Annotated in this window: 56 protein-coding genes (2 of these 56 only partly in view); 23 read left to right on the top strand and 33 right to left on the bottom strand. The window is 66.9% G+C overall.

Annotation, left to right across the window (positions count from 1 at the left end):
- From ACSYHF_RS05375 to ACSYHF_RS05400, 6 genes are all read left to right on the top strand, one after another.
- On the top strand, positions 1-336 hold the 3' portion of the coding sequence (locus ACSYHF_RS05375) for a pyridoxamine 5'-phosphate oxidase family protein (RefSeq protein ID WP_032954005.1). It extends 96 nt beyond the left edge of the window; only the last 336 of its 432 coding nucleotides appear in the window; the start codon falls outside the window, past its left edge; the stop codon is at positions 334-336.
- A 94-nt stretch (positions 337-430) separates the two neighbouring features.
- The gene (locus ACSYHF_RS05380) at positions 431-1012 is read left to right on the top strand and encodes an NMCC_0638 family (lipo)protein (RefSeq protein ID WP_447576139.1); all 582 of its coding nucleotides are present in this window, start codon (positions 431-433) and stop codon (positions 1010-1012) included.
- Between the two features lie 203 nt (positions 1013-1215).
- A complete protein-coding gene (locus tag ACSYHF_RS05385; RefSeq protein WP_032954010.1) occupies positions 1216-1683 on the top strand; it encodes a DUF2975 domain-containing protein in 468 nt (155 codons plus the stop codon).
- Positions 1683-1907, top strand: a complete 225-nt coding sequence (locus ACSYHF_RS05390) for a helix-turn-helix domain-containing protein (RefSeq protein WP_053497620.1) — start codon at positions 1683-1685, stop codon at positions 1905-1907. Before ACSYHF_RS05385 ends, ACSYHF_RS05390 begins: the two co-directional genes overlap by 1 nt.
- A gap of 43 nt (positions 1908-1950) precedes the next feature.
- Positions 1951-3492: a TerC family protein gene (locus ACSYHF_RS05395; RefSeq protein WP_447576140.1), complete on the top strand. Its 1542-nt coding sequence runs from the start codon at positions 1951-1953 to the stop codon at positions 3490-3492.
- A gap of 102 nt (positions 3493-3594) precedes the next feature.
- On the top strand, positions 3595-4731 hold the full coding sequence (locus ACSYHF_RS05400; RefSeq protein ID WP_447576141.1) for a metallophosphoesterase: 1137 nt from the start codon (positions 3595-3597) through the stop codon (positions 4729-4731).
- Positions 4732-4868: 137 nt separating this feature from the next.
- On the opposite strand, the gene ACSYHF_RS05405 is transcribed toward ACSYHF_RS05400, so the two are convergent.
- From ACSYHF_RS05405 to ACSYHF_RS05425, 5 genes are all read right to left on the bottom strand, one after another.
- Positions 4869-5507 carry a ferric reductase-like transmembrane domain-containing protein gene (locus tag ACSYHF_RS05405; protein WP_065178140.1) on the bottom strand — a complete coding sequence of 213 codons (639 nt, stop codon included), beginning with the start codon at positions 5505-5507 and terminating at the stop codon, positions 4869-4871.
- A gap of 82 nt (positions 5508-5589) precedes the next feature.
- A complete protein-coding gene (locus ACSYHF_RS05410; protein ID WP_447576142.1) occupies positions 5590-6324 on the bottom strand; it encodes an HvfC family RiPP maturation protein in 735 nt (244 codons plus the stop codon).
- Positions 6317-7162, bottom strand: a complete 846-nt coding sequence (locus ACSYHF_RS05415) for an HvfB family MNIO-type RiPP peptide maturase (protein ID WP_447576143.1) — start codon at positions 7160-7162, stop codon at positions 6317-6319. Before ACSYHF_RS05415 ends, ACSYHF_RS05410 begins: the two co-directional genes overlap by 8 nt.
- Before the next feature lie 56 nt (positions 7163-7218).
- Entirely contained in the window at positions 7219-7695 is a 477-nt protein-coding gene (locus ACSYHF_RS05420) for an HvfA family oxazolone/thioamide-modified RiPP metallophore (protein WP_069139051.1), read from the bottom strand.
- 100 nt (positions 7696-7795) lie between these two features.
- The gene (locus tag ACSYHF_RS05425) at positions 7796-8437 is read right to left on the bottom strand and encodes an HvfX family Cu-binding RiPP maturation protein (protein WP_447576144.1); all 642 of its coding nucleotides are present in this window, start codon (positions 8435-8437) and stop codon (positions 7796-7798) included.
- A 342-nt stretch (positions 8438-8779) separates the two neighbouring features.
- Between ACSYHF_RS05425 and ACSYHF_RS05430 the strand changes: the two genes are divergently transcribed.
- From ACSYHF_RS05430 to ACSYHF_RS05455, 6 genes are all read left to right on the top strand, one after another.
- Entirely contained in the window at positions 8780-9574 is a 795-nt protein-coding gene (locus tag ACSYHF_RS05430; protein ID WP_005415662.1) for an alpha/beta fold hydrolase, read from the top strand.
- A 3-nt stretch (positions 9575-9577) separates the two neighbouring features.
- Positions 9578-10123: a redoxin family protein gene (locus tag ACSYHF_RS05435; protein WP_095377751.1), complete on the top strand. Its 546-nt coding sequence runs from the start codon at positions 9578-9580 to the stop codon at positions 10121-10123.
- A gap of 57 nt (positions 10124-10180) precedes the next feature.
- Positions 10181-10921, top strand: a complete 741-nt coding sequence (locus ACSYHF_RS05440) for a response regulator (RefSeq protein WP_095377752.1) — start codon at positions 10181-10183, stop codon at positions 10919-10921.
- The gene (locus ACSYHF_RS05445; RefSeq protein ID WP_447576145.1) at positions 10918-12273 is read left to right on the top strand and encodes a sensor histidine kinase; all 1356 of its coding nucleotides are present in this window, start codon (positions 10918-10920) and stop codon (positions 12271-12273) included. Before ACSYHF_RS05440 ends, ACSYHF_RS05445 begins: the two co-directional genes overlap by 4 nt.
- A gap of 84 nt (positions 12274-12357) precedes the next feature.
- Positions 12358-13371, top strand: a complete 1014-nt coding sequence (locus ACSYHF_RS05450; protein WP_447576146.1) for a hypothetical protein — start codon at positions 12358-12360, stop codon at positions 13369-13371.
- 78 nt (positions 13372-13449) lie between these two features.
- A complete protein-coding gene (locus ACSYHF_RS05455; RefSeq protein WP_447576147.1) occupies positions 13450-14709 on the top strand; it encodes an MFS transporter in 1260 nt (419 codons plus the stop codon).
- Between the two features lie 4 nt (positions 14710-14713).
- Here the strand turns inward: ACSYHF_RS05455 and ACSYHF_RS05460 are convergent, their stop codons facing one another.
- Complete coding sequence (locus tag ACSYHF_RS05460) at positions 14714-15661, bottom strand: nucleoside hydrolase (RefSeq protein ID WP_005415667.1); 948 nt, start codon at positions 15659-15661, stop codon at positions 14714-14716.
- A gap of 152 nt (positions 15662-15813) precedes the next feature.
- Here ACSYHF_RS05460 and ACSYHF_RS05465 point away from each other — a divergent pair, with 152 nt between their 5' ends.
- Positions 15814-16146 carry a hypothetical protein gene (locus tag ACSYHF_RS05465; protein ID WP_065186003.1) on the top strand — a complete coding sequence of 111 codons (333 nt, stop codon included), beginning with the start codon at positions 15814-15816 and terminating at the stop codon, positions 16144-16146.
- Positions 16147-16238: 92 nt separating this feature from the next.
- On the opposite strand, the gene ACSYHF_RS05470 is transcribed toward ACSYHF_RS05465, so the two are convergent.
- The 13 genes from ACSYHF_RS05470 to ACSYHF_RS05530 all read right to left on the bottom strand — a co-directional run bounded on the left by ACSYHF_RS05470 (position 16239) and on the right by ACSYHF_RS05530 (position 30647).
- Positions 16239-16958, bottom strand: a complete 720-nt coding sequence (locus tag ACSYHF_RS05470) for a GntR family transcriptional regulator (protein ID WP_447576148.1) — start codon at positions 16956-16958, stop codon at positions 16239-16241.
- Positions 16959-17014: 56 nt separating this feature from the next.
- On the bottom strand, positions 17015-18382 hold the full coding sequence (locus ACSYHF_RS05475) for an SLC13 family permease (RefSeq protein WP_111127869.1): 1368 nt from the start codon (positions 18380-18382) through the stop codon (positions 17015-17017).
- A gap of 105 nt (positions 18383-18487) precedes the next feature.
- A complete protein-coding gene (mdcH, locus tag ACSYHF_RS05480) occupies positions 18488-19408 on the bottom strand; it encodes a malonate decarboxylase subunit epsilon (protein ID WP_447576149.1) in 921 nt (306 codons plus the stop codon).
- Positions 19405-20262, bottom strand: coding sequence for a triphosphoribosyl-dephospho-CoA synthase MdcB (mdcB, locus tag ACSYHF_RS05485; RefSeq protein WP_447576150.1), 858 nt, complete (start codon positions 20260-20262; stop codon positions 19405-19407). The genes mdcH and mdcB overlap by 4 nt, the downstream gene beginning before the upstream one ends.
- Positions 20259-20900: a malonate decarboxylase holo-[acyl-carrier-protein] synthase gene (mdcG, locus tag ACSYHF_RS05490; RefSeq protein ID WP_134970905.1), complete on the bottom strand. Its 642-nt coding sequence runs from the start codon at positions 20898-20900 to the stop codon at positions 20259-20261. Before mdcG ends, mdcB begins: the two co-directional genes overlap by 4 nt.
- Positions 20893-21597, bottom strand: a complete 705-nt coding sequence (gene mdcE / locus ACSYHF_RS05495; protein WP_447576423.1) for a biotin-independent malonate decarboxylase subunit gamma — start codon at positions 21595-21597, stop codon at positions 20893-20895. Before mdcE ends, mdcG begins: the two co-directional genes overlap by 8 nt.
- A gap of 2 nt (positions 21598-21599) precedes the next feature.
- Positions 21600-22508, bottom strand: a complete 909-nt coding sequence (locus ACSYHF_RS05500; protein WP_197598459.1) for a biotin-independent malonate decarboxylase subunit beta — start codon at positions 22506-22508, stop codon at positions 21600-21602.
- A complete protein-coding gene (mdcC, locus tag ACSYHF_RS05505; RefSeq protein ID WP_065178127.1) occupies positions 22505-22825 on the bottom strand; it encodes a malonate decarboxylase acyl carrier protein in 321 nt (106 codons plus the stop codon). The genes ACSYHF_RS05500 and mdcC overlap by 4 nt, the downstream gene beginning before the upstream one ends.
- A gap of 10 nt (positions 22826-22835) precedes the next feature.
- Complete coding sequence (gene mdcA, locus ACSYHF_RS05510) at positions 22836-24479, bottom strand: malonate decarboxylase subunit alpha (protein WP_447576151.1); 1644 nt, start codon at positions 24477-24479, stop codon at positions 22836-22838.
- 190 nt (positions 24480-24669) lie between these two features.
- Positions 24670-26877, bottom strand: a complete 2208-nt coding sequence (locus ACSYHF_RS05515) for a TonB-dependent siderophore receptor (protein ID WP_235649514.1) — start codon at positions 26875-26877, stop codon at positions 24670-24672.
- A gap of 355 nt (positions 26878-27232) precedes the next feature.
- The gene (gene mqo / locus ACSYHF_RS05520) at positions 27233-28924 is read right to left on the bottom strand and encodes a malate dehydrogenase (quinone) (protein ID WP_072168682.1); all 1692 of its coding nucleotides are present in this window, start codon (positions 28922-28924) and stop codon (positions 27233-27235) included.
- Positions 28925-29078: 154 nt separating this feature from the next.
- Positions 29079-29558, bottom strand: coding sequence for an N-acetyltransferase family protein (locus ACSYHF_RS05525; RefSeq protein WP_447576152.1), 480 nt, complete (start codon positions 29556-29558; stop codon positions 29079-29081).
- A gap of 183 nt (positions 29559-29741) precedes the next feature.
- Positions 29742-30647: a LysR family transcriptional regulator ArgP gene (locus ACSYHF_RS05530; RefSeq protein ID WP_005415672.1), complete on the bottom strand. Its 906-nt coding sequence runs from the start codon at positions 30645-30647 to the stop codon at positions 29742-29744.
- 138 nt (positions 30648-30785) lie between these two features.
- On the opposite strand from ACSYHF_RS05530, the gene ACSYHF_RS05535 reads away from it, so the two are divergent.
- Together ACSYHF_RS05535 and ACSYHF_RS05540 are read left to right on the top strand one after the other, a co-directional pair.
- A complete protein-coding gene (locus ACSYHF_RS05535) occupies positions 30786-31421 on the top strand; it encodes a LysE/ArgO family amino acid transporter (RefSeq protein WP_005415673.1) in 636 nt (211 codons plus the stop codon).
- 163 nt (positions 31422-31584) lie between these two features.
- On the top strand, positions 31585-33573 hold the full coding sequence (locus ACSYHF_RS05540; RefSeq protein ID WP_338167531.1) for an alpha/beta hydrolase family protein: 1989 nt from the start codon (positions 31585-31587) through the stop codon (positions 33571-33573).
- Between the two features lie 56 nt (positions 33574-33629).
- Here the strand turns inward: ACSYHF_RS05540 and ACSYHF_RS05545 are convergent, their stop codons facing one another.
- The 3 genes from ACSYHF_RS05545 to ACSYHF_RS05555 form a co-directional block, all read right to left on the bottom strand.
- Entirely contained in the window at positions 33630-35384 is a 1755-nt protein-coding gene (locus ACSYHF_RS05545) for a peptide MFS transporter (RefSeq protein ID WP_065185996.1), read from the bottom strand.
- A gap of 79 nt (positions 35385-35463) precedes the next feature.
- A complete protein-coding gene (locus tag ACSYHF_RS05550) occupies positions 35464-36612 on the bottom strand; it encodes a DUF1624 domain-containing protein (RefSeq protein WP_447576153.1) in 1149 nt (382 codons plus the stop codon).
- A gap of 56 nt (positions 36613-36668) precedes the next feature.
- A complete protein-coding gene (locus tag ACSYHF_RS05555) occupies positions 36669-37184 on the bottom strand; it encodes a hypothetical protein (protein ID WP_447576154.1) in 516 nt (171 codons plus the stop codon).
- Between the two features lie 327 nt (positions 37185-37511).
- On the opposite strand from ACSYHF_RS05555, the gene ACSYHF_RS05560 reads away from it, so the two are divergent.
- From ACSYHF_RS05560 to ACSYHF_RS05570, 3 genes are all read left to right on the top strand, one after another.
- Positions 37512-39476, top strand: a complete 1965-nt coding sequence (locus tag ACSYHF_RS05560; RefSeq protein WP_005415678.1) for an OPT family oligopeptide transporter — start codon at positions 37512-37514, stop codon at positions 39474-39476.
- Between the two features lie 233 nt (positions 39477-39709).
- Positions 39710-41788 carry a prolyl oligopeptidase family serine peptidase gene (locus ACSYHF_RS05565; protein WP_447576155.1) on the top strand — a complete coding sequence of 693 codons (2079 nt, stop codon included), beginning with the start codon at positions 39710-39712 and terminating at the stop codon, positions 41786-41788.
- A 140-nt stretch (positions 41789-41928) separates the two neighbouring features.
- The gene (locus ACSYHF_RS05570; protein ID WP_005415680.1) at positions 41929-43173 is read left to right on the top strand and encodes a DUF819 family protein; all 1245 of its coding nucleotides are present in this window, start codon (positions 41929-41931) and stop codon (positions 43171-43173) included.
- Positions 43174-43236: 63 nt separating this feature from the next.
- Here ACSYHF_RS05570 and ACSYHF_RS05575 read toward each other — a convergent pair whose 3' ends face one another.
- Genes ACSYHF_RS05575 through ACSYHF_RS05595 form a run of 5 tightly spaced genes read right to left on the bottom strand, consistent with a single transcriptional unit; the run spans position 43237 to position 46258 of the window.
- Entirely contained in the window at positions 43237-43716 is a 480-nt protein-coding gene (locus ACSYHF_RS05575) for a hypothetical protein (protein ID WP_005415681.1), read from the bottom strand.
- Positions 43717-43762: 46 nt separating this feature from the next.
- Positions 43763-44023 carry a cell division topological specificity factor MinE gene (minE, locus tag ACSYHF_RS05580; RefSeq protein ID WP_005408532.1) on the bottom strand — a complete coding sequence of 87 codons (261 nt, stop codon included), beginning with the start codon at positions 44021-44023 and terminating at the stop codon, positions 43763-43765.
- Positions 44024-44025: 2 nt separating this feature from the next.
- A complete protein-coding gene (gene minD / locus ACSYHF_RS05585) occupies positions 44026-44835 on the bottom strand; it encodes a septum site-determining protein MinD (RefSeq protein WP_005415682.1) in 810 nt (269 codons plus the stop codon).
- 35 nt (positions 44836-44870) lie between these two features.
- A complete protein-coding gene (gene minC, locus ACSYHF_RS05590; protein ID WP_447576156.1) occupies positions 44871-45716 on the bottom strand; it encodes a septum site-determining protein MinC in 846 nt (281 codons plus the stop codon).
- Positions 45662-46258, bottom strand: coding sequence for a GNAT family N-acetyltransferase (locus tag ACSYHF_RS05595; protein WP_005415684.1), 597 nt, complete (start codon positions 46256-46258; stop codon positions 45662-45664). Before ACSYHF_RS05595 ends, minC begins: the two co-directional genes overlap by 55 nt.
- Before the next feature lie 151 nt (positions 46259-46409).
- Here ACSYHF_RS05595 and ACSYHF_RS05600 point away from each other — a divergent pair, with 151 nt between their 5' ends.
- The 4 genes from ACSYHF_RS05600 (at position 46410) to ACSYHF_RS05615 (ending at position 50032) form a co-directional block, all read left to right on the top strand.
- Entirely contained in the window at positions 46410-47606 is a 1197-nt protein-coding gene (locus tag ACSYHF_RS05600) for a sensor histidine kinase (protein ID WP_053497662.1), read from the top strand.
- Entirely contained in the window at positions 47606-48247 is a 642-nt protein-coding gene (locus ACSYHF_RS05605) for a response regulator (RefSeq protein ID WP_006424175.1), read from the top strand. The genes ACSYHF_RS05600 and ACSYHF_RS05605 overlap by 1 nt, the downstream gene beginning before the upstream one ends.
- Before the next feature lie 234 nt (positions 48248-48481).
- Positions 48482-49555 carry an SRPBCC family protein gene (locus tag ACSYHF_RS05610; RefSeq protein ID WP_005415686.1) on the top strand — a complete coding sequence of 358 codons (1074 nt, stop codon included), beginning with the start codon at positions 48482-48484 and terminating at the stop codon, positions 49553-49555.
- A 105-nt stretch (positions 49556-49660) separates the two neighbouring features.
- Positions 49661-50032: a DUF423 domain-containing protein gene (locus ACSYHF_RS05615; protein ID WP_005415687.1), complete on the top strand. Its 372-nt coding sequence runs from the start codon at positions 49661-49663 to the stop codon at positions 50030-50032.
- Between the two features lie 409 nt (positions 50033-50441).
- On the opposite strand, the gene ACSYHF_RS05620 is transcribed toward ACSYHF_RS05615, so the two are convergent.
- From ACSYHF_RS05620 to ACSYHF_RS05640, 5 genes are read right to left on the bottom strand one after another with little or no spacing between them, the layout of a single operon-like run.
- Entirely contained in the window at positions 50442-51251 is an 810-nt protein-coding gene (locus ACSYHF_RS05620) for a M15 family metallopeptidase (protein ID WP_447576157.1), read from the bottom strand.
- Between the two features lie 9 nt (positions 51252-51260).
- Entirely contained in the window at positions 51261-51854 is a 594-nt protein-coding gene (locus tag ACSYHF_RS05625) for a PH domain-containing protein (RefSeq protein ID WP_329915494.1), read from the bottom strand.
- Between the two features lie 3 nt (positions 51855-51857).
- The gene (locus tag ACSYHF_RS05630) at positions 51858-52037 is read right to left on the bottom strand and encodes a DUF4177 domain-containing protein (protein ID WP_005415690.1); all 180 of its coding nucleotides are present in this window, start codon (positions 52035-52037) and stop codon (positions 51858-51860) included.
- Positions 52034-52213 (bottom strand): Arc family DNA binding domain-containing protein, encoded by a 180-nt coding sequence (locus ACSYHF_RS05635; RefSeq protein ID WP_065178114.1) that lies wholly within the window; start codon positions 52211-52213, stop codon positions 52034-52036. Before ACSYHF_RS05635 ends, ACSYHF_RS05630 begins: the two co-directional genes overlap by 4 nt.
- Before the next feature lie 45 nt (positions 52214-52258).
- Entirely contained in the window at positions 52259-53140 is an 882-nt protein-coding gene (locus ACSYHF_RS05640) for an SPFH domain-containing protein (RefSeq protein WP_005415692.1), read from the bottom strand.
- 137 nt (positions 53141-53277) lie between these two features.
- Between ACSYHF_RS05640 and purT the strand changes: the two genes are divergently transcribed.
- Positions 53278-54465, top strand: a complete 1188-nt coding sequence (purT, locus tag ACSYHF_RS05645) for a formate-dependent phosphoribosylglycinamide formyltransferase (RefSeq protein WP_049404703.1) — start codon at positions 53278-53280, stop codon at positions 54463-54465.
- A gap of 85 nt (positions 54466-54550) precedes the next feature.
- Here purT and ACSYHF_RS05650 read toward each other — a convergent pair whose 3' ends face one another.
- Positions 54551-54948 carry the final stretch of an endonuclease/exonuclease/phosphatase family protein gene (locus tag ACSYHF_RS05650; protein ID WP_005415694.1) on the bottom strand. It continues 808 nt past the right edge of the window, so only the last 398 of its 1206 coding nucleotides appear in the window; its start codon lies off the right edge, out of view — the gene reads right to left on this strand; the stop codon is at positions 54551-54553.

The following is a 54948-nucleotide window of genomic DNA, read 5'->3' on the forward strand; positions in this document are numbered from 1 at the left end:
CCCATGAGCAACAACGGTGACGTGGACTATGACGGTGACAGCTGGTTCTTCACCATGGAAGACACCGACATGGTGCGCGAGATCGAGGCTGACCCTGCCGTCGCACTGGGTTTCTCCGGCAGCAAGCCGCTGCTGGGCAAGCCGCCGCTGTTCGTGCACGTGCAGGGAAGGGCAGCGCTGGTGCGCGATCGGGCCACGATGCGCGAGCACTGGGTGAAGGACCTGGAGCGGTGGTTCGAACAGGGAGTGGATACACCAGGACTGGTACTGATCCATGTGCGCGCCAGCCGCATCCACTACTGGGATGGCGAAGACGAGGGCGAAATCACAGCCTGATCCCGGTGCGGGGAGGCCGGCGGCAACGCGGCCGTTGCACGCCACGCCCGGGCTTTGCCATCCTCCCCGCTGCGTTCCGTACATTGGAGTTCCAATGCGCCCTGCCTCCTGGCTGATCCTGGCCCTGCTGCCTGCCCTGGCGGCGGCGCAGCCTGCGCGTGCACCCAAGGCCAGCGCACAGGCGCAGGACCCTTTCAGTGAGTTGTTCGATACCGCCTGCATGCAGCACATCGGCGCGCCAGCGCGGTTGCAGTCGTTGATGGAATCCAACGGGCTGTCACCGCTGCAGCCTGCCGAGGCGGCAACGTTGCTGCAGGGGCAGTCGGGCGTGGCCTGGATGGTGCCGCTGGCCAGCGGCCGCTATGCAGTCAGCTGGGCTGACGATGGCACGTGCACGGTCTACGCCGAAAAGGCCGACGCGGCGGTCGTGCAGAAGGGCTTTGCCCGGTTGGTGCAGGCGGCGCCGACGCCGTTGCAGGCGCGCTCGCTGCCAGGCCGTGGGCCGTTGTCGGCGGACCAGGTGGCGATCCAGTACGGCTGGGCCACGCCCGGGCAGGCCAAGCTGCAGGTGCGTTTCAGGCTGGTCACGCGGCAGGCCGCCGAGGCCGGCGTGCAGGCGATGGCCTCGGTGACGCCGGGCGAAGCGATGCTGGAGCAGGCTGCATCCAGTCGGTAACGCTGGCCCGCGCCGCGCAGGCTGCCCATGCCTGCGATTCAGCCTTTCACGCTGGTTGTGATATATCGTTTATCGATAAATCCACCCCGGGGCGGCGAGGCCGCCCCAACGCCGGAGGCCGCTTGACCGCTCGTCCCGCCCGCGCCAGACCCGCGCGAGGCTTGTTCACCCTGGCCCAGGCCGCCGTCCAGGCCGTCCGGGCGATGTGCTGGCTGGGCATCCTGGCCGCACTGCTGGCCGTGCCGCTGGTCGCGCACGACCGTCGCTGGCTGCTCGACAGCGTCCACGATGCCGCTGCCGCTGCTGCGCACGGCAACGCCCTGTTCCTGCACTTCTGCCTGGGGCTGGCTGTGATCGTCGCGCTGCTGGTGCTGTGCCTGCTGTTCCTGCGCCATCTGCTGCGGCTGCTGAAATCGGCGGCGCGTGAAAGGCCGTTCACCCACGCCAATGCGCAGCGCCTGCAACGCATGGCGTGGCTGATGCTGGCGATGGAGCTGCTGTCGATCCTGATCGGCGCCTACGCGGCCTGGATGGGCCCGGACTTCAGCTGGATGGAGGTGGGCGGCGGCATGTCGATCACCGGGCTGGTGGCGGTGCTGATGCTGTTCGTGCTGGCACGCGTCTTCGCCGTGGGCGCGGCGATGCGCGATGACCTCGACGGTGTCATCTGATGGCAATCGTCATCACCCTGGACCGCGTGCTGCAGGAACGGGGCATGACCCTGTCCGAGCTGGCCGGTCGCATCGACATCACCCTGGCGAACCTGTCGATCCTGAAGACCGGCAAGGCGCGCGCCATCCGCTTTTCCACGCTGGATGCGATCTGCCGGGAGCTGCAATGCACGCCTGGCGACCTGCTCGGGTACGACCCGGCGCGGGCGCAGGACGCAGACTGAGTGTTTCTTCTTCTCCCTTGCCCACTGACGAAACGGACCTGAAATGGAATGGTTGACTGACCCCTCGATTTGGATGGGCCTTGCAACCCTGGTCGTGCTTGAGATCGTGCTCGGCATCGACAACCTGGTGTTCATCGCGATCCTTGCCGACAAGCTTCCGCCCCACCAGCGCGACCGCGCGCGGGTGATCGGCCTGGCACTGGCCCTGCTGATGCGGCTGGTGCTGCTGGCGGCGCTGGCCTGGATCATGAAACTGACCGCGCCGCTGCTTACGCTGTTCGAGCACAGCTTCTCCGGGCGTGACCTGATCCTGCTGGGCGGTGGCCTGTTCCTGCTGTTCAAGGGCACCATGGAGCTGCACGAACGGCTGGAAGGCCGCGCGCACCACGAAGACGGCAAGAAGGTCTACGCCAGCTTCGCAATGGTGGTGGCGCAGATCGTGGTGCTCGATGCGGTGTTCTCGCTGGACTCGGTGATCACCGCGGTCGGCATGGTCGACAACCTGGGCGTGATGTATGCCGCCGTCACCATCGCGATGGCGCTGATGCTGCTGGCGAGCAAGCCGTTGACCCGCTTCGTCAACAAGCATCCCACCGTGGTGGTGCTGTGCCTGGGCTTCCTGCTGATGATCGGTTTCAGCCTGGTGGCCGAGGGCCTGGGCTACAAGATCCCGAAGGGCTACCTGTACGCCGCGATCGCCTTCTCGATCCTGGTCGAGGCGTTCAACCAGTGGGTGCGTTTCAATCGTGAGCGCAACGAGCGCCGCCAGCCGTTCCGCCAGCGCACCGCTGATGCGGTGCTGCGCATGCTCGGGGCGCGCCCGGCCAACGGCCATTCCGATGACGGCGTGGACGAGCCGGTAGATGCCGAAGAGCGCCTGCAGCCGGCCGAGCACGAGATGATCCGTAGCGTGCTCGGCCTGGCTGACCGTCCGGTGTCGAGCGTAATGACCGTGCGCGCCGATGTGCAGTGGATCGACCTGGCGCGGGGCCAGGAGGATGTGGTGGCCCGCCTGGTGGCATCGCCACACACCCGGCTGCTGGTGGGCGATGGTGACCTGGACAGCCTGCGTGGCGTGGTGCAGAGCCGCGAACTGCTGGCTGACCTGCTGCAGGGCAGGCCGCTGCAGCTGGAAGGCAACCTGCGCGAGCCGCAGTACGTGCTGTCCAGCGCCAGTGCGCTGCAGGCGCTGGAACTGATCCGCCAGCATCCGGTACCGCTGGCGGTGGCGGTGGATGAGTACGGCAGCGTGGAAGGCCTGGTGACCGCCAACGATCTGCTGGCGGCGATTGCCGGCGATCTGGTCGATACCCAGGACGAGCGCTATGGCGTGGTCGCGCAGGGCGAGGACCAGTGGGAGGCCGACGGTGCGCTGACCCTGGACGACCTGCAGCGGCTGACCGGCGTATCGCTGCCACGCAGTGCCGACTACATGACCATCTCCGGGCTGGTGCTGGAGCAGCTGGGCCGGCTGCCGGACACCGGCGATGCGGTGGAGGTGGCGGGTGTGCGCATCACCGTGCTGGCGATGGAGAAGCGCCGCATTGCCCGCCTGCGGGTGGAACACCTCGACCAGCCGTTGTAGAGCCGAGCCCATGCTGGGCTTCGGGGATGCAGCCCAGCATGGCTCGGCTCTACACAACATGGCCCGCAGCCGTCACCATGGCGGGCCCGCTTTCTGTCATGGATGGTTGCAGTGCTGAGTACGATCGGTTTGTTGATGGGCCTGTATGTGGCCTGGCGCCTGTTCTGGCCGCTGCGCATGCCCATCGGGTTGAAGGTCGTGCTGTCGCTGCTGATGGTGGCTGTGGCCGTGCAGCTGCGCATCGTGGCGACCTTTTGGGGCACGATGGCGTCGCCGGAAATTCCGAAACTGGCCATCGCCACGCTGGCCACCGGCTCCACGGCGGTGCTGCTGCTGGCATTGGTGATGCTGGTACTGGACGCCGGCCTGCTGGTTTCGCGCCTGCTGCGTTGGCCGCGCATGGTATCGGCCCTGCGTGCACCGCAGCTGCGGCCGGCGGCCGGCGTGCTGGCCCTGCTGGTCAGTGGTTATGGTGTCAGCCAGGGCATGGCAGTGCCCCAGCCGCGGCAGATCGAGGTGAGCATTGCCGGGCTGCCAGCGGCGTTCGACGGCTATCGCGTGCTGCAGCTGACCGACATCCATGCCAGCCGCCTGCTTACAGGTGACTGGGTGCGCAGGATGGTGGACCAGGGCAACGCGCTGAAGCCGGACCTGATCGTGATCACCGGTGATCTGATCGACGGCAGCGTCGAGGCCCGTCGCGACGACGCGCGACCCCTGGCCGATCTGCGGGCGCCGGACGGTGTCGTTGCCATTACCGGCAACCACGAGTATTACGCGCAGTACCAGGCATGGATGCAGGCGTTCCGCGCGCTGCACATGCAGGTGCTGGAGAACAGTCATTTGCAGGTACGACGCGGCGATGCGGCGCTCACCATCGCCGGTGTCACCGACCCGGTGGCGGCACGCTACGGCCTGCCGCTGCCGGATCTCCAGGCTGCACTGGAGGGTGCCGATCCGTCCGCGCCGGTGATCCTGCTCGATCATCGCCCGCGCAATGCACGCGAGGCGGCGGCGCGTGGGGTGAAGCTGCAGCTGTCCGGGCACACTCACGGTGGGCAGATCATCGGCATGGACCAGCTGGTGAAGCGCGCCAATGGCGGTTTTGTCTCCGGCCGCTATGACGTGGATGGGATGACGCTGTACGTGGGCAACGGTGCGGGCCTCTGGGCCGGTTTCCCGGCGCGCATCGGCGTGCCGTCGGAGATCACCCTGGTGACATTGCGCCGCGCGCCGTGACCTGAAGTGGGGCAGGTTCCTTTGCGCAGGGAGTTCGCTGCCTATCGCGCTGGGATCCCTCTGTAGAGCCGAGCCCATGCTCGGCTGAACCAGAGAGGCAGCCGAGCATGGGCTCGGCTCTACAAGTAACCGCCTCCTCAAGAACTCCGCAGCGGCGGCCGCGCATGCGCATTGCGCCGCAGTGACTGCGCCCGCTTGGCTATCCAGCGCACCACGAAGGCGGTGAACAGCAGTGCCGACGGCACCGCATACCAGAAGTTGCCTGGCACGCGCTTGAAGTACGAGTAGGTGAACACCGCCGCGATGATCCACATGCCGGTCAGGTGCAGGCGACGCCAAGCGGTGGGGCCCATGCGGCGGGCGATCCCCCGATGCGAGGTGATGGCCAGCGCCACGATGGCGATGTAGCCCACCGTGCCCGGGAGATTGGCCAGCGCGGATCGTGCTGGCCAGAACGCCGGGTTGAGGATGCCGAAACTGGTGATGGCGATGGCATGCAGCAGGTGCGAAAAGGCGAAGGACAAACCGACGGTGCGCCGTTCGCGCAGCAGGAACCGGGTGAATGGGCCGGGCAGAAGACTGGCGAACGACGATGCGGTGAACGCCGCCAGGAACAGCAGGAACGATGTACGTGCAGTGACCCGTATCGCCGCACGGCTGCCTTCGGCTGCATCGGGATACAGGGCGAAGGCCGCCAGCGCGAATGCGATCAGGACCACGGCCATGGCCACAAACAGGCGCCAGCCGTGCAGGAAGGAAGTGTTGGAAGCAGGCATGGTGAGACCTCGAAGCAGGAATGGGGAGCACCGGCCGCTGGCCGGGCGATGAGTGGGTAGCGCCGGCCGCTGGCCGGCACCCTCAACAGTCGTTCGGCACAACCAGCACGCTCGCCGCACACAGCTCGCTCAGCAGCGGAATGCAGGCTGTGCGTAGTTCGTCGGCGGCCACTCCATGCAGATCGGCCAGTACCTGCAGCGCGTCTTCCGCACGGGCGCCGTCATCACCGAACGCCGACAGCAGCGCATATGCCAGCGGTGAAAGTTCCTGCACCTGCAGGCTGAAGTCACCCAGGCGTCGCAGCAGCAGCAACGTCGGCATCGTGGTAGGCGCACCGTTCTGGCCGGCGTCCTCATGCACAGGCCACTGGTAGCCCAGCACCCGCACCAGTGGAGACAGCGCTAGCACGCTGCCTGCCTGTGGCGCATGCAATGGCTGCTGGCCGGTGTGCCGCGCTTCAATGTGCAGTGCCTGCTGCGTGATTTCGTAATGCGCCAGTTCCGCCACCCAGCCCGGCAGCGCGAGGTCTGCCTGCACGCCCAGCCACGCGGCGAATTCGCCGGCGATCTGCGGGAACAGTGGGGTATGGCAGGCATGCCGCGCGTAGTAGTGCTCCACGGTGTCGCGCCAGCAGGCATCACCCAGTTGCGCCTGCAGGCGCGGCAGGCTGCCTGCCAGCAGGCTGTCCAGGCTGTCGATGCAGAGGCGGCGGTAGACCGCCATCCGCCGTGCATCGATGCCCTCAGGCGCGGGCATCGATGGGTCGCGCACATGATCGGCCCAGCGCCGTTGCAGGGTAGCCAGCGACTCAGTCATGGGCCACCTCGGGTGAACGTGCCTCGACCTGCGCCTGGCGGATCTGCGCAACCTCGGTCAGCAACTCCGCCAGCGGCGGAAAGTTGAAGTCGCGTTCGAGCAGCGTGGGGCGCACGCCGACCCGCGCATAGGCCTCGCGCAACAGCGCCCAGACCACGCCTTTCACCGGGGCACCGTGGGTATCGATCTTGAAGCCATCGTCTTCATCGAAATGGCCGGCCACATGCAGCGAGGCGACACGGTGGGACGGCACGCGGGCCAGGAATTCGAAGGCGTCGTAACCGTTGTTGCAGGCGTTGACGAAGACGTTGTTGACGTCCAGCAGCAGGTCGCAGTCGGCTTCGGCGAGCACGGCGTTGATGAAGTCGATCTCGCTCATGTCCGCGCCGGCAACGGCGTAGTAGGAGATGTTCTCCACGGCGATGCGTCGGCCCAGCATGTCCTGTACCTGGGCGATGCGGCCGGCGACATGGCGTACGGCCTCGGCGGTGAACGGCAGCGGCAGCAGGTCATAGACATGGCCACCGGCGGCGCAGTAGCTCAGGTGTTCGCTGTACAGCTGCACCTGGTGCAGGTCGAGGAAGGCACGGGTCTGTGCCAGCAGGGGGAGGTCCAGCGGATCAGGACCGCCCAGCGACAGCGACAGGCCGTGGCAGGTCAAGGGGTGGCGCTCGCTGAGTTGGCGCAGCGCGGCGCCGTGTGCACCGCCGACGCCGATCCAGTTGTCGGGGGAGACTTCGAGGAAGTCGATGGCGCCGGCCGGCATTGCCAGCAGCTCGTCGATCAGGCCACGGCGCAGGCCAAGACCGGCGGCATTGGAGGGCAGGGGCAGGGACATGGCGGATGCTCCAGAGAGAGGGCGCCGCCTTGAAGGCGGCGCCGGTTGAACGTCGATCAATCGGCAACGCGGGAGAACAGACCCTTCGGCATCGGCTTGCCGTTGGCGGTGTAGACGCTGCGCAGGTAGTCGTGTGCTTCCTGCTCGCTGATGTAGCCGTCGTGGTCGGTGTCGATGCGGTCGAACTCGGCGGCACGCTTGGCGGCCACCGCGTTGAACTCGGCGCGCGAGACCTTGCCGTCGTGGTCACGGTCGGTGCGGGCAAACGAGGCGTCGCCGCACTTGCCTTCGCCACACTGGCCCTCGGCCACCTTGGCCTTGCCGGCGGGCTTGCCGGTGGTGGCCTTGTTGGCCCCGCACTTGCCTTCGCCGCACTTGCCTTCGGCGGCGGCGCTCATGGCGACGGCGCTGATCGCCAGCGGTTGGATCGCTGCGGCCTGGCCGGCCAGCAGCAGGCCACCGGCCAGGGCGATGCCGATGGCACCAATGCGCGGCAGGCGGGAGGAGGGGGTGTTCTTGGTCGAGACGGACATGGTAGTGACTCCTTGGGGATGGCACGCCAGGCGTGCGGGATGGACGCCGCCTGAAGGCGACGGAAACGAAAGGAAGAAGCGCGGGAAGAGGCGAAGCAGGTCAGGCGGTGCGACGACGGCGCAGCGCGTAGCCCAGCAGCACGCCACCGAGCAGGGCGCCGCCGAAGCCGACGCCGGGCAACAGCGCGGCAACCGGCAGCAACAGGGCGATCAGGCTGACGCCCCAGCCCAGGCCGTCATTGCCGACGGGGGCATGCTGTGGGCCGGCCAGCAGCCGGTCCACGCTGAGCGCGCCACCGCCGTTGAGGATCAATGGCAGCAGCATGGCCAGGAACAGCAGCGGCAGCTTGAAGTTGCCGTAGCCCTGGTCGGTGATCGCGTAGCCCTGCCAGAGTTCACCCAGGCCGTTCCACTGGTCGGGCCAGTGCACGGCGGCGATGGCGACCACCGTCAACACCCAGAAGACGTAGGCCACCGAGCGCGTGGCCAGGCCGAGCAGCAGCATCACCGCACCCACCAGTTCCAGCCAGGTGGCCAGTTGCCAGTTCAACGATGCGGGCAGGGTGGAGAACGGGAACGGGAATCGACCTTCCAGGTCGGAGAACCAGTTCTGGCCGCCCAGCTTCTCGCGGCCGGACTCAAAGAACTCCCAGGCCAGCAGGGTGCGCAGCGCCAATGGCGACAGCCAGCGGCCGACGGCGTCCAGGCGGGGGGTATACACGGAAGAGGCGGTGCTGATCATGGTGGTGTCCTGCGGGCCAGTGGTCGATGGAGGCCATTCCAGGCGGTGCAGGTATCGGCAACGTGTGCCGTTGCCCGGGGTTTTGTCAGCGACTGTGGCCGCGACCGGGGTTTCGTACAGTCCGATACAAAGACGATGCGTGGATGCACATCGGGGCGTTGTGCGCACGCGGGCGGGGAACGATGTCCGGCCGGTAGTAGCCGGCCTGGCCCGTCGCGCAAATGTATCCCAGTGTAGAAACCCGCCTGCGCCCTACAGTCCGGTACAACTCCGCGCCACGGAGAAACAGCGCCGATACACCGGCAGGCGGAAATGGCCACTCCCAACACCGGAGTGACACCCATGATCCGTACCTCCTTGCTTGCCGCCGCTCTCGCCCTGGCCGGCGCTGCCGCCCCCGCCTTCGCTACCCAGGCCGATACCGCTGCACCGCCCACCGTCATCCTGGTGCACGGCGCCTTCGCCGATGGCTCCAGCTGGAGCAAGGTCCTCACCACGCTGCACGACTGGAAGGTGCCGGCGGTGGCGGTGCAGAACCCGCTCACCTCACTGGCCGACGATGTGGCGGCCACCCGCCGCGCGATTGCCGCCGCGCCTGGCAAGGTGGTGCTGGTCGGCCACAGCTGGGGTGGCACGGTCATCACCGAAGCGGGCAATGACCCGAAGGTGCAGGCGCTGGTGTACGTGGCGGCCTTCGCACCGGATGCAGGGCAGTCTTCGGCGCAACAGGGCGAAGGCTTCCCGGTCGGGCCGGGCCTGGCCCGGCTGCAGGAGAGGGATGGCTACCTGACCTTGCCGGCCGATGCCATCGCCCAGGACTTCGCTCCGGACGTGATGAAAAAGTCGGCCGCACTGCTGTACAGCACGCAGGTCCCGTTGAAGGCCAGCGCGCTGGGCGAGGTGGTGAACGTGGCGGCCTGGCGCAGCAAGCCGAGCTGGTACGTGCTCAGCCGTGATGACCGCATGCTGTCGCCACAGCTGCAGGCCGCGACCGCACGTCGCATCGGTGCTCAGCTGCAATCGATCGGCAGCAGCCATGTGTCGCTGCTTTCGCATCCGGCGCAGGTGGCCGACAGCATCCTGGAAGCGGCGGGGGTGAAGCCGGTGGAGCTGCCGCTGGCCGAGCAGGGGGGCTGAGCGATGGCCGCACTGCGAGGGTACGCACTGCCGCTGCTGCTGGGCCTGCTGGGCGGAGCGGTGTTGTTGCTGGCATGGCCCAGCCCGGAGGCCGATGCGCGGCCGGCACAGGCCGTTCCCGCCACCGGGTTCGACGGTGGCGGGCCCTGGCACAACAGCCCACCGCTCACACTGAAGCAGTTGCGGGGACAGGTGGTGCTGGTCGAGTTCTGGACCTACACCTGCAGCAACTGCCTCAACGTGGCGCCGTATGTCCACCAGTGGCATGCACGCTACGCGCCGCAGGGCCTGAAGGTGATCGGCGTGCATACGCCGGAATTCGCCCATGAAGGGTTGCCCGGCAACGTGCGCAAGGCCATCGCGCGGTTGGATATCACCTGGCCGGTGGTGCAGGACAACCAGTACCGGATCTGGAACGCCTGGGGCAACCGCTTCTGGCCCGCGCTGTACCTGCTCGACCGGCAGGGGCGGGTGGTCTACCGCCATTACGGCGAGGGCGACTACGCACGTACCGAAAGCGAGATCCAGCGCCTGCTGGCCAGCCCTTGAGCCGCGCTACCATGGCCGCGCAGCGCGGCCCTGACCTCCGTCTTCATCGAGAACGCAATGAACCATGTACCGCACATCCTGGTCGTCGACGATGACAGCGAGATCCGCCAGATGCTGGCCGACTACCTGCAGCGCAACGGCCTGCGCGTGAGCCAGGCCGACGGTGGCCGGGCCATGCGCGCGCTGATGGATACCCATGCGGTGGATCTGGTGGTGCTGGACGTGATGATGCCGGGCGAGGACGGCCTGAGCCTGTGCCGCAACCTGCGCGCCGGCAAGCATCGTGCGGTGCCGGTGGTGCTGCTGACCGCCCGCGATGACGAAACCGATCGCATCATCGGCCTGGAAATGGGCGCTGACGACTACGTGACCAAGCCCTTTTCTTCGCGCGAGCTGCTGGCACGCATCAATGCGGTGATCCGTCGCACGCAGATGCTGCCGCCGAACCTGCAGGTGAGCGAGGCCGGGCGCCAGCTCGCCTTCGGCGAGTGGCGCCTGGATACCACCGCGCGCCACCTGCTGGACGCACAGGGGACCGCGTATCCGCTCAGCGGCGCCGAGTTCCGCCTGTTGCGCGTGTTCCTCGACCACGCCAATCGGGTGCTCAGCCGCGACCAGCTGCTCAGCCTCACCCAGGGCCGCGATGCAGAACTGTTCGATCGCTCGATTGACCTGCTGGTCAGCCGCGTGCGCCAGCGACTGGGTGACGACGCGCGCGAGCCGACTTACATCAAGACCGTGCGCAGCGAAGGCTATGTGTTCAGCGTGCCGGTGCAGTTGCTGGGGCCGGACGAATGAGCACCGGCGCACGCCGTCCACGCTGGCCGCGCACGCTGTCGGCGCGGCTGCTGCTGGTCCTGCTGGGCGGACTCACCCTGGCCCACGGGCTGTCCTTCGGCTTGCTCTTTTTCGAACGCTACCAGTCCACCCGCAGCATGATGCTGCGCAACCTCGACGAGGATGTGGCGGTGAGTGTCGCACTGCTGGAGCACCTGCCCGCAGACCAGCGCGATGCCTGGGTACCACGGTTGGAACGACGCACCTACCGCTACCTGTTGCGTCCAGCCGAGCCCGGGCCGGGGCTGCAGACCGATCGTGCGCGCCAGGTCACGACGATCATCGACGACAGCCTGCGGCACCGCTATCGGTTGCAGGCGCGCCAGGTGGCTCGCCTGCCGGAGCGGTTCGAGGTGGAACTGCGCCTGCACGACGGTACCCCCGTGACCATTGAAGTCACCCCGTCGGGGCTGCCGCTGGCGCGTTGGTTGCCCGCCGTGCTGCTGGCGCAGCTGGCGCTGCTGCTGGTGTGCGCGTGGCTGGCGGTGCGCCTGGCCATGCGGCCGCTGCAGCAGCTGTCGCATGCGGTCGAGCATCTGCAGCCGGGCAAGGACGGGCCTGCACTGCCTGAAGATGGCCCTGCGGAAGTGGGCGGCGCGGCGGCTGCACTCAATGCACTGCAGGCACGCATTCGTGGCCATGTCAGTGAGCGCCTGCAGATCCTGGCCGCGATCTCGCATGACCTGCAGACCCCCATCACGCGCATGAAGCTGCGGGTGGAGACCCTGCCTGAAGACAGCACCCAGCAGCGCCTGCTGGCCGACCTCGATCACCTTGGGCAGCTGGTGCGTGAGGGCGTGGCCTATGCGCGCAGCAGCCACGTTGCCGCTGGCGCGCCGGTGTCGATGGACCTGGGCGCGTTCCTCGCCAGTGTGGTCGGCGACTACGAGGACATGGGCAAGCCGGTCACTGGCGGTGCGCCCGCTGGACTGGTCGTGCAGACCTGGCCGCAGCCGCTGCGCCGCGTGGTCGGCAATCTGGTCGACAACGCATTGCGCTACGCCGGCGCCGCCGAGATCGAGGCGGGCCGCGATAAGGCCGGAAGGGTCTGGATCAGCATTTCCGACCGTGGCCCCGGTATTCCCGAGGGCCAGCTGCAGGCAGTGCTGGCGCCGTTCCACCGGCTGGAAAGCTCGCGCAATCGCGATACCGGCGGGACCGGCCTGGGCCTGGCCATCGCGGTGCAGCTGGCGCAGTCGCTGGGCGGCTCGCTGCGCTTGCACAACCGCGAGGGTGGCGGGCTGCGGGCGGAACTGCAGCTGCCGGGGCAACGGGCGGGGTCGGATCCCTTGGCCGGTGGCAAAGGGCTCTGACCCCGATGTGGGATCCGCGGCAATCCTGCACGGCCCCGGGATCGGCGATCATCTGCAGGGAGTGTCGAAACCAGGAAACACGCAATGCAGGGAACGCAGCATTCAATCCGGCGTCCGCGCCACGTCGCGCTGCTGTTCGGTCTACTCGCGCTGGCGGCCTGCCAGCGCACACCGGACGCGTCGACCGTGGCACCCACAGCGGGCCCACCGCTTGCCGCCCCGGCCACCGCAGCAGACCTCTCTCCACTACTCGATGCCTTGCCGACCTGCGCGCTGGACGGCTGGTACATCGATCAGCAGACCGGGCGCCCGGCCCATCCCTGGTTGGCGGCGAACGCACCGAAACCCTGCAAGGAAGACGGGGAGAACGAGATCGCCACGTTCTGCGTGCAGGGGCAATGGAAGGGGCTGCCGGTGGAGGAAATGATCCTGCCGACGATGACGTTCGTTTCGTTCCGTGGGGCCAGGATCGGCCTGCCGCTGGAGAAGGCACGTCCCATCGTCCGCCAGCGTTTCGGGAAGTACTTCCCGGGTGGTGCGGCCTACGAGGAAGGGCGCGAGCCGAAGCTGCTGGCCGACCCGGAGGATGCGCAGCGTTCGTGGCTGCTGTGCAGCACCCCGGAACTGGGCCACGACGTGGACAGCGAGGGAAGCATCAGCTATTCCGGCATGAACCTGCCCTACGATCACGACGGTTGCAGCTACCGCTACAGCCCGGTCGACTTCTGCGATGCGCGGCACCGCGCAGCCATCGAAGATGCCCTCCAGCATCGGAAATCCAATTTCAACCAGTACTATCTGCTGGTACAGGTCGATGATCGACCCGAGTACTTCCAGCGCACGCTGGTACTGGTCGATACCCGCACAGGCAGGGCGACGCCACTGCCGTTCGATGCCTTCACCGGGCCGGCAGGGAAGGGCGGTGATGCAACCGGATACGGGACACTGGAAACGGGCGTGGACCAGCAGCAGTTCTGCCTCGACGGTGCGCTGCTGGTCTACCGCGCGTTCGAGCAAGGACGCTTCTGCTTCGGCTTTGACGGCGAACGTTTCACCGGCCATGAAACCCAGTACATGCAGGCAGCGGACAGCCGATGACCGGCATTTCACCCCGTCCATGCCACGCTGCGCCGAACCTGTACATCCGGGATCGAGGCTGTTGAAGGCGAATACGCGATGACTGTGGCGCGACAGCGCTCGATGTGGGTGGCCGGCCTGTCCACGGTGGTGGAGTGGTACGACTTCACCCTGTACCTGTACTTCGCCACGGTGTTGTCGCGGGTGTTCTTCGGCGGTGGCGAGCAGGCGTTGCTGGTCACCTTGGCCGGATTCGCGGTGTCCTACCTGATGCGTCCGCTGGGCGCGCTGTGCTTTGGTCACCTGGGGGACCGGCTCGGCCGACGCTGGATGTTGCTCGCGTCGATGGCGTTGATGGCAGCGGCAATGCTGGCCACTGCGCTGCTGCCGACCGCGGCCACCGCAGGCGCCACGGCCGGCGTGCTGCTGCTGGTGCTGCGCTGCGTGATGGCGTTCTCGGTGGGCGGCGAATATACCGGCGTGGTGGCGTACCTGCTGGAAAGCGCACCGGCGCGCCGACGCGGCCTGGTTACGTCATTGGCTTCGGCGGCCAGCGAAGTGGGCGCACTGCTGGCGGTGGCGATCTCTGCACTTACCGTCGCGCTGCTGCCCACCGCGCAGCTGGACCGTTGGGGCTGGCGGATTCCGTTCCTCGTCGGCGCCGCGCTTGCGCTGGTGATCCTGATTGCGCGTTCGGGCATGCACGAGTCGCCGGAGTTCGAGCGCCAGCGCCGCGAAGGCAGCATTCCCGCCACACCACTGCGGCATGTGCTGCAGCATCATCCATTGGCGGTGGCGCGCACGTTCGCGATTTCGGCGCTGGGATCGATCACTTACTACGTGGGCATCACCTATGTGCCTGCATTCCTGCACGCGCAGGGCCACGATGAGGGTGACGCACTGTGGCTGTCGACGATCGCGGCGGTGGCAGTGATCGCGATCACGCCCCTGTGTGGCGCATTGTCGGACCGCGTCGGACGACGTCCGGTGTTGTTGGGCCTGACCGTGCTGGCAGCGCTGCTGCCGCTGTCCCTGTTTGCGTGGATGGCACAGGCGACGGCGCTGGGCATCGTGCTGGTGGCGGTGCTGCTGGCCTGCGTGGCCGGCGGTGTAAGCGCGGTGGCGGCCCCGGCCACGGCTGAGCAGTTCCCAGGCGAAGGCCGGGTCAGCGGCCTGGCACTGGGAGTAACAATGGCCACTGCCTTCTTCGGCGGGGCAACGCCATGGCTGGCGCAATGGTGGGTGGAGCGCAGCGGCTGGGCGGCGGCGCCGGGCGCGATGATCGCGCTGGTGGCGGTGCTGGTGCTGCCGGTGCTGTGGACCCTGCCCGAGACGGTCCCGGGCAGGGCCAGGCGCTAGCCGGTCAGACCTTCAGGGTCTGCTCGATGTCGGCCAGTACCGCGGCCGCATCCACACCGATGGCGATCGACTGCACCACGTGGCCGTCCCACACGCTGGGGCCGAATGCCAGGCCTTCCGGCTTGGGAATGGTCATGCCGCGGGCGACGCCGTCGGTGGCCACGCGCACGCTGGCGCGCTCGAACTGGAACAGTTCCGGGCGGGTCAGCGCGATGCACGCGCAGCAGTCATGCACGACCATGCCCTTGTGGCCGGCCTGCAGGTAGAAGTCCACGTAATCCTGCGACAGCGCACGGACCAGCTCGGCGTCGGCACCGCCGATGGTGGCCAGCTTATCCAGGCCGTCACGGTCCATTTCCACGCGGGTGGTCACGTCCAGGCCGATCGCGGTGACTGGCCAGCTGGCGGTGAACACCACGTCGGCGGCTTCGGCATCGCCCCAGATGTTGGCCTCGGCGGCCGGGGTGATGTTGCCGTTGACGTGGAAGGCGCCGCCCATGATCACCACGCCGCGTACCAGGCCGGCGATGTCCGGGGCCTGCTGCAGGGCCAAGGCCAGGTTGGTCATGCGGCCGACCGCGACCAGGGTCACTTCGCCCGGATGGGCGCGGACCAGATCGATGATCAGCTGATGGGCCGGGCGGGCATCGGCGGCCACGTCCAGGCTGGCCGGCACCGGGTGGTTGCCCAGGCCGTTGTGGCCGTGGATGTGCACCGGCCACGCTTCCGGGGTGGCTTCCGGCTGCAGCGGGCCATCGGCACCGCGCGCGACCGGGGCGGCGAAGCCCCAGGCCTGCTTCAGGTACAGCGCGTTGTGCGTGGTCGACTCCACCGAGGCATTGCCGAAGGTGGTGGTGACACCGATCAGGTCGATCTGGGCGTGCTTGTGCAGGTAAAGCAGGGCCAGGGCGTCGTCGACGCCCGGGTCGGTATCGAAAATGACTTTCAGCATGTTGTTGTTCTTCTTCTTCCGTGTGGTGCGAGGGGCGCCGGCGGCCACGGGGCAGGCCGGCGCGCCCCCACATTGTCCCATCTTCATGACAGGCAGGGCCATTGCCGGGGTGGCAGGCCATAATGCCTCCAGTCCAGGCATGGAGTCGCCGAATGCTGATCGTTGCCCTTCTGCTGGTCCTGCTGGTGCTGGGCCTGAACGTGGTGGCCACCGTGGTGATCGTCAGGCGTGATGGGCTGTCGGCGGGTGGCCGGACGGTGCAGCTGCTGCTGGTCTGGCTGCTGCCGCTGGTCGGCGCCATCCTGTGCATGGCGGTGGCTACGGCCGATGGCTCCGGGATCCGGGGCGACAACAGTTTCGGCGGTGGCTACGATCATCCGGGCGGCCAATCCGGCGACAGCTACAGCCATCAAAGTCACAGCAGCTCCGACTGTAGCAGCGACGGTGGCAGCGGTGACGGCGGCAGCTGCGGTGGTGGCGATTGACGAGATGTTCCAGGATGCCGGCCAGCGGCCGGCACTACCCAGCCGAGGTCACGCCCTGGTAGTGCCGGCCGCTGGCCGGCAACCTCATCCGCTCAACCGCCGCCTTCGGTCGGCAAGGGCGCTGGCACGTTCAACAACCCGCCCGCTGCCACATAGGCGGCCAATGCCTGGCCCTGGCTGAGCAGATGGCGCTCCATGGTGCGTTCGGCAGCCTGCGCATCGCGGCGGCGGAAGCACTCCATCAACTCGCGGTGTTCGGCCAGCGACTGCGCCGTGCGGCCCGGGGTCAGCAGCTGGCGGCCGCGATGCATCTTCAGGATGCGGTGCAAGTCGTGGGTGATGCGGATCAGCCACGGATTGCCCGCGTAATGCTGCACGGTTTCGTGGATCAGGTAGTTGTTGCGGTAGTACTCGGCAATGTTGCCCTCGGCCGCCGCCGCTTCCATCGCCGAATGCAGGGCCTCCAGTTGTTGCACACCGGCATCGTCGATGTGCTTCACCGCCTCGTGCGCGCAACGGCCTTCCAGCATGGCCATTACCGGGAACAGCTGGTTGAGGTCTTCCAGCGTCAACCGGGTGACCCGGCTGCCACGACCGGCATCGATCTGCACCAGGCCTTCGGCTGCCAGCAGCTTCAACGCCTCGCGCAGAGGCGTACGGCTGATACCCAGTTCCTCGCACAGCGCGGGCTCGTCGATCCACTCGCCCGGCGGCAACCGGTAGTCATAGATGCGCTCGCGCATGTGTTCGGCCACCTCTTCGTACAGAGGCGCGCGCTTCTTCGGTGACCGCGGGGCAGGGGCAATGGCCATGCGCAGAGTGTAACGCCAGGTCGCGCCGGCCAGCGGCCGGCACGACCCGATGGCGGTTACATCCAGCCCGGCACCACGAACACCAGCCAGGCCAGCAACGGCCCCAGCGCCACCACCAGACCGCTGTACACCAGGAAGCGACGGAACAGGCTCTCGCGCTCTTCCTTGGCTGCCGAAGCCACCACCAGTGCGCCATTGGTGGAGAACGGGCTGACATCGACGATGGTGGACGACACCGCCAGCGCGCAGATCACGCCGGCGGCGCTGAGGTGACCCTGCATCAGGAACGGCACCGCCAACGGAATCGTGGCGCCCAGCACTGCGGCCGACGAGGCGAATGCGGAGACGATGCCGCCGACGTAGCAGACCAGCAGCGCGCCGAGCAGCGGAATGCCGATGTCGGACACGCCATTGCCGATGAAGTCCACCGCGCCGGCATGTTCCAGCACGCCGATGTAGGTCACCACGCCACAGATCAGCAGCACGGTGGACCAGCTGATGCCATCGACCGCGCCCTTCTGGCTTTGTGGCGACAGCAGCGCCAGCGCCACCGCGACGGTGATCGAGACCAGGCCGACGTTGAGGTTGTAGATCAGCGCGGCCACGCCCAGGCCGAGCAGGCCGATCAGGGTGAACAACCGTTCGCGGGTCAGGCCCACCGCATCCAGTGCCGCCGGATCATTGCTGAGCGTGCCGCCGCCTGCTGCGACCAGCGCGCCATGGCCTTCGATCGCGAACTGGCGCGACGACGCCTGCGGGCCACCGGCCATCGCCAGTTCGGCATTGCCGATCGTTCCTGCCGCGGTGATCGAGCCGCGACGCAGCAGGGCGATGCCACCGAAGGCGAAGAAGCAGATCGTCGCCATCATGAAGTTGAAGCCCAGGCTGGTCAGGAACACCGCCATCTCGGTCACTTCCAGCCCGGCCTTCTGCACTACGCCATTGGTGATGCTGCCGTACACGCTGATCGGCGAGAAGCCGCCCGCCTGTGCGCCGTGGATGACCAGCAGGCCCATCATCAGTGGGTTGATGTTGTACTGCTTGGCAAAGCGCAGCGCGACCGGGCCGATGATCGCGACCGCCGCCGGGCCCAGCGCACCGAACGCGGTGAGCACCGCGGTGATCACGAACATCACCCACGGGATGGCCACGATATGGCCGCGCACGGCTTTTACAGCCCAGTGCACCAGCAGGTCGATGGTGCCGTTCTTCTGCGCGATGGCGAACAGGTAGGTGATGCCGACCAGGGTCAGGAACAGATCGCCGGGAAAGCCGGCCAAAACCTCCTTGCCGCCCATGTCGACCCACAGCCCACCGATGATGAAGGCCAGCGCAAAGGCGACCGCGCCCATGTTGATCGGCATCGCCGTGGCGACGATGAACATGATCACCAGACCGATGATCGTTGCGATTTGTGGACTCATGCGCCCTCCCAGACACGTGACTCACGTACAGCGCGGATGGAGACCCGCCATCCCCGGGGTAAGGCGACGTACTGCGTGATGCGTGATACGTACTGCTCGAACCCGTTACTGCAGCCGCTCCAGCGCACTGCGGACCCACGCCGCGGCGCCTTCCAGGCTCTGGAACTCTTCCACCGCCCGCACTTCGCAGCACGGATAGGCCGGTGCGACCATGCGCGCCAGTGCGTTGCCCGGGCCCAGCTGCAGGAACACCCGCGCGCCGCGCTCGAAGGCCTGGCACATCACCTGCGCCCATTCGATGGTCTGCGCCAGCTGCGCCGACAGCGTGTGCACCACCGTGGCACGATCACGCACAGGCCGCGCATCGATGCCGGCCAGCAGCGGCAGGCGTGGGGCTCGCAGCGGCGAGGCATGGAGTGCGGCAGCGAACGGTGCGACCGCCGCCGCCAGCAAGGGCGTGTGGGCAGGCACGTGCACCGCCAGCGGACGGATGCCGGCACCCTGCGCCCGTGCGGCACCGGCCAGCCGCTGCAATGCGGCGTGCGTGCCGCCCACGATGAAATGGTCCTGCCCATTGGCGATGGCCACGTACGCACCGTGCAGATCGCACAGTGGCTGCAGTACATGGCGCTCCAGGCCAAGTACCGCCTGCAGGCCTGCATCGGTGGGGCTGGCGCCGTCCATCAACTGCGCGCGCTGCGCCGCCAGGGCAAGGCAGGTGGTCGCATCGAAGCTGCCGGCGATGGCATGCGCGGCCAACTCGCCGATGCTGTAGCCGGCGATCAGCGTCGGCGTTGGCACGTTGTCGCGCAGCCCCTGCCACTGCGCCAGAGTGGCCGCGCACAGCAGCGGTTGCGCCTGCGCATTGTCGAAACGATCGTCGGCCGCAGCGGCGGAAAACACATCGCGGCCGAGTACCGTGCTGGCCACATCAAGGGTATGGCGTGCGGCCGGAAGATCGCGCACGCGGTCGAACATCGCCGCATGCTGCGCACCTTGGCCGGAGCAGAGCAGGGCAAGGCTCACGCGTCCTCCTGATGTAGCAGGAACCAGGCACAGGCCAACAGGTCGGCACTGCCACCGGGACTCAGGCGGCGCGCGACGAAGCGCTCACCGATGCCGTGCAGGCGTGCCTGCCAGCCGGGCACGAACGCACCGCCGCCGTCGAGGAAACCATGCGCCTGTCGCTGTGCCCAGCGCAGGCCGTCGGCGCCGCCACGGTGCAGCAGGTTGAGGTCATCCACGCATGCGACCAGCTGCATCAGGGCCTGGCACATCGCGGCGTCGCGCGGCAGTCCGTTGGCCACTGCGTGGCGCAGGGCAGGCAGTGCCACTTCGCGCAGCAGCGGGTAGCCAGAGGCTGCTTGTTCACGCACCCCCTGCACGCCATGCCGGGCGCGAGCGCGCTGGCCAGGGCTGTTGGCATCCAGAGGTGCGTTGGCGAGCTGGGCAGACCAGCGGCGCACTTCCTGGCAGACCTGCTCACCCGTGGCGGCATGGTCCAGGCGGGAGCGACAGGCCGCGGCGGCCGCCACCAGCAGGCCGAGACTGAAGACCGCGCCACGATGGGTATTGACGCCGGCGGTTGCGCGCAGCATCGCGATTTCAGCGGCAATGCCACATCGGCGCAAGGCGTCGAAGTCCGCCCCGGCTGCACCGAGGCAGGCCACGGCGGTGAAATAGTGGCGCAGCGCGAACAGGCTGCGCAGGAATGTGCCGGCGTCCATGTCGTGATGGCTGCCGCTGTCGAATGGCGTGACCAGTCCGGGCTTGGGCGCCAGCGCCAGCTCCGCATGCAGGCTGGCGACGGCGAGGCGCCCCAGGCGCGCGCTGTCCACGGCAGCTGCCGGCCTGACTGCCGATTGCAGGACGGCGGTCATGCGCTCACCCCGGCGGAGGCGAACATCGCATCGCGTAGTTCCAGTGCGGCACCATCGAGGCGCTTGACCAGTACCTCGCGGCTGCGTCCGGCGTACTCCCGCCAGTTCACGGCGGCGTCGCCGCCCAGGCACAGCTCGCCATCGACCCGCCGGTCGTGTTCGGCTTCCCATGCCTGTAGCCGTGCAGCCAGGGCATCGGCCTGCGCGGTGGTGTCGATCGGCCACAGCAGATCGACGTCCGAGCGCGCGTGCACATAGCGCAGGCCAGTAAGGTGCTGCCACGCGAAGGCACCGAATACGCGCGCCTCAGCGATGTTCTGCAGCACTTCAAGGGGCCGCCGCCAGTCCTGTGGAACGTCGCCTTTCAGCACCGCCTGAAGTGCCGGCGGCGGGGTGGTGCGCAGCACATCGTGTGCTGGCACGCGCAGGGCCAGGCGCAGTTTGTCCTCGGCGGGCGGCAGCGGCACGCCGAGACGCAGGCGTGGATCGGCATCGTCGGCGGCACGCCGCGCGACGATGGCCGGCCGGCCCTGTGCAAACCAGTCGGCCAAGCGCGACTCATGCGCGGCGATGTCCGCCTGCCAGCCGGCGTGCGCTGACAGCCAGACCAGCGTATGTCGGGGCAGCCGCTCAGGCATCGCCCTGGCTCACGGCTTCAGCCACGCGTGCGGCAAGCATGCGCCCGCCACGTTCGGCTCCGCGCACTGCGCGGCGGTCGCCATGGGCGGGCGTGCGCAGGGCCTGCAGAAGGTGCTGCGCAAGATCGCCCTCCCACAACGATTCCACCGCACCCATCGCCACGTAGTTCTCCACGCCCGGTGCGAACACCGGTGAGGTCTGGCTCAGCGCCTGCAGTTTATCCAGCGGCTGCTTGGTCACCCGGGCCATCGCGCGCAGGTCCATCACCCGCACCTGCGCATCCGGCAGGGCATGGATGTGGTCGGCCATCAGCCCGAACGAGAGGAAGCCACCACTGACGGATTCACCGTAGACCAGCGTGACCAGTCGCGCGCCACGTCGACGCGCGAGATCCAGCGTCTGCGCCAGGTGCGCGAAACAGCCGTTGATGCCGAGCAGTTCGTCGCGGCGTGCCAGGCGCTGGCCGGCGGTGTCGACCAGCATCACGATCGGTTGCTGCGGATGCGCGGCGGTGCTGGCCAGCACCGTTTCGGCCAGTGCCAGTGCGTGGTCCACGCCCACCTCGAGCTTGTTGGCGGTGCCGATCACAGTCACATCGCCGTTGTCGGTGGTGGCGCTGCCGGTCAGCACCGAATCGCTCACCGCAATGGCATGCCCATGCGGAAACAGGGCATCGAGCAGTGTCTGCAACGGCATGCTCATGGCAGGCTCCGGTCGCCGGTGGCGGTGAGGAATTCATCGGTGTCGAGCAGTGGCAGGCGTTCGGGGTGGGCAATGCCCAGCCGCGCCCAGATTTCCAGGCCATCGCGGCAATCGCTCCACGCCTGCACGCGCGTCTTCAATGCCAGATGGCGTTGCTGCAGCGCGGCCAGTGCAGTATCCGGATCGGTACTGCTGGTATCCGGCCGCAGCGCATTGAATGCCGCTTGCGCGAACGCCTCGATGGCATCGGGCACCAGCACCTGTGCCTGGTCGATCAGGTAGCGGTGCTTGCCTCCCGTTACGCGCCAGACCAGTGCGCGGTCGCGGGAATCGAACTCTTCCACGCCGCGTACGGTTTCGATCACCTCTGGCCCGGACAGCGACAGCCGGCCTTCCTCGGACATGATGACCGTGTTGCAGCAGCGGGCAACGATGCCCATGCCACCGAAGGCGCCGTTGCCGCTGCCGATCAGCGCGATCACCGGCACGCCCGCTGCACGCGCGTCCAGGGTGGCGCGCATGATCTCGGAGATCGCAATCAGGCCCGCATTGGCTTCGTGCAGCCGCACGCCGCCGGTATCGAGCAGCAGCAGCACGCCGTCAGGGCGGGTGTACGCCGCACGGCGCAGCAGCCCGGTCAGCTTGGCGCCATGCACTTCGCCCACGCCGCCGCCCATGAATTCACCCTGTTGTGCGGCCAGCAGCACGTGTTTGCCCTGCAGCCTGGCCTCGCCGACGACGATGCCATCGTCGAACGCGGCCGGCTGGTCGAGCTGGGCCAGGTGCGGACTCATCATCCGTCGCGCCGGGCCGAGGAACTCGTGGAACGAGCCGGCGTCGACCAGCCCGGCGATGCGCTCGCGCGCATCGGCTTCGTAATAGCTGTGGCGCTGTACGTGGTTCATGGCGCGCCTCCGGCCAGCAGGGTTTCCACGGCCTGGTCCAGGCGCAGGCTGACCACGGCCGGGGTCGCACCGGCGTCGTTGATCGAGACGCGCACATCGCGCAGCGGATGACGCTGTGCGAAGTCGTTGATCACCGCCTGCCAGATGCTGCCGAAGCCCTGCGCGGCGGTGATGACGCGCACCGTCATCGCGCCCTGCTGCGCCGCCGGTTCCAGCAGGATTTCCAGGTTGCCTGACGCCAGCACGCCCACCAGCACCGCATCGCGCGCGAACGGCACGTCGGTGCGGCCTTCGAATCGATAGTCGAGGGTTTCCATGCTCAGCCCCTTACCAGTTGCGGAAGCGCTTGGGCGGGTCGTACAGACCGCCGGACCAGCGCACCAGGTCCTTCACCGAACGCGCCGCCAGCAGGTCACGGCTGGCATCGCGCACGGAGATGCCGAGGTCACCGGGACGGCGGATCACGCCGCGGTCGCGCAGGTTCTCCACCATCGCGCGGTCGCGCCCGATGCCCACGGCGGTATAGCCGGCCACGCCACGGATCGCCTGTTCGCGCTCCTCGGGGGTGCGGCACAGCAGCAGGTTGGCGATGCCTTCCTCGGTCAGCACATGGCTGACGTCGTCGCCGTAGATCATCACCGGCGGCAGCGGCATGTTCGCGCGTTCGGCCAGTTCCCAGGCGTCGAGGCGGTCAACGAATGCCGGGGCCATGTGCTCGCGGAAGGTTTCCACCATCTGCACCACCAGTTTGCGCCCGCGTGGCATCTCGCCCGGGCGTGCGGCCTGCTGGCCGGCCTTGATCCAGGCCTCGCTGGCATGGCGGCGGCCGCGCGCGTCCGAGCCCATGTTCGGTGCGCCGCCAAAGCCGGCGATGCGGTCGCGGGTGGCAGTGGAGCTGTTGCCCTGCAGGTCGATCTGCAGGGTGGAACCGATGAACATGTCGCAGGCATACAGGCCTGCGGTCTGCGAGAACGCGCGGTTGGAACGCATCGAGCCGTCGGCGCCGGTGAAAAACACGTCGCCCCGCGCGGCAATGTATTTCTCCATGCCCAGTTCCGAACCGAACGAATGCACCGATCTGACGAAGCCCGATTCGATCGCCGGAATCAGTGCCGGGTGTGGGTTCAACGCCCAGTGCTGGCAGATCTTTCCCTTCAGCCCGAGCGATTCTGCGTAGGTGGGGAGCAGCAGTTCGATGGCGGCGGTATCGAAGCCGATGCCGTGATTCAAACGATTCACGCCGTACTCGGCGTAGATGCCCTTGATGGCCATCATTGCCATCAGCACCTGGATCTCGGAGATCTGCGCAGGGTCGCGGGTGAACAGCGGCTCGATATGGTTCGGCTGCGGCGCCTGCACCACGAAGTTGACCCAGTCCGCAGGAACATCGACGCGGGGGAGGCTGTCGACGATCTCGTTGACCTGGGCGATGACGATGCCGCCACCGAAGGCGGTGGCTTCGACGATCACCGGCGTGTCTTCGGTATTCGGCCCGGTATAGAGGTTGCCGTGGCGGTCGGCGGCCTGCGCGGCGACCAGCGCTACGCGCGGCGTAAGGTCGATGAAGTAGCGGCCGAACAGTTCCAGGTAGGTGTGGATGGCACCGATCTGGATGCGCCCTTCGGCCACCAGGTTGGCCAGTCGCACCGATTGCGGGCCGGAGAACGAGAAATCCAGTTTCGAGGCGATGCCACGCTCGAATACGTCCAGGTGCGAGGGCAGTGAGAGGACCGACTGCACCATGTGCAGATCATGCACGCGGGCGGGGTCGAGGTCGGCCAGCGCCTGGGCGAGGAAATCTGCCTGCTTCTGGTTGTTGCCCTCCAGGCAGACCTTGTCGCCTGGCTCCAGCACTGCGTGCAGCAACTCGCCGACGTCGCTGCTGGCGACCTCGCGTCCCCGGGCCCACGGCGCGGCACGTTCCAGGCGGGCCTGGCGACTGCGTTCCAACGTATCCCAGCTCGGGTTCATTGACCGGCTTCCGACGGGTGTTGGGATAATTACGGCATAATTACGAAGTGGGTACAACCTGCATTGCAGCAAAAAAGAAGGGCCCGCGCGGAGGCGGGCTCATTCAGGTAGGCCGCGACGGTGGGTCGTGGCGGAGGGCGTGCCGACCAACGGTCGGCACCCACCAGGCACACACCGGTTCGCAGGTGGCTCAGAACTTCCAGCGCAGGCTGGCCGACACGAAGCGCGGCTCGCCGTAGTTGTTGTAGTCCAGGTTGGCCCAGTAAGTCTTGTCCAGCGCGTTGCGCACGCTCAGCGTTGCAGTCCAGCTGTCGCTGATGCGGTAGTTGGCATTGAGTTGCACCAGCATGTACGCCGGCTGGTTCACGGTCACCGTGCCGCCCAGCGGGTAGGCGATGTTGTAGCCCTGCACCTTGCTCTGCCACTGCAGGCCACCGCCGATGCTCAGGCGTTCCAGCGCACCGCGCAGCTGCAGTTGCGTGTTGAGCTGCAGCAGGTCCTTGGGCGGGTTGGCGTACAGCAGGTCGGTGGCGGCGCGGGTGACCTTGACGTGGGTGTAGCCGGCATTGACCGTCCAGCCCGGCAGGATTTCGCCGTTGATATCCATCTCCCAGCCACGCGCCTTGGTACCGTTGACGCCGATGTAGGCCGAGCTGCCGTCGCTGAGCGAACCCTCCGGCACGCCCATGTCACGCACCGCGTAGTTGTCCTGCTTGGCCTCGAACACAGCGGCATTTGCGGTCAGGCGGCCATCGAACCACTGCGTCTTGATGCCCGCTTCCAGGTTCGAGCCCTGCACCGGCGCCAGCAGGTTCTCGTTGCGGTCCTTGTAGTTCTGCGGATTGAAGATCTCGGTGTAGCTGGCATAGGCCGACACGTTCGGGGTGATCTCGTAGACCAGGCCCACGTACGGAGTGACTTCATCACTCACCTTGTACGCACCGCTGGTGCCGGTATAGGCGCCGGCGGCGTTGTAGGAGCGGGTGAGGGTTTCCCACCGGCTCAGGCGTGCACCGGCGATCAGCGACAGCGGATCGGCCAGGTGCAGGCGGGTGGCCAGATAGACGCCACTCTGCGTGGTCTTGGCCACGCGGCGCGCGCCGGTGCGGCGGTAGGTCACCTCGGAGATATCGCCGTTCCAGCTGTATACGTTGGGGATGTAGTAGCAGCGCTCGCGTGCACCCGTGGCGCTGACACACGTTGCCCAGTCGCTCGGGAAGTTCAGCGCCACGGTGTTCGTGGTCCCTTCCAGATCCGACCACTGGGCACCGACCGTGAGGTCGTGGTCGCGGCCGAACAGCGGGAAGTTGCCGGTCAGGTAAGCATCGACATTGCGGCGGGTGTCTTTCGAATCACCGGCGGCCGCACGCAGGAAGATGCCCGAGCCGGTCACCGGGTCCGGCTCCCCGGTGCCGTACAGCCGCACGTTCTGCACGTTGCCACGGGTGTAGGCGGTGTTGATCTTCAGCAGCCAGTTGTCGCCGAAACGCTGTTCCAGGTTGGCGAAGGCGGTGTTGCTCTCGCGCTTCCAGTAGCTCCACTTCGGCGACAGGTTGGTCGAGCGCGGCAGATGGGCGAAATTGCCCTGGCTGTCGAAGAACGGCACGGTGCCCCAGGTCGAACCGGTCGGGTTGTTGTCCTGGGTCTGGTAGCCGAGGGTGAGGGTGGTGCTGTCGGTGACATCGCCTTCCAGCACCGCCATGCCGGCCATCTTGTTCTCGTCGTAACGGTCGTAATACAGGCCACGATCGGTGTAAGCGGCGACCACACGGCTGCGGAAACGGCCGTCATCGGTCAGCGGCGCGGTGACGTCGGCTTCCATGCGGCGGTAGTCCCAGCTGCCGGCACTGACCGCGAACGACGCGTCGAATTCCTTGCCGGGGCGCTTGCGCAGCAGGTTGACCGTGGCCGACGGCACGCCGGCGCCGCTGAGCAGGCCGTTGGCACCGCGGATCACTTCGATGCGGTCGTAGAAGGCGGTGTCGTATTCCTGGTTGGTGGAGCCGCTGTAGGTGGGAATGCCGTCGACCTGGAAGTCGGTGATGGCGAAGCCGCGCGCGTAGTACAGCGGGCGCTGCGTGTCATAGAAGGACACGCTGACGCCGGTCACGTTGCGCATCACATCGTTGATGCTGAACAGTGATTCGTCCTGCAGGCGCTGCAGGCTGATCGCGGTGGCCGACTGCGGGGTTTCCTGCAGGGTGATCGGCAGGCGCGTGGTGCTGGCCGGCGGAGCGGACTGCTCGGCCCGGACGCTGACCCGGTCCAGGGTCTTGGCATCGCCGGCGGCATCGGTGGCGGCGAACGCGGCGGGCGTGGCCAGCAGGGTCAGCGACGAAAGCAGGGCAGCCGGCAGCAGCGCGCGGCGGGGCAGGCGGTTACGGACAGGCAGGGGCATGGTGGGCTCGAGGCTTGGAAACGGGGGAAGGGCGGCAACAGTCGTCCAGCACCCGGGGCGGCGGCTTCGGGCACGGTCAGGTCCATCTGGAGCGGCGCGATCACTGCGTAGGGTGCAAATGTAAATAATTCTTAACAACATTACAATTCGCGTCACTGCGCAGGGGCTTCCCGGCGCAGAGCGGTGGCGGGCTGGGGTCGGATCCCGTTGCTGCAGGCAATGGGCTCTGACCCCATCATCGACGCCCAATCGCAGGTCAGAGCCCGCCCGTGCGGGAGGGATCCGACCCACCTCGCACAAAAACAAACGGCCACCCGAAGGTGGCCGTCCGTCTGCATCGAAGGAACGCGCGGGCTTACAGCGCCTGCAGTTCCTCATTGGCATTGCGCTTTTCCTTCGCCGGAGCCGGAGCCGCAGCGGCCGGAGCCGGCACCGCCGCGTTCGCATCCACCGGCACCTCCAGGTACGGCAGGTGCAGGGTCTGGCTGGTCAGCGTACGGATCTCGTTCACCAGCGCCGGGCTGTCGTTGAGCTTGCGCCCATACGACGGCACGATCTCGCGCAGGCGGGTTTCCCAACCGGCCTTCATCTGGTCCGGGAAGGCCTTGGCCATCAGGTCCAGCATGATCGGCGGCGAGGTCGACGCGCCCGGCGACGCGCCGAGCAGTGCGGCGATGGTGTGGTCCTTGTCGGTCACGATCTCGGTACCGAACTGCAGCACCGGGCCCTTCAGCGGATCGCGCTTGATGATCTGCACGCGCTGGCCGGCGGTGACCAGCTTCCAGTCACCCGGCTTGGCATTGGGGAAGTACTTGACCAGTTCGGCCTGGCGGTCGGCATCGTTCAGGCGCGCCTGGCCCATCAGGTACTGCACCAGGTCCAGGTTGTCCTTGCCCACTTCCAGCATCGGGCCAACGTTGTTGTGGGTCACCGAGGAATACAGGTCCCACCACGAGCCGTGCTTGAGGAACTTGGTGCTGTACAGCGCGAACGGCCCGAACAGGACCACCGGCTTGCCGTCCAGCTTGCGTGCATCCAGGTGCGGCACCGACATCGGCGGCGAACCGGTTTCGGCCATGCCGTAGGCCTTTACGCCATGGCGCGAGGTCACGTCCTGGCCCTGGAAGGCGAGGAACTGGCCACCGACCGGGAAGCCTGCGTAGTCCTTCGATTCCGGAATGCCCGACATCTGCAGCAGCTTCAGCGCGGCGCCGCCGGCACCGATGAACACGAAGCGGGTGTGAGTGGTGGTTTCGGTGCCGGCCTTGAGATCCTTCACCGTGACGTTCCAGCTCTTGTCGGCGTTCTGCCGCAGGGCGGTCACTTCATGGTTCAGGTGCAGGCTGAAGTTCGGGCTGCGCTGCAGGCCGGCGGTCAGCTGGCGGGTGATCACACCGAAGTTGACGTCGGTACCGAGCGGCATCCAGGTCGCGGCAACCTTCTGCTTCGGGTCACGGCCTTCCATCAGCAGCGGGGCCCACTGCTTGATCTGCGCCGGATCCTCGGAGTACTGCATGCCGTAGAACAGCGGGTTCTTCACCAGGGCCTGCTGGCGCTTGTGCAGGTAGGCGATGTTGTCATCGCCCCAGACGAAGCTCATGTGCGGGGTCGGGTTGATGAAGTCGCTGGGCTGGCTCAGCCGGCCTTCCTTCACCTGGTGCGACCAGAACTGGCGCGAGACCTCGAACGATTCGGCGATGCCGACCGCGCGCTTGGTCTCGATGCTGCCGTCGGGCAGTTCCGGGGTGTAGTTCAGTTCGGCGAACGCCGAGTGGCCGGTGCCGGCGTTGTTCCAGCCATCGGAGCTTTCACCGGCGACGCCGTCGAGGCGTTCGTAGACCTGGATGTTCCAGTCCGGCTGCAGTTCCTGCAGGTAGGTGGCCAGGGTGATGCTCATGATGCCGGCGCCGACCAGCACAACATCGACGGGCTTGTCGTTGCTGGCGGCGGGCACGGAGCGCTGGGTCAGTGGCCAGTACAGGAACAGCGCGGCGGCCAGCAACAGCAGCACGAGCAGGGCGAGCAGGGCCTTGCCAAATTTCTTCATGGGGGCGGGATCGTTGGCGGAGGGGAAGGGGTCAGGATGCGCGTGGGGCAGGGAAAGGGCGTGAAGAAACAACGCCTTGCAGCATCCATTCGCGATTCTAACCGGATCCGGTCGTTTTTTGATGCAACGCAGCATCCGACGTTTCGCGACGCTGTCACGTGGGCGGCAGGCGGCGCCTGGCGACGGTGGGGACCAGCTCAAGGATCTCGTCGCCGGCCTCATCGAGCTCGCCGGTCGGGCGCCAGCCCAGGCGGCGGTAGAAGCCATGCGAGCGCGAACGCGGGTCGGCCGAGCAGGCCAGGAACAGCCGCTGGTGGCCGGCATCGCGGGTCAGGCTGACCACGTCCTGCAGCAGCTGGCGGCCGATGCCGCGGCCCTCGTAGTCCGGCAGCAGGGCAAGCACCAGCACCTCGCCGCTGTCACGATCGGCGAAGCAGTAACCGGCCATGCGCTCGCCGTCCCAGGCGACGCGGCCGATCGAATCGCCCTGGGCGATGCCGGCTGCCCAGCTGTCCTCGGTGATGCCCAGTTCTGCCAGCTGGGCCGCACTGAAGGCGTTCTCGCGGGTGCGCCCGCGCAGGTCGATGCAGGCGGCGGCATCTTCGGGGCGGGCGTCGCGGACGAATACAGGCATGCAGGGCATCCTTGCAGTGATCGGCCGACCAGTATCCGCATCACGCATGGACCTAGTGTGGAGCTTACGTGGAGATCCGATGGAGCAAAAAAGGGGACGGAGGGGATTAAGTCGTTTAAGACCCAAACGACATCCGGGGCAAAGACGACTTAATCCCCTCCGTCCCCTTTTTCCCGCTGGGCGTCAGCGCTTGCGCCGGATCAGCGCCGAGGACGCGTCCAGTACCGCACGGGTCAGCAAGGCCATGGTCTGCACGTCGCCCTTCCAGTGCTGCCAGTACAGCGGTACGTCTTCCCACGCGCGCTGCCGTACGTAGACCAGTCGCCCGGCGTCCAGGTGGCGCTTGACCAGCGGCAGGGGGTTCATGGTCCAGCCCAGTCCGCCGAGGTTGGCCTGCACGAAGGCCCGGGTGGAGGGGATCCACCAGGTCGGTGCGGTGCTGGGCAGGTCGTCGCCGGCCATGCGCCGGGCGAAGCGCGACTGCATTTCGTCCTTGCGGTTGAACACCAATACCGGCGCCTGTGCCAGCGCCTGCGCGGTCACGCCCTTGGCGAAGTGGCGCTCGCGGAACTCGGGGGTACAGGTCGCCGCGTAGCGGATGCTGCCCAGCGCGTGGATCTGGCAGCCCTGCACCGGCTCATCCAGGGTGGTGACCGCGCCCAGCACCGTGCCCTGGCGCAGCAGCTCCACGGTGTGGTCCTGGTCTTCCACGCGCAGGTCCAGGGTGGTGCCGGTGGTCTGCGCGAACTGGTAGGCGGCCTGCGGAAACCAGGTTTCCAGGCTGTCGTGGTTCACCGCCACCGGGATGCTGGCCTGGGGCAGGTCCTCATCGGCCAGGCCCATCCGGTGCAGCGCATCGTGTTCGAGCAGGGCGGTCTGCTCGGCCAGCTGCACCAGCAGCTGCCCTTCGGCGGTGGCGGTGGCCGGGGTGCCGCGCTTGACCAGCAGGCGGCCGATCCGGTCCTCCAGTGCCTTGACCCGCTGCGAGATGGCCGAGGGCGTGACATTCAACGACTGTGCGGCGCGGTCGAAGCTGCCTTCGCGGATCACCGCGGCCAGGGCGCGCAGCTGGGCATGATCGATGCGCATCGAATTAAGCTCCGCTAATGTTGGTTTAGGAAGTTTAGCTCGTCTTTTCCATGTTGCGGCGCGACAATGGCGTCCGTTCCGGTGCTGTCCGCCTTCGCGAGGCACCGTCCCCCCAAGCAATACAAGGCAGTGAATCCCATGTTCTCGGTCATCTCCGCCAGCACCGGCCTCGGTGCCTGGTTCTCTGGTGCAGCCACCGGCATCGGCCTGTTCGCGGTGGTCGGCGCCCAGAGCGCCTTCATTCTGCGCCAGGGCATCCTGCGCAAGCACATCGTGCCGGTGGTCGCCACCTGCGCGGCCATCGATGCCATCTTCATCTTCGCCAGCGTGGCCGGCCTGCGCACGCTCACCTCGGCGCTGCCGTGGCTGACGACCGCCGTGCTGTGGACCGGTGTCGCGTTCCTGGCCTGGTATGCGATGAAGTCGGCACGCCGTGCGATCGCCGGGGGTGGTGGCATGGGCGAGGCCGACAGCGATGACGGCAGCCGCCGCGCGGTGCTGATGGCCGCGGTCGGCTTCTCGCTGATCAACCCGCACTTCTGGCTGGACATGATGGTGATCGGCTCCATCGCCGAGAACTTCGGCAACGCCCGCATGGCCTTCGCTGCCGGCGTGGTCACCGCCAGCTGCCTGTGGCTGACCGCGCAGGGCCTCGGCGCCCGCCTGCTGGCGCCGCTGTTCACCAAGCCCAGCACCTGGCGCGTGCTCGACGGCACCATCGCCGTGATCCTCAGCATCCTGGCCCTCATGTTGGCGGTGCGCGGGGTCCACTGACCCGGCGCACGTCCCCCGAACCCACGTCCTGACTCTCTCTCCAAGGTAGTGGCAACGACGGCACCGGCAACGGTGCCGTCGTCTTTTCCGGCTCTGGCGTCAAACGCTCGGCGCTGCCTAGAATCGGCCACCAGGACAAGGTGTCCACAGGAGCAGGGGAAGGATGCACAAGACCATTCTGGCGGCCGCACTGGCCGTCATCGGGGGCGTTGCCGCAGGCAGCGCGGGGGCGGTGGACCTGACGCAGTACCTGCGCCGGGAGACCTTCACCGATATCAAGATCTCGCCGGGGGGCGAGTACGTAGCGGCAACGGTTCCGAGGGAGGACAGTACCGCGATCGCGATCCTGCGGTTGAAGGACAAGGAGGTGGTCGGCAGTTTCTGGCCGCCCAGCCGCAATCATGCGCAGGAATTCGACTGGGTCAGCAACGAGCGCCTGTTGATCGGCCTGGCCCAGAAGTGGGGCTCGCTCGACCAGCCCAATCCCACCGGCGAACTCTATGCCATCGACGCCAATGGCAACCGTGGCGAGCTGCTGGTCGGCTATCGCGTCGAAAGCAAGGGCCCGGGGACCCGCATCCAGCCGAAGAAAGTCGAAGCCGTGGCCGCCTTCCTGGCCGACGACCTGCCGGGTGACGAGCGCAACGTGCTGGTGACCGTATGGCCGCTGGCCGAGGATCCGTTCACCCGCGTCGATCGCATGGATGTGACCACCGGTCGTCGCTCGCGGGTGGCGTCTTCGCCGGTACGGCGCGGTGAGTTCACCACCGACGGCGCCGGCGAGGTCCGCTTCGTGCACGGCTCGGGCAGCGACAACATCAACAAGCTGTATTTCCGCGAACGCAGTGGCGACAGCTGGAAGCTGATCAATGATGAGGCGGTCAGCAAGCGCATCGAAACCGCCCTCGGCTTCTCGGCCGATGACAGCCTGGCCTACCTCAACGTCGAGCAGGCCCAGGGCCCGGATGCGATCGTCAGCTGGAACCCGCAGACCGGCGAACGCGCGACGCTTCTACGCGACGAGGTGGTCAATCCGTACCGCATCATCCACCGGCCCGGCACCCATGTGCCGGTAGGCGCGCTGTACCTGGGTGACAAACCGCGCACGCGCTTCTTCGATGAAGGCTCGGCCGATGCGCGCCTGTACCGCAGCCTGGAGGCCGCCTTCGGAGGGCCCGTCTACATCACCTCCAGCACCCGCGATGGCCGTGTCGTGCTGGTGGAAACCTGGTCGGGCTCGAATCCAGGCGATTTCTATGTGTACGACACGGTGGCGCGCAAGGCCGATCACCTGATCAGCCGCAGCGACTGGATCGACGTGGACCGTAGCGCCAGCGTGAAGCCGATTGCACTGAAGGCGCGCGACGGGCTGCCACTGCATGGCTTCCTGACCCTGCCGGCCGGCAGCGACGGGCGCAACCTGCCGATGGTGGTGATGCCGCACGGCGGCCCGTTCGACATCTTCGATTCCGGCCAGTACGACCGCGAAACGCAGATGCTGGCCGCGGCCGGTTATGCCGTACTGCAGGTCAACTTCCGTGGTTCGGGCAACTACGGCCGGGCCCACACCCAGGCCGGTGCGCAGCAGTGGGGCGCGGCAATGCAGGACGATGTCACCGATGCCACCCGCTGGGCAATCAGCGAAGGCATCGCCGACGGCCGTCGCATCTGTATCTACGGCGCCAGCTACGGGGCCTACTCGGCGATGATGGGTGCCGCCCGCGAACCCGGGTTGTATCAGTGCGCGGCGGGCTATGTCGGGGTCTACGACCTGCCGATGATGTACACCCGCGGCGACATCCAGGACCGGGGTTCAGGCGTGACCTATCTGCGCGAATGGCTGGGGGATCCGGCCAAGCTGGGTGCGGTGTCGCCGGTGAACATGGCCGAACGGATCAAGGTGCCGGTGTTCCTGGCCGCCGGTGGCGAAGACAAGCGCGCGCCGATCCAGCACACCGAGCGCATGGAAGCCGCGCTCAAGCGCGCCGGCACGCCGGTGGAAAGCCTGTACTACAAGACCGAAGGCCACGGCTTCTACACCGAGGCCCATCGCAGCGAGTACTACGACAAGTTGCTGGCCTTCCTGGCGCGCAGCCTGGGTGGCAAGACCGCGACGGCCGCGCCTGCGACCGGCAAGGACAAGGCGCCCTGAGCTGACAGGGCGGCGGATGAACGTTCCGCCGCCCTGGTTTTCCGCAAGCGCGGGGTTTACTTCACCCCGTGCATCATCTTCTTCAGCAGCGGTGCGGCGATGAAGGCCGCCAGTGCGCAACCCAGGCCGATCCACATCAGCAGCCAGAACAGGTGCGCATAGGCGCCGGCTGCGGCCACCATGTCCAGCGATTCGCCTTCCGGCACCTCGATCGCGGCCAGCTTGCCGAACAGCGCGGCCAGCGTCTCCGAGAATGCGGTGGCCAGGAACCAGGTGCCCATCATCAGGCTCATCACCCGCGGCACGGCCAGCTGGGTCACTGCCGACAGGCCGACCGGCGACAGGCACATCTCGCCGCTGGCCAGCAGGAAGTAGGCCAGCACCAGCCACCACACGCTGGCCATCTCGCCAGTGGCGCCCACCTGCTGCGCCGCCAGTGCCAGCGGTACGAACGACAGTGCGCCAATCACCAGGCCCCAGGCCGACTTCACCGGCTTGCCCGGCTCCCAGCCGCGGCGGTCCATCCACGTCCACAGCGCGGCGAAGGCCGGCGCCAGCAGCACCAGGAACAGGCCGCCGAGGTAGGTGAGCGAACCTGCGGTCTGCGGGATCACCAGGCAGTCGCGCACCAGCAGCACCAGCATCAGCACGACAATGGCGGCGAAGAACGCGCGCGGTGCGGCCGAACCCGGGCGCCGTTCCGACAGGCGCGCGCTGACCACGAAGCCCAGCGGTGCCAGCAGCAGCGAGAGGATGGACCACGGCAGCGGCGTGCCGCCGGTGATCACCAGCGAGGGCACGATGTCCTTGGTCAGCAGGCGGTCGGTGAAGGTCACCCACGAGCCGTAGGACTGCTCGTACATCGTGAAGAACACCAGTGCCATGAAGATCAGCACCATCAGCGCGATCATCTGCTGGCGCTGCACCGGCGTGCATTTCGTGCCGGTGAACCAGGCGAACCAGACCAGCACGCCGCCCAGCACCACCAGCATCAGCATCAGCGCCAGGCTGATTTCTCCGCCCAGCGCGAACGCGCCGTTGCCGGCGGCCCACATCAGCCACGCCACCGGCAGCACACCAAGCACCGCGCACAGGTAGATGAGCCATTCGCGCGGCAGGCCCATCACCTTCTGCTTCAGCGCCGCCGGCTGCGGCGGTTCGGCGTGGCCCTGCAGGTACTTCTGGCCCCACAGGAACATCGCCAGGCCGGCCAGCATGCCGATGCCGGCTGCACCGAAACCGTACTTCCAGCCATAGGCCTCGCCGAGGAAGCCGCACACCAGCGAGGAGAACAGCGCGCCGAGGTTGATGCCGGCGTAGAACAGCGAGAAGCCCGAATCGCGGCGCGGGTCGTCCTTGGCGTACAGCTTGCCGACGATGGTGGAGATGTTCGGCTTCAGGAAGCCGACACCCATGATGATCAGCGCCAGCGACAGGTAGGTCACTGCGAGTGCGGAGGTGTCGCGCACCACTTCGCCGTTTACCCGGTAAGCGGCGTGGCCCTCGAAGGCCATGCCGAGGTGGCCCAGCACCAGCAGGATGCCGCCGAACAGCACCGCCCGGCGCATGCCCAGCCAGCGGTCGGCCAGCATGCCGCCGAACACCGGGATGCAGTACACCAGGCCGCCGTAGGCGCCGAGCAGGTCCAGGCCGGCCTTGTCGCCGAACAGGTGGTACTTGGTCAGGTACAGCAGCAGCAGCGCCTTCATGCCGTAGAAGGAGAAGCGCTCCCACATTTCGGTGAAGAAGCAGACGTAGACGCCCTTGGGATGGCCCAGGAAGTCGTCGGAAGCGATAGCGGTGGAATTCATCGCGGAATTATAGGCCTGTGACCTGATCCGCTTTCAGTAGATCCACGCCATGCGTGGATTGCCGGACTGGCCTGGGCGATCACAGGTATCGCAACCACGGCAGATCGCGCCTTCGCGCTTTGAACCGCGCGAAGGCCCGCGTCGGCGGGTACAGCACCACCGCCAGCGCACAGGCCACCAGCAGCAGGCCGCTGACCGAATCCAGGGCATACAGCTCGCCATGGGTCGGCCCCCAGGCCGCCAACGCGGCCAGGTACAGCCCCTTCAGTAAGTACAGGTGCAGCAGGTAGAAGAACATCGGCGCAGCGCCGATATCGGCCAGCGGCTGCAGTGCCCGCGCCAGCGGCGGCCATTCGTACAGCCGCAGCAGCAACACTCCCACGCCCAGGGTCAGCAGCAGGAACTGCAAGGACGGCGGGTACTTGGTGACGTTGAAGATGCTCAGCCAGGTACGCAGCGTGGTGGCCTGGTACTGCCACGGTGCATCCCCGTACTGGTTGGCCAACCGCAGCAATGCGAACAGGGCCAGCGCGCTGACGCCTGCCCACAGCAGCCAGCGCTGGCGCTGCTCCGGCGCGCGCGCGCGGCCAAACCAGGGCCCCATCAGATAACCCAGCGCAATCACCCCGATCCACGGCAGTACCGGATAGGAGGTGCGCAGGCGCAGCGTGCCAGCCTCGATCCAGTCGCGCTGGTGCAGTACTTTCCACAGCACCGCCAGCAGGCCATTGCCTTGCACCCGAAGGCCGTCGAACAGGTTGTGCCCGGCCACCACCGCGATTGCCAGCATCAGCAGGGCCGGGCGTGGCAGCCACAGCAGGCCGGCCAGCGCGATCATGCTCAGCCCGATGGCCCAGATCACCTGCAGGTACAGCGTGTGCGGCGGCAGCTGGAAGGTCCAGGCGAAGTTCACCAGGGTCAGTTCCAGCACCACCAGGAACAACCCGCGCTTGAGCAGGAAGGCGGCTGTGGCCCGGCGCGGATCCGGCTGGCGCTGGCCGTACAGCCAGGCCGACAGGCCGGTCAACAGGACGAACACGGGTGCGCACAGGTGGGCCAGCAGACGGCAGGCGAACAGCGCAGGGGAGACCGTGGCTGCGTCCATCGGGTCGCTCACCTGGTGCTGCAGGAAGAAGGTCTCGCGCACGTGGTCCAGCAGCATCAGCAGCATCACGGTGCCGCGCAGCTGGTCGATGGAGGCCTGGCGGGGAGAGGGGGAAGAGGGCACGTACGAGGTTTGGTTGGCGTGACAGGATATAACATAACGTTATGCGGTGCGGCCGTTCAGGATTGGCAGGCGTCCGCGCTCCAGCCCTTCTGTGCGTCGTGGCGGACGGGGATCACCCGAGTCGATCCGTCAGGCGCAGCTTTCAGGCAGAACTTCGCCGTGTAGCCCCTGATTGGGCCATTGGTGGGAGCGTTGAGGTAGACCTCATACAAGGTTGCAGGAATCAATGGCTGTGGAGAGGTGCGCAGCGTGGCCGAGGCTGGCAGATCACCGTAGACGATGCACTGGCCCGGCGCCAAAGGCTCTGCGGGAGTCAGGTCGTACATGAACGACCATGCCTTCACCGTGTCGTGGTGATAGACCACCACCGCTTGCAGGATACGGGGCGATCGGACCCATTCCAGTGCCCGCGGAGGCAGGCCGAAACAAGGTATTCCTTCCCGATCCTCGATCACCGCGGTGCCAAACCCGCTGTAGGCGTTGACGTTGCCTATACCCAGCAGCAGGCACAGCATCGCGCCCGCTGCAACGAGGAAGGCTCGCATCATCGTGATCAATGGTGCGTCTGCCATGCGGTCTCCTTGCCGACGATGTGTTGGTGGCAGTGCACGGTGTTGGATTCCGGGAATCGACTCAAGCAGGCGCTGAGCCGCAAACCCCATCGCCTGGCACGCATCGCCCGGTGGGCCGGGGGCGTCGGGGGATTGGGGTCAAGGGACCCCCGCTCCGACAAACCGGTGCACTGTGCACAACTTGGTCAAACACGACACATCTGAAGGGGCCAAGGGCCTGCTGGGGCGCAGTGCTGGGCGAGGGCTTGCCAGCCGGTACCAACCGCACTGGACTTGCCGCCCCCTGAACGCTAGCGTGGCAGGGATTTTTTGCCAGCAGGGGCTTCCATGAACCACGACGCTGCGCCCAAGCAGCTCACCTTCCGCGCAGTGGCCCTGGCCATCGTGCTGGCGGTGGTGCTGTCGGCCGCAAACGCCTACCTCGGTCTGTTCGCAGGCCTGACCATCGCCACCGCCATTCCCGCCGCGGTGATTTCCATGGGCGTGCTGCGCCTGCTGGGCGGTGGTTCCATCCTCGAGAACAACATCGTGCAGACCGGCGCCTCGGCCGGCTCGTCGATCGCCGCCGGTGTGATCTTCACCATCCCCGCGCTGGTGATCATGGGCTACTGGCCGGACTTCAAGTACTGGTGGGTGCTGGGCATCGCCGGCCTGGGCGGCCTGCTGGGCGTGCTGTTCTCGGTGCCGCTGCGCCGTTCGATGATCGTTGAAGACCCGCTGCCGTTCCCGGAAGGCAAGGCGGCGGCGGAAGTGCTCAAGGCCGGTGAGAACCCGGGTCCGGGCCTGAAGATCCTCGGCCTGTCGGCGGTGATCGGCGCCTTCGTCAAGCTGGCTGCGGAAAGCGGCATGCGCTTGATCCCGGACGCCTGGGCCACCTCGGCCTATGTCGGCAGCTCCAAGGTCACCGCCTTCATCGGCACCAACCTGTCGCCTGCACTGCTGGGCGTGGGCTACATCGTCGGCCTCAACGTCGGCATCGTGGTGGTGTCGGGCTCGATCCTGACCTGGCACATCGCCATTCCGATCTACCAGGCGTTCTTCATGAACACCGATCCGGCATTGGCCGCGTCGGTTGCTGCGGCTTCCTCCACCGAGGCCGCGTTCGCCATCTGGGGCGCGAAGATGCGCTACCTGGGCGTTGGTGCGATGCTGATCGGTGGCATCTGGACCCTGATCTCGCTGCGCAAGTCGCTGCTCAACGGCGTCAAGAGCGGTTTCGCCGCGGCCCGCAAGAGTGGTGGCCCGGTGCTGGCGCATACCGAGCGCGACCTGCCGATGAAGTGGATGCTGGTCGCCCTGGTGGCGTTCGTGCTGCCGCTGCTGGCCCTGTATCAGGCCATCGTCGGCCAGTGGCACGTGTCGATCCCGATGACCCTCATCATGATCGTCGCCGGCTTCCTGTTCGTCTCGGTCTCGGCCTACCTGGCCGGCCTGATCGGTTCGTCCAACAATCCGGTCTCGGGCATCACCATCTCCACCATCCTGTTCGCCTCGGCCGTGCTGGTCGTGCTGCTGGGCGCTGACGGCCTCAAGCCGGTCGGTGCCGGCGGGGCGCCGCTGGGCGCGGTGGCCGCGATCATGATTGGCGCGGTGGTGTGCTGTGCCGCTGCGGTCGGTGGTGACAACCTGCAGGACCTCAAGGCCGGTTACATCGTCGGTGCCACCCCGTGGAAGCAGCAGCTGATGCTGGGCATCGGTGCGTTCTCGTGCGCACTGATCATGGCCCCGGTACTGAACCTGCTGGCCACTGCCTACGGCATCGGCGTGAAGTCCGAGCTGCACCCGAACGCGCTGGCTGCGCCGCAGGCCAACCTGATGGCCTCGGTGGCCAAGGGCCTGTTCGGTGGTGAACTGCCGTGGACCTTCATCGGCATCGGTGCTGTGGTCGGCGCTGCCATCATCGCCTTCGACAGCTGGCTGAAGGCGCGCAACGCGCGCTTCCGCGTGCCGGTGCTGGCTGCCGCCATCGGCATCTACCTGCCGCTGGAACTGATGGTGCCGATCTTCCTCGGCGGCCTGATCGCCCACCTGGTCGAGCGCTTCCACAAGGTGCGCGCCGATGACGAAGAAGGCCGCGACCGCGTGCACAAGCCGGGCGTGCTGTTTGCCGCCGGCCTGATCACCGGTGAGGCGCTGATGGGCATCGCCATCGCGATTCCGATCGTGGTCAGCAGCCGTGCCGACGTGCTGGCGGTGCCGTTCCACCTGCCGGGCGCACAGTGGATCGGCCTGGCCGTGCTGTTCCTGGTCGGCTGGCTGATCTACCGCACCGGCAAGTACGCCAAGGCGTAAGCAATGGGGTCGGACGCCTTCCCGCAGGGAAGGGCTCCGACCCCGCGCTGACGGCGTCTGGGGTCAGAGCCGATTCCGCCGGAATCGGATCCGACCCCGGCGTCCCCACAAACCCCGCTTCGGCGGGGTTTGCTGTTTCTGGCGATTGCCCGCCTGCAGCCATGACCGATGGCCTTGGCAGCCCCGGCCATGCGGGCCTACCATCGGTTTTTTGCCGTCCTGCGGAGACCCCGATGAAACTGCGTCATGCCCTGCTGCCACTGAGCCTGCTGGCCGCCCTGCCCAGCGTCGCCGCTGCCCGTGGCCTGGAAGTCCGCGACATGGTGGCCATGGACCGCGTCTCCGCGCCGGTATTGACCGCTGACGGCGGCACCGTGGTGTTCGCCAAGCGCAGCGTGGATGCCAATCTCAAGGCCTCCACCGCGCTGTACGCGCGCAACCTGCGCACCCGCGACGCAGCGCCGCCGAAGCAGATCACCCCGGCCGGCTGGAACGTCAATTCCGCTTCGCTGTCGGCCGATGGCCAGACCGTGTATTTCCTCAGTGCCAGGAACGGCAGCCAGCAGCTGTACGCGCAGCCGATCAGCGGCGGCACCCCGCGCCAGCTGACCGACTTCCCGGTCGACGTGGACAGCTACCGTGTGTCGCCGCAGGACGACCGCGTGTTGTTCAGCGCCGGCGTGTTCCAGGCGTGCGCCTCGGACCTGGCCTGCACCGAGAAGAAGCTGAAGGAAAAGAAGGACGCCAAGGCCAGCGGCCAGGTGTGGGATTCGCTGTTCGTGCGCCATTGGGACACCTGGAACGACGGTCGCCGCAACACCCTGTTCGTCGCTCCGCTGCCGGCAGCCAAGGCCGGTGCAGTCAAGGGCGCTTCGGCGCTGAGCGCGACCATCGATGGTGATGCGCCGTCCAAGCCGTTCGGCGGCAATGACGACTTCGTTTGGTCGCCGGACGGCGCCAGCGTGGTGGCCAGCATCCGCGTGGCCGGCAAGCAGGAGCCGTGGTCGACCAACTTCGACCTGTACCGCTTCGACGCCGCGGGCAAGCAGGCGCCGGTCAACCTGACCGCCTCCAACCCAGCCTGGGATGCCGGCCCGGTGTTCAGTGCCGACGGCAAGACGCTGTTCTACCGCGCGATGAAGCGCCCGGGCTTCGAGGCCGACCGCTTCGGCCTGATGGCGATGGACGTTGCCAGCGGCAAGACCCGCGAGATTGCCCCGCAGTGGGATCGTTCGGCCGGTGGCATCACCCTGTCCGCCGACGGCGCCAGCATCTACACCACCGCCGACGACCTCGGCGAACACCCGCTGTTCCAGATCGACGTGGCCAGCGGCAAGGCCACCAAGCTGATCGGCGACGGCGGCGTTACCGCGGTCGACGTGGCCGGCAACAGCGTGGCGATCACCCGCAACAGCCTGAAGAGCAACGACCAGGTGCTGGTCGGCCTGCTGCCGGCCGCGGGCGAAGCCATCGGCGAACTGCGCGCGCTGACCCCGGCCGCAGGCGAGGTGCTGAAGGACGTGTCCTTCGGCGACTACGAGCAGTTCGAGTTCAAGGGCTGGAACAACGACACCGTGCACGGCTACGTGGTCAAGCCGCACAACTACCAGGAAGGCAAGTCCTACCCGGTGGCGTTCCTGATCCACGGCGGCCCGCAGGGCAGCTTCGGCAATGGCTGGAGCTACCGCTGGAACCCGCAGACCTACGCGGGCCAGGGCTACGCGGTGGTGATGATCGACTTCCACGGCTCCACCGGCTATGGCCAGGCATTCACCGATGCGATCAGCCAGCACTGGGGCGACCGCCCGCTGGAAGACCTGCAGAAGGGCTGGGATGCGGCACTGAAGAAGTATTCCTTCCTCAACGGTGACAAGGCCTGCGCGCTGGGCGCTAGCTACGGCGGCTTCATGGTCAACTGGATCGCCGGCAACTGGAACGGCCCGTTCAAGTGCCTGGTCAACCACGACGGCGTGTTCGACCAGCGCATGATGGGCTACGCCACCGAAGAACTGTGGTTCACCGAGTGGGAGCAGGGCGGCACGCCGTACCAGAAGGCCGCCAACTACGAGAAGTTCAACCCGGTCAACCACGTGGCGGACTGGAAGAAGCCGATCCTGGTCATCCACGGCCAGCAGGACTTCCGCATTCCGGTCGAGCAGGGCCTGGCCGCGTTCACCGCCGCCCAGCGCCAGGGCATCGAATCGAAGTTCCTGTACTTCCCGGATGAAAACCACTGGGTGCTGAAGCCGAACAACAGCATCCTGTGGCATGACACCGTCAATGCCTGGCTGAAGCAGCACATCGGCAATTGATGATTGCAGCGCCGCCCTCCGGGGCGGCGCTTCTGTTTCACCCTCTGCTTTACCGGTGGGTGCCGACCGTTGGTCGGTGCACCTTCCGGATCTGCCGCCAACAGCAGCCGGCCAGCGGCCGGCTCTACCAGAGCGCCTGCATGCCTTCGACTGCCCTGATCCAGAACGACATCGTCGTCTTCGGTTTGATTGCCGCCACCCTTGGCGCCGTGTTCTGGACCGCCTCGCGAGAGCAGGGCCTGTGGAAGCGCGTCTACACCTTCGTGCCGGCACTGCTGCTGTGTTACCTGATTCCCGGCATCTACAACACTGTGGGCCTGATCGACGGGCAGAACACCCGGCTCTACAACCCGATCGCGCGCGACATCCTGCTGCCGGCGGCGCTGATCCTGCTGACCCTTGCGGTCGACATCAAGGGCATCCTGCGGCTTGGCCCGAAGCTGGTGCTGATGTACCTGGGTGCCTCGGCCAGCATCATGCTCGGTGCGGTGGTGGCGTTCCTGCTGATGCGTGCCGTGCATCCGGAAACCGTGGCCGGAGACACCTGGGCCGGCATGGCCGCGCTGGCGGGCAGCTGGATCGGCGGCGGCGCCAACATGCTGGCGATGCGTGAAGTGTTCGACGTCAATGCGACCACCTTCGGACAGTTCGCGGTGGTCGACGTCGGGGTCGGCTACGTATGGATGGCCGCGCTGATCTTCCTGGCCGGGCGCGCGGCGAAGATCGACGCGCGCAGTGGCGCCGATACCTCGGCCATCGATGAGCTGAAGGAGCGCATCGCGCGCTTCCAGGCCGAACACGAACGCATTCCCAGCCTGACCGACCTGATGCTGATCGTGGCGGTGGCCTTCGGCGGTGTCGGCCTGGCTCACGCCATTGGCGCACCGCTGGCGGCGTGGTTCAAGGCGAATGTCAGCTGGGCTGCGCAGTTCAGCCTGGACGCGCCGTTCGTGTGGGTGGTGGTGCTGTCGACCACGCTCGGCCTCAGCCTGAGTTTCACCCGTGCGCGCAACCTGGAAGGCGCGGGCGCATCGCGCTTGGGCTCGCTGCTGCTGTACTTCCTGATCGCCTGCATCGGCATGCAGATGGATCTGCTGGCGCTGCTGGACCGCCCGTGGCTGTTCCTGCTGGGCATCATCTGGATCAGCGTGCACATCGTGCTGCTGTGGTGCCTGGGCAAGCTGCTGAAGGTACCGTTCTTCTATTTCGCCATCGGTTCGCAGTCGAACATCGGTGGCCCAGCCTCGGCGCCGGTGGTGGCCGCGGCGTTCCATCCGGCCCTGGCGCCGGTCGGCGTGCTGCTGGGGACGATGGGCTATGCCACCGGCACGTACCTGGCCTACATCGTCGGCATCACCCTGCGCGCGCTGGCCGGGCAGGGCTGATACGGTGATGGGGTCAGATCCCTTTTGCGACGCAAAAAGGATCTGACCCCGGTTCCCGGTGAATCACGCCACCGGCAAGCCGCGTTCGATCAACCACGCCTTCGCGTCTTCGGCGTCCTGTTCAAACCACGCCTGGGTAGATCCCAGCCGATACGTATATCCCCACGCATCCATGTCGGCCATCAGCCGCTGGCTGCCGACACCGGGCAGCTGCCCGGCCAGCACGATCTGCAGGTAGCAGGTCGCGTCTTCCTCGGCCACCGAGTCGGTGGCATCGGTGTGCACCTGCGCACGCCGTTCCGGCGGCAGTACGATCAGGTGGCAGGCCTCATGCAGCATCGAGTGCACGGGCGTGTCATCGCGTACGTACACGTTGCTGGCGATGATGCCGGCCTCTGGCTCGCCCCAGTAACTGCCGGGAATCGGTTCGCCGGGCGCCACGTGGTGCAGCCGAAGGCCATGCGCGGCGAGCAGGCGCTGCGCGTCGGCGAAGGCGATGTCGCCCACGCAGGTGATGTCCACGGCGGTTGTCGTATCGGTCATGCGGGTCAGACAGCCCCGCCCATGCAGGCACGGGCGGGGCAGGGGATCAGGGCTTGTCCGGACCTTCGGGCAGCGCCACGGAAATGTCCAGCACGTCGTGCTGGCCATCCTTTACCAGGTCGACCTTCACCGCATCGACGTCGATGTTCACGTACTTCTTGATCACTTCCAGCAGCTCGCGCTGCAGCAGCGGCAGGTAGTCCGGGCCACCACGGTGGCTGCGTTCCTGCGCGATGATGATCTGCAGGCGGTTCTTGGCGGTTTCGGCGGTGGTCTTCTTCGCTTTGAGGAAATCAAACAGGCCCATGCTTACCCTCCGAACAGCTTGCTGAAGAAGCCCTTCTTCTCGACGTTGGTAAAGCGCATCGGGCGTTCTTCGCCGAGGATGCGCGCGACGGCGTCTTCATAGGCCTGGCCGGCAGCGGATTCGACATCCAGGATGACCGGCTCGCCCTTGTTGGAGGCGTTGAGCACGTCGCCCGATTCCGGAATCACGCCGATCGCCTTCAGGCCGAGCACTTCCTCGACGTCGGCGATGCTCAGCATCTCGCCGCTTTCCACGCGCAGCGGGGTGTAGCGGGTCAGCAACAGGAAGGCCGGCACGTCCTGGCCGGACTCGGCCTTGTGGGTCTTCGAGTCGAGCAGGCCGATGATGCGGTCGGAGTCGCGCACCGACGACACTTCCGGGTTCACCACCACCACCGCACGATCGGCGAAATACATCGCCAGGAAGGCACCCTTCTCGATGCCGGCCGGGGAGTCGCAGATGATGTAGTCGAAACCGTCGGCGGCCAGGTCCTTCAGGACCTTGCCCACGCCTTCCTGGGTCAGTGCGTCCTTGTCGCGGGTCTGCGAGGCGGCCAGCACGTACAGGTTGTCAAAGCGCTTGTCCTTGATCAGGGCCTGCTTGAGGGTGGCTTCGCCGTGCACGACGTTGACGAAGTCATACACCACGCGGCGTTCGCAGCCCATGATCAGGTCGAGGTTGCGCAGGCCGACGTCGAAGTCGATCACCGCCACCTTCTTGCCGCGCCGAGCCAGGCCGCAGGCCAGGCTCGCGCTGGAAGTGGTCTTGCCGACGCCGCCCTTGCCGGAGGTGACTACGATGATTTCAGCCAAAGGACTTCTCCTGATGATTCTGTTTGGGGGCTGCGTCAGTCCAGCGCAGCGATCTTGATCTGGTCCTGTTCCAGCCAGACCTGCACGGCCTTGCCGCGCAGGTTGTCCGGGACATCGTCCAGTACCTTGTAATGGCCGGCAATGGCGACCAGTTCCGCATGGAAATCACGGCAGAAAATGCGTGCCGCAGTGTTGCCCTGGGCCCCTGCCAGCGCGCGGCCGCGCAGGGTGCCGTAGATGTGGATGCTGCCATCGGCAATGACCTCGGCGCCGGCGCCGACGGTGGCCATCACGGTCAGGTCGCAGTTCTCCGCGTACAGCTGCTGGCCCGAACGCACGTTGCCCAGCTGCATGCGGCCCGGCTTTGGTGCAGCCGCGTCGGCCACCTTGGCCACCGGCGTTGCCGGGTCCGGCTTCGGTTCGGCACGGGCTGCGCGGCGCGGCTCCGGTGCAGGCGGCGGCGGGGCCGGTTCGGCCTCGGCACGCTCGTACTGCGCTCGGAACTTGGCCAGCAGCGGCAGGCCGAGCTGCTGCGAGAGCAGGTCGATCGCGCTGGTGCCATAGGCAAGCGCCACCGGCAGCACGCCGGCGCTGCGCAGGCCATCGACCAGCGCCTGCGCGGTGGCCACATCCGGCACCTGGCTCAGGCCGCCGAAGTCGACGATCACCGCGGCGCGGCCGAACAGCTTCGGGGCGCGGGTCACGCGCTCGCGCATTTCCTGCACGAGGCGTTCGACATGAAGGGTACGGATGCGCAGGTTGGCGATGCCCACCTGGCCGATCTTCAGTTCACCGGCCTGTTCGTAATCGAAATTCACCGCCACGCTCAGGTCCCCGTCGGCCGCTGTGCCTGCGCCGGCAGCTGCCGTGCGCGTGTCCATGCCACATCCGGCAGCTTGCCGCCGTAGGTCTCCTTGACCCAGGGGTAGCTGCACAGTTCCTTGGCCAGCATGCTGGCGCGCACATCGACCTGCGGCATCGTGTTCTGGCCCAGCTCGCGGAAGCCGAAGCTGCCGTGGAAGAGCAGGGCGGCATCGGCGCCATGGTCGAGGAAGACTTCGCAGGTCATCTGCGGGTAGCGCAGTTCGGCGAAGCTCTGCGCGTCGGCATAGAACGCACGGCCGACGCCGCCGCCACGACGGCGGCTGGCGACCACGATGCGGTCGATATAGAAGAACGGGGTGTCCAGCTGCTGCTTGAACCAGGCGAAATTGCTGCTGTCGTGCTGGCTGTCGCTGCCAAAGCCGATCAGGAAGCCGGCCAGGTTGCCGTCGCGCTCGGCGACGCGGAAGTATTCAGCGGTTTCATAGAACAGGCGCAGGCGGGCCGCATCCAGGGGAAGGATGGCCAGGCCAGCATTGTTGTTCAAAGCCAGGACGGAATCGAGCTCGTGCTCGCGCACGTCGCGGATGACAATCGACATTGTGACTCCGTGGGGTAACGCGGTTGGTCCATCAAGGGACCCTGCGCACGATTATTGCATGCCCGGGGTGGGCTGCGGCATGAACAGGCGACTGCAGGGGCATGACTTCCGTGGGAGTGCGCGACGCAGGCCGGGCCCGTAGAGTGCTGGCATGTTGGGAGTCCTCAGCCATACCCGCGTCCTCCGCCTGGCCGGCCTGTTCACCTGGGTCATGGTCGGCCTGCCGCTGGCGTACTCGCAGTTCGAGAACCTGCACAGCCGCGCTGACATGGGCGGCTGGGCGATCCTGCTGTTCGTTGCCTACCTGTCCTTCGGCACGGCCTACTACTGGCTGACCCGCATCCTGCGCAGCGACAGCCACACCAGCTGGCTGGACCGCAGCCTGCTGCTGTTGCTGACGGTCTCGGCGCTGGGGGTCAGCTTCCTCAGCGGGTCGGGCCTGGGCAGCATCCTGATGATGGTGGCCGCCGGGGTCATTCCGTGGATGCTGTCGGTACGGCTGGGGGTGCTGTGGCTGCTGGTCAGCCAGCTGGCCGTGGCTCCGGTCTACTACATGCTGCTGCGCTTCCCGCTGTTCGAAGCGGTGATGCAGTCGCTGCTTTACGGCGGCTTCTCCATGTTCATCTTCGTGACCAGCCTGGTTGCGCGTCAGCAGACCGAGGCCCGCGACGAGCAGCGCCGGCTCAATTCAGAGCTGCGCGCCACCCGCGCCCTGCTGGCCGAGAGCGCGCGGGTCAACGAGCGCACCCGCATTTCGCGCGAACTGCATGACCTGCTGGGCCACCAGCTGACCGCGCTGACCCTGAACCTGGAGGTCGCCGGGCACCTGGCCGAGGGCCAGGCCCTGGATCACGTGAAGCGCTCGCACGCGCTGGCCAAGCTGTTGCTGGGCAACGTGCGCGAGGTCGTGAGCCAGCTGCGCGAGACCGGCGCGATCGATCTGGCCGCGGCCCTGCGCCCGCTGACCGAGAACGTGCCCTCGCTGGACATCCAGCTGGAGATCGAGGATCCGCTGAACGTGGAGGACCCGCAGCGGGCCCACGTACTGCTGCGCTGCACCCAGGAGATCATCACCAACGCGGTGCGCCATGCCAGTGCCCGCCACCTGTGGATCAAGGTGTACCGTGAAGCCCCCGATCGGGTGGTGGTCGAGGCCCGCGACGACGGTGTCGGCGCGGATATGGTCAATGTGGGCAATGGCTTGCGCGGCATGCGCGAGCGCCTGCAACAATGTGGTGGCCAGCTGCAGATCGAAACCCGCCCCGGTGAGGGTTTCCGGCTGCGGGCGACGGTGCCGGCAACGGTGCTGGTGGCGGCCCTTACCAAGGTTCCTGAAGGAGTGCGTTGATGATTCGCGTCTGCCTGGTCGACGACCAAACCCTGGTGCGGCAGGGAATCCGCTCCCTGCTGGCGCTCGACGACGGCATCGAGGTGGTGGCCGAGGCCGGCGACGGCCGGCAGGCGGTCGAGCTGATCCCCCAGGTACGCCCCGACGTGGTGCTGATGGACATGCGCATGCCGGTGATGTCGGGGCTGGAGGCCCTGCAGGTGCTGTCGAGGCAGGAACAGCTGCCGCCGACCATCATCCTCACTACCTTCGACGACGATCAGCTGGTGCTGGCCGGGCTCAAGGCCGGTGCCAAGGGCTACCTGCTCAAGGACGTCACCCTGGCACAGCTGGTCGGTGCCATCCGCACCGTGGCCGACGGGGGATCGCTGGTGCAGCCGGCGGTAACCCAGCGCCTGCTGTCCGGCCTGGAGCACATGCGCAATGAATTCGTCAGCCTGGACCGCCCGGACCCGCTGACCGACCGCGAGACCGAGATCCTGCGGCTGATGGCCAGTGGCTTCTCCAACAAGGAGATCGCCAATTCGCTGGGCGTCGCCGAGGGCACCATCAAGAACCACGTGTCCAACATCCTTTCCAAGCTGGGTGTGCGCGACCGTACGCGTGCCGTATTGAAGGCCTTCGAACTCCAGCTGGTATAAGAAAAATCTTTCAAGTACAAAGACTTGGGTCGTGGCCGGGGGGTTCCGCCAGGGTTGACCCCTACTTGCCGGGTAGCGGTATGCGTTACCCTTCGAATCCTTTGTCCATACAAATACGCAGCCGGCAGGGAAACCGGTGCGCCAATCCCGATAAACAATGCCCGCGAAGCCTGCTAGGATTGGCGCTTCGCTTCAATCAACCCGGCCGTGGGATCGGCCCCGGAGACTCTCTGAATGACCCGTATTATCGAGTTCCTGATCGCCTTGGGGATCGTGGCTGGCCTGTTCGTCATCATTGGCGTATGTCTGCCGGGCGAGCGTCACATCACCGAAAGCATCGAGACCAACCGCAAGATGACGATCGTGTACGACACGGTCAGCAGCCTGCGCCGCTTCAAGGACTGGAACCCGCTGGTACTGCGCGATCCCGCCGTTGACCTGAAGCTGTCCGGCCCGGCCTCGGGTGTCGGTGCCACCCTCGACTTCACCTCCAAGGACCTGGGTACCGGTTCCTGGAAGATCACCGAAGCCGAAGAGAACAAGCGTGTTGTGATCGCCATCGAGGACGCCACCAAGGGTCACGACAAGGTCACCACCTTCAACCTGGAGCCGACCGGCAAGGGCGGTCGCAACGTCAAGATCACCCAGGACTACTCGGTGAAGTACGGCTTCGACCTGTTCGGCCGTTACGCCGGCCTGTATGTCAGCCGCCAGATCGGCGACGACATCAAGATGGGTCTGTCGCGCATGGCCAACATGCTCGCAACCGTGCCGAACGTGGACTACCGCACGCCGGAAGCCCCGCTGACCGACCTGGCCATCGTTGAAGTGCCGGCCGAGAACCTGCTGGTGGTCAACGCCGGCAACGTGGACCGCGGTCAGGACACCATCACCAAGTCCATCAAGGACAACCAGGAGTGGATCAAGCGCGTGATGGAGGCCAATGGCCTTGAAGCTGCCGGTCCGTTCCGCATCATCACCACCGACTTCGGCCAGGAGAAGTACGCCTTCGACATTGCCCAGCCGGTGAAGAAGAAGGGTGCCGAAGGTGCTGCTGCCGACGAGCTGACCGTCAAGATCGACGGCGGCGCTCCGGTCAAGTACGTGCACGTTGCTCCGCACCGTTCGGCGCATGCGGCCTACACCGGCCACATGGCGGGTCTGGACGTGGCGCGCAACGGCCTGCGTGCCTGGGCCGTGACCTCGGGCAACGAAGTCATCGACCGTCCGTACGAAACCTGGAAGGACGGCATCGACAAGTCGTTCACCCCGGAAGGTACCTACGACATCTACTGGGCCGTCAAGTAATCCCCGGCTGACCCATGTAGTGTTGGACACGAAAACGCGCCGCTCATTGCGGCGCGTTTTTTTTTCATCCGGCGCCCGGCAAGGGGCGCTGCGCAAGGAGCCCTCATGTTCAATCTGGAACGTCGCGCACGTAAGCCTTCCCTGCTGGCCTGCCTCGGGGCGCTGTTGGCTGCCGTCTCGATCGGCCTGTCTGCCTATGCATCGCATGGCGTGGCCGACCCGTTGGCGCAGCAGCATCTGAACATGGCGGCGCTGTATGCGTTCGCGCATGGCGCGGTGCTGGTCGCGCTTGGGCCGCGCGCGCAGGGGGTGATCGCACACCTGGCGCTGTACGTGCTGCTGCTGGGGGTCCTGCTGTTTTCCGGCAGCCTGGTGGGTGGGGCGTTGTGGCAGTGGCCGACACGGATGGCGCCGATCGGTGGCACCAGCATGATGGCCGGGTGGGTATTGCTGGCGATCAATGCGTTGAGGCGGTGACGTTCGCAGAGCTGTCGCTCCGATCCATGCCGATGCGATCGTGATGGTTCATGGGCGTTACTTTTCTTTTCGCGCGAAAAGAAAAGTAACCAAAAGAAACGCGCCGCCGGCCGCGAGCCGGTGCTGTGCACCGGTCCCCTGCGCTCCTCGGCCCGTCGAGGGGCGGTGCGGAGAGCAGCCGAGCATGGCTCGGCTCTACAGAATCGCAAGCACCTCTTCGCCCTCGCCGGACCTGCGGTGCTCGGCTCGCTTGAAGGCGGACCCAACAGCCGCGCGCTGATCCGTTGTAGAGGCTTCGAGCGAAGCGACCGGCTTCTGTCTTTGCCTTCTTGTTCCATCTCGTGGTGGGCGCGCGCGGAATCCGCCCGGACAGCTCCATGAATTTCGCCTTGCGGTCGCCACGAGGGGCTCAGCCGTTGGCCGGTCTCCAGCACCAGTGCCAGGGTTCGTAGACGATGCCGTGCGGGTTGTCGCGCGGGTAGCTCAACCGGAAGCCGTGCGCGCCGGCATGGGCCTGCAGCCAGGCGAACGCATCGGTAGCGTCGAACGATTCCTCGGCCGGGGCATCGCCCGGCGTGCCGATGTCCAGTGCATGGCCGCTATGGTGTTCACTGAACCCCGGCGCGGCATTCACCTTCAGGATCTCGGCCACGCTCAGCCCGCGCGCCCGTTTCCGTTCGAAGATGCCCAGCTGGTAGGCATGGCTGCGGAAGCCGGAGATTGCATCCAGCGCGATGCCATCGCGCGCTGCATGCAGGCGCATCCGCCGCCAGGCCTGTGCAGCGCCGCGGCGCAGCCACAGCGGGCGGGCGAAGCGGTCGCGCCCAGCAAAGTGAAGCAGGCACGGTTCGGGTTCCAGCGGCAGGCCGCTGTCGTCGGCATAGCGCTGGGCATCCAGGCCGAGCTGCTGCAGGCGCTGCTGCAGCCCGGCGAGGGGCAGCCACTGCGCTTCCAGATTTGCACCGAACGGCCGGGCCGCGGCTGCATCCAGCAAGGCCAGTGCTTCCTCGGCCCCGAGCTCGCGCGCCAGGCGCGGCACCATGGCGTGCACGCCGTGTTCCACCACCGCCGCCAGGTAACGGCCATCGCACTTGCGCCGCAGCACCCAGTTCGCTCGTGACAGCAGGCGCGCGTCGAGATTGCTGCGCGCACGCAGCAGGTCTGCGGGCCACAGTTCGATGGCTTCGGTATTGATCAGCAGGGGCAGGCGTCGTTGCATCGCCGCAGCTTACTGCCGCGGGCCCGGCACGGCCACCTTGCGCAGTGCTTCCAGCAGCGCCTGTGGCCGATCGAGACTGAGCAGCAGGGTGCTGCCATCGCGGACCGGCAGGGCGAGGACGCTCGCGCGGTTGGTGACCAGCGCGAAACCCTTGCCACCGCCCTGCAGGCGAAAGTGACCGGAATAGAAGCCCGGCATCGCGTAGCCGTTGGTCTTGAAGCGGATGCCATAGCGGGGGTCACGCTGCAGGTCGACCACCTCGGCCTGGTCCAGCCGCAACTGCGCCACCGGAACGCGGCGGCGGTACATCGTCGAACGCACGTCCAGCATGCCATCGGCCAGTTCCACCCGGCGGCGGAAGAATGCTGCGCCCAGCCCGATGCCGAGCGCTGCAATGACCAGCAGGCTCCAGGCGGCGCTGCCGCCCATCCGGAACCAGGGTGGCGACAGCGTTACTTCGATCCAGGGCGCCGTCGCCGGCGCCTTGTACAACTGCGCATACAAGCAGGCCACGAAGGCGGCGAGCAGGGGCAGCACGATCCACAGCACGCGCAACGGCGAGATCTCGGCCACCTCGTACTGTTTCGGATCGCTGGCGCCCATGGCTCAGGCCTCCTTCTTGAACACCAGCATCGCCGGGCGCATCGGTGCGGGGATGATGATGTTGACCAGCTCCCAGCCCAGTTGGCCTTGGCGGCTCAGTTCGCTCTGGATGTCCTCGGCCTTGAGCAGGCCCATCATGGACGTCTTGACCTCGATCGTCTGGTAGCTCCAGCGCTTGCTCATTCCTTGTCCTCTGAAGATGGCGTGGGTTTCGGCAGGCGGCCTGCCTTGCGCAGGGCGTCGCGCAGCACATACTCGATCTGCGCGTTGAGGCTGCGCAGCTCGTCGTCAGCCCAGCGTTGCGCCGCGGCCAGGACCTCGGCGTTGATGCGCAGCGGGTAGGCTTTCTTCTCACTCATGCAAGCTCCTGGCGGGGCGGTGGGGCGCCCCGTTGCGAGGGTGGTTCAGTACAGCGAACCGGCGTTGACGATCGGCTGGGTGCCGCGGTCCGAGCACAGCACGGTCAGTAGGTTGCTGACCATGTGCGCCTTGCGTTCCTCATCCAGCTGCACCACGCCGTTCTTCTGCAGTTCGGCCAGGGCCATTTCAACCATGCCGACCGCACCGGCCACGATGCGCGTGCGTGCAGCGATCACTGCGTTGGCCTGCTGCCGCTGCAGCATCGCCTGGGCGATTTCGGCGGCGTAGGCGAGGTGGCTGATGCGTGCGTCGATCACCTGCACGCCAGCGTCGGCCAGGCGTTCGGCCAGCTCGTTCTTCAGGTGCTGGGAGATCTCGCTGGCATGGCTGCGCAGCGCCAGCTGGCCCTCCTCGTGCTGGTCGTAGGGATAGCTGGTGGCCATCGCGCGCAACGCCGATTCGGACTGGATGTGCACGAAGCTTTCGTAGTCGTCCACGTTGTAGACGGCCTCGGAGGCATCGACCACCTGCCAGACGATGACTGCAGCGATCTCGATCGGGCTGCCGTCCAGCTCGTTGACCTTCAGCTTGCCGCTCTCGAAGTTGCGCACGCGCTGGCTGACCCGGCGCTTGGCATAGAAGGGGTTGTTCCAGCGCAGGCCGTTGTCCTTGACGGTGCCGACGTACTTGCCGAACAGGCTCAGCACCGCCGCCTGGTTGGGCTGGATGGTGTACAGGCCGGCCAGGATGAACACGCCCAGGACCCCCAGCAGCGCACCCAGCAGCATAAGCAGCAGGTTGGGCGAGCCGGTGCTGGCCTTGGCGGCCACGCCCAGTACGAACAGGGCAGCGCCGGCGAGGGCGACGAGCAGGGCACCGGCCAGGGTCCCCAGGCCGTTGAGGGAGGCAAGCGACTTCTCTTTCATGGCGGTACGTCCTTGAGGGTTCGAATTGAAGATATCAAAGTGATATCACTTTTCGACTACCGTTCGTCGGATGCCATGACCAGGGTGCGCGGCCAGCTAGAATGCCCACCCGCCTTCACGTCGCTGCTGGAACCGCCATGGCCAAGCTTGGAACTCCGTTGTCTCCCTCCGCCACCCGCGTGCTGCTGCTGGGCTCGGGCGAACTCGGCAAGGAGGTGGCCATCGAGCTGCAGCGGCTGGGCGTGGAAGTGATCGCCGCTGACCGCTACGCCGATGCCCCGGCCATGCAGGTCGCCCACCGCTCGCACGTGATCGACATGCTCGATGCGATGGCGCTGCGCGCCCTGATCGCCCAGGAGCAGCCACATCTGGTGGTGCCGGAGATCGAGGCCATCCATACCGAGACCCTGGTCCAGCTGGAGCAGGAGCAAGGCCTGCGGGTGATCCCGACCGCACGCGCCGCGCGCCTGACCATGGACCGCGAGGGCATCCGCCGCCTCGCCGCCGAAACCCTGGGCCTGCCGACCTCGCCCTACCGCTTCGTCGATACCGAGGCCGAATACCGCGCTGCCGTGGCTGCCATCGGCCTGCCGTGCGTGGTCAAGCCGGTGATGTCGTCCTCGGGCAAGGGCCAGAGCACCCTGCGCAGCGAAGCGGACATCGCTCCGGCCTGGGAGTACGCACAGACCGGTGGCCGTGCCGGTGCCGGCCGCTGCATCGTCGAAGGCTTCATCGATTTCGACTACGAGATCACCCTGTTGACCGTGCGCCATGCCGGCGGCACCTCATTCTGTGCGCCGATCGGCCACCTGCAGAAGGATGGCGATTACCGCGAAAGCTGGCAGCCGCAGCCGATGTCGAGCGCGGCACTGGCACGTGCCGAGGAGATCTCACGTGCGATCACCGACGACCTTGGCGGCTGGGGCCTGTTCGGCGTCGAGCTGTTCGTGAAGGGCGACGAAGTGTGGTTCAGCGAAGTGTCGCCGCGCCCGCACGACACCGGCCTGGTGACGCTGGTATCGCAGGAGTTGAGCGAGTTCGCGCTGCATGCGCGCGCCATCCTCGGCCTGCCGATCCCGGTGATCCGCCAGAGCGGCCCGTCGGCGTCGTGCGCGCTGTTGGCACACGGCGAGGGCGTGCCGTACTTCAACAACGTCGCCGCTGCATTGCAGGTGCCGGATACTGCCGTACGCCTGTTCGGCAAGCCGAGCGTGCATGGCCATCGCCGCGTGGGCGTGACCCTGGCGCGCGCGGAAACCATCGACGAAGCACGCGCCATCGCGCGTGATGCCGCCGACGCCATCGGCGTCGAACTGCGCCCCTGAAAAAGGAGCGACGACCAACGGTCGTCGCCTACCGAAACCCGGTGGGTACCGACCGTTGGTCGGTACGCTCAACGTGCAGTCGACTCTACCGCACGTCCACCCACACCAGGTGGTGGTCGCTGCCGTCGGCGATCTTCGCTTCCGGGCTTTCATTGGCCGGCCAGAAGATGCCGCTGCCCACGTACTCGAAACCGGTCGAGGGAAGCACGTAGTCCAGGCGCATGGTGCCGGACTTCGGGCCGAAATCGCCGGTGGCGTGGAACGGTGCGCCCTTGCGTTCGATGCCCTTGGCCGCATAGGCCAGGCTGGTCTGCTCGCCGCCGACGCTGCGCGGGGTGGGGTAGCGCAGCACGCGCGCGTTCTCGATCAGCTCGACGATCGCCTCGTGGCGGCCATCGCCATCGACCGGGTCGTTGTTCAGATCGCCGAGGATCACGAAGCGCGCGTCCTCCGCCAAGCCGCCGCACTGGCCCTTGTCGTCGC

This window comes from Stenotrophomonas maltophilia group sp. P373, from assembly GCF_053295075.1.

Bases quoted from the DNA above. Each gene is read 5' to 3' on its own strand.
- ACSYHF_RS05465 (WP_065186003.1), top strand. From the start codon at position 15,814: ATGCTGATCGTTGCCCTTCTGCTGGTCCTGCTGGTGCTGGGCCTGAAC.
- purT (WP_049404703.1), top strand. From the start codon at position 53,278: ATGGCCAAGCTTGGAACTCCGTTGTCTCCCTCCGCCACCCGCGTGCTG.
- ACSYHF_RS05425 (WP_447576144.1), bottom strand. From the start codon at position 8,437: ATGATCAGCACCGCCTCTTCCGTGTATACCCCCCGCCTGGACGCCGTC.
- mdcC (WP_065178127.1), bottom strand. From the start codon at position 22,825: ATGGAAACCCTCGACTATCGATTCGAAGGCCGCACCGACGTGCCGTTC.
- ACSYHF_RS05560 (WP_005415678.1), top strand. From the start codon at position 37,512: ATGAACCACGACGCTGCGCCCAAGCAGCTCACCTTCCGCGCAGTGGCC.
- ACSYHF_RS05410 (WP_447576142.1), bottom strand. From the start codon at position 6,324: ATGACTGAGTCGCTGGCTACCCTGCAACGGCGCTGGGCCGATCATGTG.
- ACSYHF_RS05515 (WP_235649514.1), bottom strand. From the start codon at position 26,877: ATGCCCCTGCCTGTCCGTAACCGCCTGCCCCGCCGCGCGCTGCTGCCG.
- ACSYHF_RS05625 (WP_329915494.1), bottom strand. From the start codon at position 51,854: ATGGGCGCCAGCGATCCGAAACAGTACGAGGTGGCCGAGATCTCGCCG.
- ACSYHF_RS05390 (WP_053497620.1), top strand. From the start codon at position 1,683: ATGGCAATCGTCATCACCCTGGACCGCGTGCTGCAGGAACGGGGCATG.
- ACSYHF_RS05475 (WP_111127869.1), bottom strand. From the start codon at position 18,382: ATGAGTCCACAAATCGCAACGATCATCGGTCTGGTGATCATGTTCATC.
- ACSYHF_RS05595 (WP_005415684.1), bottom strand. From the start codon at position 46,258: ATGTCGATTGTCATCCGCGACGTGCGCGAGCACGAGCTCGATTCCGTC.
- ACSYHF_RS05385 (WP_032954010.1), top strand. From the start codon at position 1,216: ATGTGCTGGCTGGGCATCCTGGCCGCACTGCTGGCCGTGCCGCTGGTC.
- ACSYHF_RS05630 (WP_005415690.1), bottom strand. From the start codon at position 52,037: ATGAGCAAGCGCTGGAGCTACCAGACGATCGAGGTCAAGACGTCCATG.
- ACSYHF_RS05610 (WP_005415686.1), top strand. From the start codon at position 48,482: ATGACCCGTATTATCGAGTTCCTGATCGCCTTGGGGATCGTGGCTGGC.
- ACSYHF_RS05430 (WP_005415662.1), top strand. From the start codon at position 8,780: ATGATCCGTACCTCCTTGCTTGCCGCCGCTCTCGCCCTGGCCGGCGCT.
- mdcA (WP_447576151.1), bottom strand. From the start codon at position 24,479: ATGAACCCGAGCTGGGATACGTTGGAACGCAGTCGCCAGGCCCGCCTG.
- minC (WP_447576156.1), bottom strand. From the start codon at position 45,716: ATGGACACGCGCACGGCAGCTGCCGGCGCAGGCACAGCGGCCGACGGG.
- ACSYHF_RS05615 (WP_005415687.1), top strand. From the start codon at position 49,661: ATGTTCAATCTGGAACGTCGCGCACGTAAGCCTTCCCTGCTGGCCTGC.
- ACSYHF_RS05540 (WP_338167531.1), top strand. From the start codon at position 31,585: ATGCACAAGACCATTCTGGCGGCCGCACTGGCCGTCATCGGGGGCGTT.
- ACSYHF_RS05395 (WP_447576140.1), top strand. From the start codon at position 1,951: ATGGAATGGTTGACTGACCCCTCGATTTGGATGGGCCTTGCAACCCTG.
- ACSYHF_RS05530 (WP_005415672.1), bottom strand. From the start codon at position 30,647: ATGCGCATCGATCATGCCCAGCTGCGCGCCCTGGCCGCGGTGATCCGC.
- ACSYHF_RS05420 (WP_069139051.1), bottom strand. From the start codon at position 7,695: ATGTCCGTCTCGACCAAGAACACCCCCTCCTCCCGCCTGCCGCGCATT.
- ACSYHF_RS05440 (WP_095377752.1), top strand. From the start codon at position 10,181: ATGAACCATGTACCGCACATCCTGGTCGTCGACGATGACAGCGAGATC.
- ACSYHF_RS05635 (WP_065178114.1), bottom strand. From the start codon at position 52,213: ATGAGTGAGAAGAAAGCCTACCCGCTGCGCATCAACGCCGAGGTCCTG.
- ACSYHF_RS05435 (WP_095377751.1), top strand. From the start codon at position 9,578: ATGGCCGCACTGCGAGGGTACGCACTGCCGCTGCTGCTGGGCCTGCTG.
- ACSYHF_RS05575 (WP_005415681.1), bottom strand. From the start codon at position 43,716: ATGACCGATACGACAACCGCCGTGGACATCACCTGCGTGGGCGACATC.
- ACSYHF_RS05380 (WP_447576139.1), top strand. From the start codon at position 431: ATGCGCCCTGCCTCCTGGCTGATCCTGGCCCTGCTGCCTGCCCTGGCG.
- ACSYHF_RS05415 (WP_447576143.1), bottom strand. From the start codon at position 7,162: ATGTCCCTGCCCCTGCCCTCCAATGCCGCCGGTCTTGGCCTGCGCCGT.
- ACSYHF_RS05565 (WP_447576155.1), top strand. From the start codon at position 39,710: ATGAAACTGCGTCATGCCCTGCTGCCACTGAGCCTGCTGGCCGCCCTG.
- mdcG (WP_134970905.1), bottom strand. From the start codon at position 20,900: ATGCCTGAGCGGCTGCCCCGACATACGCTGGTCTGGCTGTCAGCGCAC.
- mdcE (WP_447576423.1), bottom strand. From the start codon at position 21,597: ATGCCGTTGCAGACACTGCTCGATGCCCTGTTTCCGCATGGGCATGCC.
- ACSYHF_RS05535 (WP_005415673.1), top strand. From the start codon at position 30,786: ATGTTCTCGGTCATCTCCGCCAGCACCGGCCTCGGTGCCTGGTTCTCT.
- ACSYHF_RS05460 (WP_005415667.1), bottom strand. From the start codon at position 15,661: ATGCTGAAAGTCATTTTCGATACCGACCCGGGCGTCGACGACGCCCTG.
- ACSYHF_RS05570 (WP_005415680.1), top strand. From the start codon at position 41,929: ATGCCTTCGACTGCCCTGATCCAGAACGACATCGTCGTCTTCGGTTTG.
- mqo (WP_072168682.1), bottom strand. From the start codon at position 28,924: ATGAAGAAATTTGGCAAGGCCCTGCTCGCCCTGCTCGTGCTGCTGTTG.
- ACSYHF_RS05620 (WP_447576157.1), bottom strand. From the start codon at position 51,251: ATGCAACGACGCCTGCCCCTGCTGATCAATACCGAAGCCATCGAACTG.
- ACSYHF_RS05640 (WP_005415692.1), bottom strand. From the start codon at position 53,140: ATGAAAGAGAAGTCGCTTGCCTCCCTCAACGGCCTGGGGACCCTGGCC.
- ACSYHF_RS05450 (WP_447576146.1), top strand. From the start codon at position 12,358: ATGCAGGGAACGCAGCATTCAATCCGGCGTCCGCGCCACGTCGCGCTG.
- ACSYHF_RS05455 (WP_447576147.1), top strand. From the start codon at position 13,450: ATGACTGTGGCGCGACAGCGCTCGATGTGGGTGGCCGGCCTGTCCACG.
- mdcB (WP_447576150.1), bottom strand. From the start codon at position 20,262: ATGACCGCCGTCCTGCAATCGGCAGTCAGGCCGGCAGCTGCCGTGGAC.
- ACSYHF_RS05405 (WP_065178140.1), bottom strand. From the start codon at position 5,507: ATGCCTGCTTCCAACACTTCCTTCCTGCACGGCTGGCGCCTGTTTGTG.
- ACSYHF_RS05555 (WP_447576154.1), bottom strand. From the start codon at position 37,184: ATGGCAGACGCACCATTGATCACGATGATGCGAGCCTTCCTCGTTGCA.
- ACSYHF_RS05525 (WP_447576152.1), bottom strand. From the start codon at position 29,558: ATGCCTGTATTCGTCCGCGACGCCCGCCCCGAAGATGCCGCCGCCTGC.
- ACSYHF_RS05470 (WP_447576148.1), bottom strand. From the start codon at position 16,958: ATGGCCATTGCCCCTGCCCCGCGGTCACCGAAGAAGCGCGCGCCTCTG.
- minE (WP_005408532.1), bottom strand. From the start codon at position 44,023: ATGGGCCTGTTTGATTTCCTCAAAGCGAAGAAGACCACCGCCGAAACC.
- ACSYHF_RS05605 (WP_006424175.1), top strand. From the start codon at position 47,606: ATGATTCGCGTCTGCCTGGTCGACGACCAAACCCTGGTGCGGCAGGGA.
- ACSYHF_RS05400 (WP_447576141.1), top strand. From the start codon at position 3,595: ATGGTTGCAGTGCTGAGTACGATCGGTTTGTTGATGGGCCTGTATGTG.
- ACSYHF_RS05600 (WP_053497662.1), top strand. From the start codon at position 46,410: ATGTTGGGAGTCCTCAGCCATACCCGCGTCCTCCGCCTGGCCGGCCTG.
- ACSYHF_RS05500 (WP_197598459.1), bottom strand. From the start codon at position 22,508: ATGAACCACGTACAGCGCCACAGCTATTACGAAGCCGATGCGCGCGAG.
- ACSYHF_RS05445 (WP_447576145.1), top strand. From the start codon at position 10,918: ATGAGCACCGGCGCACGCCGTCCACGCTGGCCGCGCACGCTGTCGGCG.
- ACSYHF_RS05545 (WP_065185996.1), bottom strand. From the start codon at position 35,384: ATGAATTCCACCGCTATCGCTTCCGACGACTTCCTGGGCCATCCCAAG.